Source organism: Chryseobacterium sp. C-71, from assembly GCF_020911865.1.
Lineage (GTDB): Bacteria > Bacteroidota > Bacteroidia > Flavobacteriales > Weeksellaceae > Chryseobacterium.
Genome location: NZ_CP087131.1, coordinates 173,014 through 230,684, shown reverse-complemented (window position 1 = coordinate 230,684; position 57,671 = coordinate 173,014). Strand labels below are relative to the sequence as shown.

32 protein-coding genes (2 of these 32 only partly in view) are annotated in these 57,671 nt (G+C 38.6%); all 32 read right to left on the bottom strand.

Annotated features, from left to right (window positions below; genetic code table 11):
- Positions 1-1,722: the 5' portion of a sodium:solute symporter family transporter gene (locus LNP04_RS00910; protein WP_229984714.1), read on the bottom strand. It extends 6 nt beyond the left edge of the window; the window shows 1,722 of its 1,728 coding nt (coding positions 1-1,722); its start codon is at positions 1,720-1,722; its stop codon lies off the left edge, out of view.
- Positions 1,723-1,725: 3 nt separating this feature from the next.
- Positions 1,726-2,883: an aldose epimerase family protein gene (locus LNP04_RS00905; protein ID WP_229984713.1), complete on the bottom strand. Its 1,158-nt coding sequence runs from the start codon at positions 2,881-2,883 to the stop codon at positions 1,726-1,728.
- Positions 2,884-2,904: 21 nt separating this feature from the next.
- Complete coding sequence (gene araA / locus LNP04_RS00900) at positions 2,905-4,401, bottom strand: L-arabinose isomerase (RefSeq protein WP_229984712.1); 1,497 nt, start codon at positions 4,399-4,401, stop codon at positions 2,905-2,907.
- 248 nt (positions 4,402-4,649) lie between these two features.
- On the bottom strand, positions 4,650-5,348 hold the full coding sequence (locus tag LNP04_RS00895; protein ID WP_229984711.1) for an L-ribulose-5-phosphate 4-epimerase: 699 nt from the start codon (positions 5,346-5,348) through the stop codon (positions 4,650-4,652).
- Between the two features lie 449 nt (positions 5,349-5,797).
- On the bottom strand, positions 5,798-7,495 hold the full coding sequence (locus LNP04_RS00890; protein WP_229984710.1) for a ribulokinase: 1,698 nt from the start codon (positions 7,493-7,495) through the stop codon (positions 5,798-5,800).
- A 137-nt stretch (positions 7,496-7,632) separates the two neighbouring features.
- Positions 7,633-9,606: an alpha-L-arabinofuranosidase C-terminal domain-containing protein gene (locus LNP04_RS00885; protein ID WP_229984709.1), complete on the bottom strand. Its 1,974-nt coding sequence runs from the start codon at positions 9,604-9,606 to the stop codon at positions 7,633-7,635.
- A gap of 85 nt (positions 9,607-9,691) precedes the next feature.
- Positions 9,692-12,319: a glycoside hydrolase family 3 C-terminal domain-containing protein gene (locus tag LNP04_RS00880; protein ID WP_229984708.1), complete on the bottom strand. Its 2,628-nt coding sequence runs from the start codon at positions 12,317-12,319 to the stop codon at positions 9,692-9,694.
- Positions 12,320-12,565: 246 nt separating this feature from the next.
- A complete protein-coding gene (locus LNP04_RS00875) occupies positions 12,566-15,313 on the bottom strand; it encodes a T9SS type A sorting domain-containing protein (protein ID WP_229984707.1) in 2,748 nt (915 codons plus the stop codon).
- 90 nt (positions 15,314-15,403) lie between these two features.
- A complete protein-coding gene (locus LNP04_RS00870) occupies positions 15,404-17,932 on the bottom strand; it encodes a glycosyl hydrolase 115 family protein (protein WP_229984706.1) in 2,529 nt (842 codons plus the stop codon).
- A gap of 243 nt (positions 17,933-18,175) precedes the next feature.
- The gene (locus LNP04_RS00865) at positions 18,176-20,119 is read right to left on the bottom strand and encodes a glycoside hydrolase family 97 protein (protein ID WP_229984705.1); all 1,944 of its coding nucleotides are present in this window, start codon (positions 20,117-20,119) and stop codon (positions 18,176-18,178) included.
- A 6-nt stretch (positions 20,120-20,125) separates the two neighbouring features.
- Positions 20,126-21,499, bottom strand: a complete 1,374-nt coding sequence (locus LNP04_RS00860) for a glycoside hydrolase family 43 protein (protein WP_229984704.1) — start codon at positions 21,497-21,499, stop codon at positions 20,126-20,128.
- Positions 21,500-21,523: 24 nt separating this feature from the next.
- Positions 21,524-22,915, bottom strand: a complete 1,392-nt coding sequence (locus LNP04_RS00855; RefSeq protein ID WP_229984703.1) for a glycoside hydrolase family 43 protein — start codon at positions 22,913-22,915, stop codon at positions 21,524-21,526.
- Between the two features lie 18 nt (positions 22,916-22,933).
- Positions 22,934-24,052 carry a glycoside hydrolase family 43 protein gene (locus tag LNP04_RS00850; RefSeq protein WP_229984702.1) on the bottom strand — a complete coding sequence of 373 codons (1,119 nt, stop codon included), beginning with the start codon at positions 24,050-24,052 and terminating at the stop codon, positions 22,934-22,936.
- 143 nt (positions 24,053-24,195) lie between these two features.
- A complete protein-coding gene (locus tag LNP04_RS00845) occupies positions 24,196-26,760 on the bottom strand; it encodes a glycosyl hydrolase 115 family protein (RefSeq protein WP_229984701.1) in 2,565 nt (854 codons plus the stop codon).
- A 2-nt stretch (positions 26,761-26,762) separates the two neighbouring features.
- Positions 26,763-27,635, bottom strand: a complete 873-nt coding sequence (locus LNP04_RS00840) for an esterase family protein (RefSeq protein ID WP_229984700.1) — start codon at positions 27,633-27,635, stop codon at positions 26,763-26,765.
- A 364-nt stretch (positions 27,636-27,999) separates the two neighbouring features.
- Positions 28,000-29,613: a glycoside hydrolase 43 family protein gene (locus LNP04_RS00835; protein ID WP_229984699.1), complete on the bottom strand. Its 1,614-nt coding sequence runs from the start codon at positions 29,611-29,613 to the stop codon at positions 28,000-28,002.
- A gap of 215 nt (positions 29,614-29,828) precedes the next feature.
- Positions 29,829-31,547 carry a glycoside hydrolase family 43 protein gene (locus LNP04_RS00830; RefSeq protein WP_229984698.1) on the bottom strand — a complete coding sequence of 573 codons (1,719 nt, stop codon included), beginning with the start codon at positions 31,545-31,547 and terminating at the stop codon, positions 29,829-29,831.
- A gap of 167 nt (positions 31,548-31,714) precedes the next feature.
- Positions 31,715-32,530 carry an SDR family oxidoreductase gene (locus LNP04_RS00825; protein ID WP_229984697.1) on the bottom strand — a complete coding sequence of 272 codons (816 nt, stop codon included), beginning with the start codon at positions 32,528-32,530 and terminating at the stop codon, positions 31,715-31,717.
- Positions 32,531-32,798: 268 nt separating this feature from the next.
- Positions 32,799-33,968, bottom strand: a complete 1,170-nt coding sequence (gene uxuA / locus LNP04_RS00820; protein ID WP_229984696.1) for a mannonate dehydratase — start codon at positions 33,966-33,968, stop codon at positions 32,799-32,801.
- A gap of 82 nt (positions 33,969-34,050) precedes the next feature.
- The gene (locus LNP04_RS00815) at positions 34,051-36,009 is read right to left on the bottom strand and encodes a RagB/SusD family nutrient uptake outer membrane protein (RefSeq protein ID WP_229984695.1); all 1,959 of its coding nucleotides are present in this window, start codon (positions 36,007-36,009) and stop codon (positions 34,051-34,053) included.
- 13 nt (positions 36,010-36,022) lie between these two features.
- Positions 36,023-38,932, bottom strand: coding sequence for a SusC/RagA family TonB-linked outer membrane protein (locus tag LNP04_RS00810; protein WP_229984694.1), 2,910 nt, complete (start codon positions 38,930-38,932; stop codon positions 36,023-36,025).
- Positions 38,933-38,997: 65 nt separating this feature from the next.
- Positions 38,998-40,326 (bottom strand): xylose isomerase, encoded by a 1,329-nt coding sequence (gene xylA / locus LNP04_RS00805; protein WP_229984693.1) that lies wholly within the window; start codon positions 40,324-40,326, stop codon positions 38,998-39,000.
- Between the two features lie 106 nt (positions 40,327-40,432).
- Positions 40,433-41,917, bottom strand: a complete 1,485-nt coding sequence (locus LNP04_RS00800; protein WP_229984692.1) for a xylulokinase — start codon at positions 41,915-41,917, stop codon at positions 40,433-40,435.
- 15 nt (positions 41,918-41,932) lie between these two features.
- Positions 41,933-42,658, bottom strand: a complete 726-nt coding sequence (locus LNP04_RS00795; protein WP_229984691.1) for an NrtR DNA-binding winged helix domain-containing protein — start codon at positions 42,656-42,658, stop codon at positions 41,933-41,935.
- A 716-nt stretch (positions 42,659-43,374) separates the two neighbouring features.
- Positions 43,375-44,286, bottom strand: coding sequence for a carbohydrate kinase (locus LNP04_RS00790; protein ID WP_229984690.1), 912 nt, complete (start codon positions 44,284-44,286; stop codon positions 43,375-43,377).
- The gene (locus LNP04_RS00785) at positions 44,286-45,827 is read right to left on the bottom strand and encodes a glycoside hydrolase family 32 protein (RefSeq protein ID WP_229984689.1); all 1,542 of its coding nucleotides are present in this window, start codon (positions 45,825-45,827) and stop codon (positions 44,286-44,288) included. Before LNP04_RS00785 ends, LNP04_RS00790 begins: the two co-directional genes overlap by 1 nt.
- Positions 45,828-45,838: 11 nt before the next feature.
- Positions 45,839-47,233: a DUF4960 domain-containing protein gene (locus tag LNP04_RS00780; protein WP_229984688.1), complete on the bottom strand. Its 1,395-nt coding sequence runs from the start codon at positions 47,231-47,233 to the stop codon at positions 45,839-45,841.
- Positions 47,234-47,245: 12 nt separating this feature from the next.
- A complete protein-coding gene (locus LNP04_RS00775; RefSeq protein WP_229984687.1) occupies positions 47,246-48,943 on the bottom strand; it encodes a RagB/SusD family nutrient uptake outer membrane protein in 1,698 nt (565 codons plus the stop codon).
- An 18-nt stretch (positions 48,944-48,961) separates the two neighbouring features.
- Complete coding sequence (locus LNP04_RS00770) at positions 48,962-52,063, bottom strand: TonB-dependent receptor (protein ID WP_229984686.1); 3,102 nt, start codon at positions 52,061-52,063, stop codon at positions 48,962-48,964.
- Positions 52,064-52,072: 9 nt separating this feature from the next.
- Complete coding sequence (locus LNP04_RS00765; protein WP_229984685.1) at positions 52,073-53,632, bottom strand: glycoside hydrolase family 32 protein; 1,560 nt, start codon at positions 53,630-53,632, stop codon at positions 52,073-52,075.
- A 94-nt stretch (positions 53,633-53,726) separates the two neighbouring features.
- Positions 53,727-55,037: a sugar porter family MFS transporter gene (locus tag LNP04_RS00760; RefSeq protein ID WP_229984684.1), complete on the bottom strand. Its 1,311-nt coding sequence runs from the start codon at positions 55,035-55,037 to the stop codon at positions 53,727-53,729.
- 472 nt (positions 55,038-55,509) lie between these two features.
- Positions 55,510-57,671, bottom strand: partial view of a substrate-binding domain-containing protein gene (locus tag LNP04_RS00755; RefSeq protein WP_229984683.1) — the 3' portion only. Its footprint extends 610 nt past the window's final position; the window shows 2,162 of its 2,772 coding nt (coding positions 611-2,772); the start codon falls outside the window, past its right edge — the gene reads right to left on this strand; its stop codon occupies positions 55,510-55,512.

Genomic DNA, 57,671 nt, shown 5'->3' with positions numbered 1-57,671 from the left:
GAATCTTACATAAAGTGCGGTCAATAGAAGCAATGTCACCACGATCAACACCAAAGTTCTGTTATCTACTTTAAACATTGTTGCGTCAATAGCAAAAGCTTTCGGATTTACTTTCGGTCCTGCGAGACTTATCATCACCATTACGGCAACCGTGATAAAGAATGACCATCCCATATTGATCAAAAATGGAATTTCTGTAATGGTCTGCACGACTCCATTTTCTAATTTTTCGTACGTAAAAGCGGTGTACAGCCAAGTTTCTTTTCCGAAAATATCGACTGCGAAACTGTTGAAGAAAATTGCCAATAAGAAACCGAGAAGAACGCCTACCAAAGCTGCGGTTCCTGTGGTTCTCTTCCAGAACATTCCCAAAAGGAACATCGCAAAAACACCCGGACTGATAAATCCTGTATATTTCTGGATGAATGTAAATCCGCCTTCTCCTCCGATTCCCAAAACATCTGTCCACGTAAACGCCAGAGCCACAAACATCGCCACGATAATTGCCCAACGTCCTGTTCTTACCATTTCGATTTCTGTCGCATCAGCTTTCAAATATTTTTTATAAATATCTAAAGTAAAAATTGTCGAAATACTGTTGACTTTTCCTGCTAAAGATGCAACAATTGCTGCCGTCAAAGCCGCTACTGCAAGACCTTTCAATCCGGTTGGTAAAAATCCTAAAATAGCTGAGTAAGCACCGTCTTTTACCCCATTGAAACCTGGCAAATGTCCTTTCGTATATAAAACATAGGCTGCAATTCCCGGAAGCATTACGATAATCGGCATAAATAATTTCAAAAATCCTGCGAATAAAATTCCGGTTCTTGCGGTTTTCAAATCTGCTCCCAAAGCACGTTGTGTGATGTATTGGTTGCATCCCCAATAGTTTAAGTTTACAATCCATTGACCTGCAAAATACATCGCCAATCCAGGCAGAACTACATATTTCTGAACACTAAGATTTTCCGGCATTGCCAATGTGGTAGTCGTTGTGGTCGGTTTATCAAGAATCAAATTAAAATGTTGTGGTGCCTCTTTCATCAATGTCTGAAAACCTGCAAAAGCATTTCCTATGGCAGCTCCGTTGATTCTCTGGTCAACGATTTGAAGAGCCATATAAACCGTAGCAAAACCTCCAATGATCAAAACTGCAACCTGAATTACGTCGGTGTAACCGATTACTTTCATTCCGCCCAAACCAATTAATAAAGCCATAAGAAGCAATCCGATCATAATGATGTGAAGGTTGTCTCCGCCCAATAAAGTATCGATCGCTAAAGCTCCGAGATAAAGGATAGAAGTTAAATTCACAATGACATAAAGGAACAGCCAGAAAACTGCCATAATCAGTGAAACTGATTTATTGTAACGCATTTCAAGAAACTGGGGCATCGTATAAATCTTGTTTTTAAGATAAATAGGAATGAACCAGATTGCAATAATAATCAATGCCAGAGCAGCAATCCATTCATACGCTGCAACGGCAACGCCTACGAAAAATCCTTCTCCGGACATCCCGATGAACTGTTCTGCTGAAATGTTGGAAGCAATTAAACTTGCTCCAATCGCCCACCAGGTTAGTGAACCTTCCGCCAGGAAATAATCTTTACTGCCGGTTGCTGCAGATTTTTTTCTGTTATAAATCCAGATTCCGTAACCGGCTACCACCACAAAATAAACCAGAAATATGACGATATCAATAGTTGCTAAGTTTCCCATATTTTATTTTTTAACTGAGAATTTATAAATTGTTTTTGACTGATATTTTTGACCCGGCTTCAGTTCTGTTGAAGGGAAAGAAGCTTGGTTCGGAGAATCCGGGAAATGTTGAGTTTCCAAACAGAAACCTGTTCTGAATTCATTTTTGCCACCTGTTTTAGTATCGAATTTCCCGTCAAGGAAATTACCTGAATAGAACTGAACGCCTGGTTCGTCTGTCAAAACTTCCATCACTCTTCCCGATTCAGGATGATAAACTTTGGCAATGCTTCTCAGTCCGCTTCCGTTCAGAATCCAGTTGTGGTCGTAGCCTTTTCCTTTTTTCAGCTGGTCGTCATCAGCATTGATATCTTTTCCAATTGGTTTTGAAACGGTAAAATCAAATGGACTTCCTTTTACAGACTTCTGTTCGCCTGTTGGAATTAACGTTTCATTTACAGGTAAGAATTTATCTGCATTGATTTGCAGTTCGTGGTCGGTAATCGTTTTTGAGAAATTCCCTGAAAGATTGAAATACGAATGTTGCGTCAGATTCACAACTGTTGCTTTATCCGTAGTAGCTTCGTAAGAAATCTCCAAAGCATTGTCATCTGTCAAAGTATACAAAACATTTGTCGTCAGTTTTCCAGGATAACCCTGTTCACCATCTTCACTTGTGTAAGCTAGCTTCAACGTTGGAAATTTTGCATCTTTTACAGTTTCAATATTCCAGAATTTGGTATGAAAACCTTCTTTTCCACCGTGAAGACTGTTTGGTCCGTCGTTTTTATGGATGTCATAGGTTTTGCCTTCCAAAGTGAATTTGGCGTTGGCAATTCTGTTTCCAAAGCGGCCAATCAAAGCGCCAAAATAGTAAGAATTTCCGTTGAAATAATCTTCAGGTTTTGTGAAACCTAAAACGACATCTTCATATTTTCCGTTTTTGTCGGGAGCCGTGAGTGAGGTGATAATTCCACCAAAATTGATGACTTCCACCTTCATCCCATTTTTATTCGTTAAAGTATATTTTTTGATGGAATCGCCTTTCGCTGTTACTCCGTAATCTGAAACCTGTATGTTTTCCATATTCTCTTTTTGAGGCTGATTATTATTTTCTTTTTTATTGCACCCGAAAATACATAAAAGCGCAATAATAATCAGGTTATAAGTTATTTTTTTCATAGTCTGAATGATTTTGCAAGATTAACGATAATAAATCTCATTCCAACGAAGGGTATTCTTAAAATCACGGATTTTTGTGTCTTCATCGATAAAAAGAGATTCAATTCCTGCAATTTCTGCAAAATCTTCCAGCTGCTCTGCACTGATGTTTTCACTGTAACACGTGTGATGCGCTCCACCAGCCAAAATCCAGGCTTCTGCAGCCGTGTACAAATCAGGAAGCGGCTTCCAAAGAACTCTTGCCACAGGAAGTTTTGGTAATTCTTCAGTGATTTCCAACGCTTTTGTTTTATTAATTAAAAGCCTGAAATGATTTCCAAAATCCATCAAAGCAGCATTCAGAGAATCGATATTTCCTCTTGAATTGAAAACCAAACGAACCGGGTCTGCTTTTCCACCAATTCCCAACGGATGGATCTCACAAGAAGGTTTGTCAACCGCCAAAACAGGGTCAACTTCCAGCATATGCGAGCCTAAAACCGAAGGGTTTGAAGGATTTAAATGATAAGTGTAATCTTCCATAAATGCGTTTCCACCCTCAAGACCTTGTCCCATCGTTTTCATCGCACGAACTAAAGCGGCAGTTTTCCAGTCACCTTCTCCTGCAAAACCATAACCTTTTTCCATTAACCTCTGAACGGCAATTCCCGGAAGTTGTTCCAAACCGTGAAGGTCTTCAAAAGTATCTGAGAAACCTTTGAAATTTCCGTCTTTCAGGAATTTTTCTAAACCTAATTCTATTCTTGCAGCTGCTTCAAGAGATTTTCTGTTGCTTCCGCCTGAAAGGAGAGATTCAGCCATTTTGTATGAGGCTTCATATTCTTCCATCAAAGTTTTGATTTCGCCATCGCCAATCGAATTGACAACGCTAACCAAATCCCCGATTCCCCAAGTATTTACTGAAAATCCGAATTTGGTTTCCGCTTCTACTTTGTCGCCATCTGTAACGGCAACATATCTCATATTGTCGCCAAAACGAGCGAATTTTGCACCTTGCCAATCGTCCCAACCTGCTGCAACACGGCTCCAGTTTCCGATTTGTTTCTGAACTCTTTCGTCTGCCCAATGTCCTACAACCACTTTTCTGTTTTTGCGAAGACGACTTACCATAAATCCAAATTCACGGTCGCCGTGAGCGGCCTGATTCAGGTTCATAAAATCCATATCCATCGTAGCCCACGGAATATCCTGATTGAACTGCGTATGAAGATGCAACATTGGTTTTTGTAAGGCGGTCAAGCCACGAATCCACATTTTGGCAGGAGAAAACGTGTGCATCCAGGTTACAATTCCGATGCAATCTTTGGCAAAATTGGCGGCTGTAAGAGTTTCAAAAATTTCTTCCGTCGTTTTTACGGTTGGTTTTAAAACCACTTTTACAGGAATAGATGACGAAGCATTGAGAGCTTCCACAATTTTCTTTGAATGTTCGGCAACCTGAGCTAAGGTTTCAGGTCCGTATAAATGCTGGCTTCCGGTGATGAACCAGATTTCTTTTGTATTGAGAGGTGTTAACATATTTTTAGTTGATGGTTGTTGGTTGATGGTGGATGGTTGATAGTTATTGGTTTATTATAATTATTTTTTAGTGTGTACCTACAGTCATTTAAATTGAACCCTTCGGGTTCTGTGGATTTTGTACATTTCTCATTCATAGGTTTACACCTACGGCTACTGATATTGAACCCTTCGGGTTCGTAGTCCTCTATTGAATGACGATAATTGCCAAAAGCAAAAAAGCTAAAAGCCATCCGCCAGAAGCCAAACTACTGTCCGTAATAGGCATTTTTGCCGTGTTTTCGTTCGTAATGTTTTTTGATGAGTGAATCTTTCAGGCGTGGCGCATTTGGGTTGATCTGTCTTGTGCGATACGCCATTTCTGCGATGGTTTCCAGAACTTTGCTGTTGTAAACGGCTTTATCAGCGTTTTTCCCCCAAGTGAATGGTCCGTGATTTCCGATGAGAACCATTTCGACTTCTTCGTAAGACAGTTCTTTTTCTTTGAAACAATCTAAAATCTGAATTCCGGTGTTGTATTCGTAATTTCCTTCAATTAAATCATCACGCATTGGCGGTGCACAGGGAATATCTGTCGTCAGATGGTCTGCGTGTGTCGTCCCGAAAATCGGAATATCCATTTGTGCCTGAGCCCAAGCTACAGAATAAATAGCGTGCGTATGGGAAATTCCGCCGATTTTTTCCCAGTTTTTGTAAAGGTAAGCGTGGGTTTTGGTGTCGGAAGATGGTCTTAAATTTCCTTCAACCACATTGGCATCGTAATCTAAAATCACAATGTCTTCCGGTTTCAACAATTCATAAGGAACACCGCTTGGTTTGATGGCAAAGATTCCTTTTTCTCGGTCGACGGCACTTACGTTTCCGAATGTATAAACCACCAGCTTCAAAGCATCCAACTGCATATTGGCTTCGTAACATTCTCTCTGGAGTTCTTTATAGATGCTCATTTTATTTTTATTAAATGATTGAAAGATTAAAAAATTAGATATTGAGATTCTTCAATTGTGTCGGGCTTTAGCCCGATGTCTGATCTTTGATTCTCATTCGGCTTTAGCCAAAATTTATAATAAGTTTTGGCTAAAGCCGATTTGATTGTTTATTTATTAAACGGACTAAAGCCCGTTTCTATTGATTTAATTCCAGCAGTGAATCGTTTGCAGCCCGACCTGAGTGGAGCTCTTTTTGTGTAGCAAAGCGGAACAAAAAAAGCGGGAACGGAGGGCGGATAAAGCTGCCATAAAAATTTTGGTTATTGTTTTTTAGTTGATGGTTCTAATTATATATATTCAATTAACAGGTCGCCTCTACGAGGCTTGATGTGTATGGATGCTTATGTTTGGCTATTAACTGTACGCTCCTACGGAGCTATCAAAACCAGATTGTAAACTTCTATCAACTACAAATTCTCAAATTTCGACATCTTTTTCGATTTGATATTTTTTTCCGTGAAGTCTGCGAGAATCTGATATTGGTTCATCAACTCTGCATATTTTTCTACGTGTTCTGCCTGCGGGAAATATTCGGCTTCGAAATCGGAACCCATTTTCTGGCTCGCGTCCTGAACATTCGGGTAAATTCCGGCTGCAACGGCTGCGTAAATGGCTGCTCCCAAAGCCGGAGCCTGGTCTGAAGCTGCCACCACAATCGGCATATTCAGGACGTTCGCCAAAGTCTGCATAATGAACGGTGATTTTCTGGCAACACCGCCAATTCCGATGACTTTTTCGATTTTCACGCCTTCTTCTTCGAAACGGTCGACGATTTTTTTGGAACCGAAACAAATGGCATTCACCAATGCTTTGAAAATATGTGGTGCTTTTGTACCTAACGAAAGGTTGCTGATAGCTGCTTTCAGTTCCTGATTGGCATCGGGCGTTCTTCGTCCATTCACCCAGTCTAAGGCAATGGGAACGGCTTCGGAAAGTGGAATTTTTTCGGCTTCCAAAGTAAGATTTCGGATGAGATTGTTTTCTATTTCTTCCTTTAATTGTTGTTTTTGATTTTCATCAATAACATTAGAATTCATCAGAATATTTTGAGTTGGCCACATCAGAATATCTTTGTACCAAGCCAACAAATCTCCGAACGCAGACTGACCAGCCTCAAGCCCCATCAATCCCGGAATCACAGAACCATCTACTTGTCCGCAGATTCCTTTGACCGTTTTGTCTCCGATAATATCGTTGGGTGCAACCATAATATCGCAGGTGGAAGTTCCCATAATCCTAATCAAAGTATTCTCCTCCACTTTTGCGCCGACTGCTCCGGAATGGGCGTCGAAAGTTCCTACGGCAATCACTGTGTTGGTTGTCAAGCCTAGTTTTGCTGCCCATTCTTGATTTAAATTTCCTGCAACCTCATCAGAAGTGTAAGTTTTATCGTACAACCTGTCACGAAGTTCAGCCAATGACGGGTCTAACTGACCGAGGAAATCCTTTGACGGCAATCCATCCCACGATTCGTGCCACATTGCTTTGTGACCCGCTGCGCAACGGCTTCTTTTAAAGGTTGATAAATCCTGATTATCGGAAAGGAGAAATGTGATATAATCGCAATGTTCCATCCAGCTGTAAGCCGCATTTTTTACATTTTCATCGACTCTATTAATATGAAGAATTTTTGCCCAAAACCATTCGGAAGAATAGATTCCGCCTTCAAATTTGGTATAATCTTCGCCGCCCCAATTTCTCGCCAAATGGTTGATTTCCTCGGCTTCTGAAATTGAAGTATGGTCTTTCCACAATACCATCATTGCATTTGGATTTTGTTCGAAACCAGGCGTTAAAGCCAATGCAATTCCTTCTTTGTTTACCGGAAGCGGTGATGAACCAGTGGTATCAATACAAATGCTGACAATACTTTCGGGTGCTACTCCACTTTCTTTTACCACATCGGAAATGGTTTTTTCCAAGCCTTCGATATGGTCTAAAGGATGCTGACGAAATTGGTTTTGTTCCGGCTGGCAGAATTTTCCTTCTTTCCATCTTTGGTAGTAGCTTACGGATGTTGCGAGTTCGGCTCCGTTTTCTGTATCAATCAGGACTGCACGAACGGAATCTGTTCCATAATCTAATCCGATAACATATTTCTTCATTTTTATAATGAATTAAATTTTAATAAATTTTTACATTTCTCCAGTTGAGAGATTAAAACAAATATAAATTTTTATTTTAAATAAATGTAAATATTACACTTAATTTTAATTTTTCTTTTATTGATGGTGCTTAACGGCTATTTTATCTTTAAAACAACAAAAGAATTGGCTGGAATTTGAACAGAAAACTTCCCTTTTTTTATCAAAAAATTCTCTTCAAGAGGTTTTATGTTTTCTGTTTGGAAATTATTTTCGGCAGAAAGTTGAGAAGCAGTCAAGGTTGTTTTAGTTAATTTGCTTCCTAATTTGATGTTTTTTGGATTGATTTCAACTGATTTTTCCTGAGAATCTGTATTGACTATTTTGATGATTACTTCATTATTTTTACCGTCTTTCACCGCGGATGCAAAAAGCTGATTTTGTCCTTTTGCAGCATTTCCGTTTTCAGAAATTTTAATTAAATCGGTTCCTTTATTATTGGAAAATAATTTCTGAACATAATAATTTGGTGTTGCGTAAGACTGTAAATTATTAAACCAAATTAAATCCGGTGTCCATTGCCAACCGTCTGCGTGGGCAAAAAGCGGTGCATAGGAAGTCATTGTGACCACATCTGCATTTCTCTCCAATCCGGTCATAAAAGCGGCTTCTGATAATGCCGTTTGCCAGTTATTTTTATTGTCAGGTTTTACTACACCAACCGATTGTGCAGCATATTCTCCTGCAAAAACTTTTGGTCCCGAACGGTCGTAATCATCATACCTTCCGGCATTTTTTGTAAACCATTCGGGTGAATTGTAATAATGTTCGTCGACAATCTGTGCATTGAGTTTTTTGAGCTCTTTCCATCCATATTCAAAAAATTCTCCGTCCGGCGACGGTCCGCTTCCTGAAATGATTTTAATATCAGGATATTTGGAATGAATGGCTTTTTCAAAAATCTTGTAACGCTCGATATAATCTTCTCCCCACTGTTCGTTCCCAACACCGATATATTTCATATTGAATGGTTTTGGATGTCCCATTTCAGCACGAATTTTACCCCATTTAGTATTGACATCTCCGTTGGCAAATTCGATTAAATCCAAAGCATCCTGAACGAAAGGATTTAATTCCTCCAAATGAACCAATTCGGCTGTGTTGAACTGGCACGCCATTCCACAACTTAAAATCGGTAAAGGTTCTGCTCCCAAATCTTCGGAAAGCTGGAAATATTCGTAGAAACCTAATCCGAATGATTGGTAATAATCAGGAGTGAGGCGATGGGCAAATCCAGAACTCCATTTGTCGATGAGATATTCTCTATCGGCGACATTTCCTAAAGTTTTTTTCCATTGATATCTTTCTGCAAGGGTTCTGCCTTCGACGATACAGCCACCCGGAAAACGTAAAAATCCGGGTTGCAAATCATATAATTTCTGCACCAAATCTTTTCTCAAACCACCTTTTCGTCCTTTCCAAGTATCTTGTGGGAAAAGCGAAATCATATCCATATTTACCACGCCGTTTCCTGTGAAGGTGATCTGTAGTTTTGCTTTTTTAACCGTTTTTGATGGATAAAAAACAGCCGTATATTTTTGCCAGCCTTTTCCTTTGATCAAAATCGGAACTGTAGAAATTACGACTCCGTTTTCATCAATCAGACTTGCATTGACCGCAGAAATATTTCCTGATACATTTTCCAAGTCAAAACTGAAATCATACTTTGCACCTTGATGAAGTCCAATTCCTCTGAAACCTTCATTCTCTAAAATGTAATTTTTGTCATTGTAAACGGTTATTCTTGCGTAATTTTTATTGGTTTTGGAATCGTCAGAATAAATAGTCAGAAACCCGGAATCTAAATTCGGAGAAAGGGTTTTAGTGTTTTGTTGTTTCCAGCCCATCAGAGGTTCATCAAATTCGAAGCTACGGTTTTTGATTAGTTCGGCATAAAGACCGCCATCTGCTGCAAAGTTGATGTCTTCGAAGAAAATTCCGTACATCGTTGGCTGGATTTTGATGTTGGTAGATGTTCCGTCTAAATCTAAAGTAAACTTTGAGGTTTGTGCCGATGAAAATGCAACGCAACCAGAAAGAAGAAGGGTGAAGATTTTATTTTTAGTTTTCATTTATACTATTTTTTGATTGTTCAAACAGACACTTCGACTATGCTCAGTCTGACATCTCTAATACTTAATGCGTGATAATCTGTAATTATTTGACTTTTAACTGCATACTTTTCAATCCTGCATTATCAGAAGTTCCACCGTGAAAAATGGTATAATCTCCAGGTTTTGAAACCAAATCATCTGCTTTTTCGTCATAAAATTTGAATGATTCTTGAGAAATTGTGAGTTGGATATTCTTTGTTTCTTTAGATTTAATAAAAACTCTTTCAAAAGCTCTTAAAGTCTTTACAGGCGCCAAAACATCGTTATTTCTTTTCACATAAACCTGAACAACTTCTTCACCGTCTCTTTCTGAAATGTTGGTAACCGGAATTGTAATAGTCAAATTTTCTTTACAATTAATAGAGTTTTTACTCAATTTAGCATCTCCATAAGTAAATTTTGAATAGCTCAAACCGTGACCGAATGCATACAAAGGTTTTTCTGTCATATAACGGTAGGTTCTTCCCTGCATATCATAGTTTTCAAAACCCTGATGCTTGCTGGTTTTAGAAAGTGCATTGTCCAGTTGCTCGAGATTTTTGTAAAAGGTAATCGGCAATTTTCCAGACGGATTGTAATCTCCTGCCAAAACATCCGCAACCGCAGTTCCGCTGGATTGTCCTCCGTACCAGGCATTTAGTAAAACATCGTAATTTTTTTCGTCTTGTTCCAGACCAAGCGAACTACCTGTGCACAAAACGAAAACAACAGGTTTTCCGGTTTTTCTTAATTCTGCAAGCAATTCACGTTGAACTTTAGGAAGTTCTATCGACGTTTTATCGCCGCCTTTGAAACCTTCTGCGCTAACCAACATTTCTTCGCCTTCAAGGCTTGGAGAAAGTCCGCCTGCAAAGACAATGACATCTGCATCTTTTACTTTTTCTTTTACTGAAGCGAAATTTACCGGGTCTTTTTTATACACTTCAAAAGCAATACTTACATATTTACCTTTTTGGGAATGGCGAAGTTCTATCTGATATTCTTTTCCTTTCTGCATTTTTACAGGAAATTCTGAAGGATGTCTTGCATCGGGACCTTTTCTGGTAGCGATTTCCTTACCGTCAACAATAAGCGTGTAAATATCTGATGTTGCAGCAGAAAATATCACATCGCCACTATAATTGCTTTTAAAAATGCCCGAAATTTTTGCTGAAGTATTTTCTCTGGCAACACCTGCAGCGAGTTGCGTTCCGCCAAAACTATTATATGTGATTGAAGTATTATTGACTGATGTATTGACCGGTTGACCTTTGAATTCATTATTATTAAAAAATTCTACCTTCATTCCTTTTTGTCCGTTTTTCTGACTGACAAAATTTTGATAGAGCGAAGTTCTTGCCGTAGGATCTGCGACTTCACTTCCTTTTTCATAAATAATCTCAGCATTCGGAAATTTGGCTTTTATTCCATCTAAAATTGTAACCGTTGAAGAAGGTGTTCCGTTATAATTTCCCAACTGCATTATTCCATCATCTGCATTGGGGCCAACAACTGCGATTTTTTTAATGCTCTTATTTAAAGGCAAAACATTTTTGTCGTTTTTCATCAGAACGATTGACTTTTGAGCCATTTTCAAAGCCTGTTTCTTATGTTCATCCGAATCTACAACCGAATATGGAATTTGGTTCCAATGCACGGACGATTTTGGGTCCAGCATTCCGAGCTCAAACCAGCCTTTCAGGATTCTGCGCATTGATATATCGAGGTCTTTTTCGGTGATTAATCCGCTGGAAAGAGATTTATTAAGATTGTTGTACGTATCTCCACATTCCAAATCAGTTGAATGTTTTAAGGCATCTGCAGCAGTACTTTTTTCATCGGGATGGGTTCCGTGGTATTTTTCCTGATAGAAATCTGCCAAAGCCCAACAATCGGAAACTACCATTCCGTCGTACTTCCATTTTCCGCGAAGAATTTCGGTAAGCAAAGTATTGTTGGCGCAGCACGGCTGTCCGTCGAAAGCGTTATACGCACACATTACTTCCCTTACATTTCCTTCTAAAACCAAAGATTTGAAAGCAGGAAGATAGGTTTCGTACAAATCTCTTTTGGAAACTTCCGCATTGTAAGAATGGCGATTCCATTCCGGACCGCTGTGAACGGCAAAATGTTTGGCGCAGGCATGAGTTTTGAAATATTTCGGGTCATTTCCCTGCAAACCTTTTACGGCAGCAACGCCTAAAACGGAAGTCAGGTAAGGATCTTCTCCATAGGTTTCCTGACCTCTTCCCCATCTCGGATCTCGGAAAATATTGATGTTTGGCGTCCAGAATGTCAGACCTTCGTAACGTCCGGTTTTACTGGCTTCATCGAAAGATTTATTATATTTTGCTCTGGCTTCGTCAGAAATCATTTCAAATGTTTTGAGATGTTCCAGAACGTCCCAGGTTGCTGCTAAACCAATGGCTTGAGGAAAAACTGTCGCTGTTCCAGCTCTTGCAACACCGTGAAGCGCTTCATTCCACCATCCGTAAGCGGGAATTTCCAATCTCGGAACTGCTTTGGAATTGTCCATCATCATCCCTATTTTTTCTTCCACCGTTAATAATCCGAGAAGATTTTCGATTCTTTGTTCGGTGGGAAGTTTGGGGTTTTGGAAGGGGTGTTTGTATTGCTGTGCATAGCTAATGCTACTGATTACAAATAATAAGGTGAACAGAATTTTATTCATATTGTTGATTTTAAATCCATTATTTTATTCATTTGGCTCAAATAAAATCACTGGATGTGGCTTTATAATGTGATAAAGGCAAATATAAGATTCTATTTTTAATAAATGTATAAAATACACTTGTTTTTTTTATCTTTAATATTTTGGATACTTAATTCACGAGATAATCATTATCAATCTTCCGAATAACCACATAAGAAAAGCCACCAGAAAAACTGATGGCTTTAAAATTAAATTTTTAATAAATTATTTTTTAATCAACTTACGAGTTACCGTTTGACCGGAATCAGATATTTCAACGAAATAAACTCCAGCAGGAAGGTTTGCAATATTAATTTTATTTTTACCTGAAGAGAGTTTCTGCTTTCCAGCAATCAAGCTTCCTTTTGCATCAAATAGTGAATAGTTTGCCGTGTTTGATTTAAGCTCAACAAAAAACTCATTTTGCGCAGGATTAGGATAAACACTTACCTCATCTTTTATCATTTCATTCTGAGAAACGGCAAGCGTAGCAAAACTTAATGGAAGAAAAGTATTGGTGTAAGTATTTTCTTCAGTAATATATCCCTGGAAAGGATTTATAAAAGGTTCGTTCCCGGCAGTTACTTTATAGAATCCAGTAACTCCGTTTTCTGTTTTAAGCACGTACGCTCCGGCAGGAACTTTTATCATATGATAAACCCCATTCATCTGATTTACAGTTATTGCTTTTGGAGTTGATACATTACCTGAACCAACAAAACTAATATTTCCGGTAGCATTAACGAGTACAGGTGTATTTGCAGGAATGATACCATTGGTAATCTGTGTGGATGCTACACCCGTTGCAGACGGAATCATGGTATATGCGGTAACTCCCGACGGAATACTTGCCTCAAAAGGCAGTAATACAACGCCATAATCGCTGAAATTTCGTGTGTATGATGCGGACGTTGCAGTAAAATTAAATGGCACCTGAAAGTCTTTCCCCTGATCGGAAAGAGTAAGTGTATTGCAGGCATTTCCTGATACCACGTTTGTGTTGTTATTGTTCACAGAACTGTTAACGTAGAATAAACTGTTTACATTTTGAGAGGTACTGATCCAGCTTGATGTCGAATTAATTCCAGTTGTATTTCTAAAATCTAATGAAGTATAATATTCATTTTCCAAGGCATCCATAAGATTACTGTCTGTAGATGCGTATGCTGCTTCAAACTTTGATGCTCTTTCGTTTCCTACATTGAAGTAGACATCGCCAAGCGTTAGTGTAAGAATAGAACTGAAGTTTCCGCTTCTCAAACCAATAATACCTTTACATCCAAAAGGAAGAACGGATCTTGATATATCAAATACCAGATTAAAACTGCCTGATCCCGGCGTTGGAAACGCTACACTTCCGTAGTTATGATTTCTTAGTGTTCCACTTGCATCAATATAATATAATGTCGTATTAGAAGAAGTTGGCAAATTACTTGTCGTATAACTCAAAACGTTAAATACCAGTTTATTATATCGATCATTTAATGCTACATATCCGTTTGCTGCGGTAGTATTTGAACTGATAAGTGGCGTAGAGTTATAAAACGTAACTGTCTGACCAGATAATTGATGACTCGTACCAAAAGCCGGATTTGTAGTCGTCTGAGTTTCAATTTTATTATAATGCATCTCTGTTCCTGTCATTAACGATACCGGTCGGTCTCCACTTTTATTAAATACAAAAGTCATTACGCTTGAAGGAGCCACTGTAATCTGCGGTCTGAACGTATCAGCAGAAAATGTGAATGGAGCAGAAACCATATTCGAAGTTTGTGACGTCGTTGTACTTGTTCCTGAATTGGTAAAAAACGGCAGATCTGCTTTCAGGTTATACGAGTTTGAAGATGAATTGATGACCACCAGTGTAATCTGATTTCCATCCTGTGAAATGTATGATGAACCTTCAAGTGTCCCGTTAGAGACTTCCCATTTGGCATCAATTCTCCTTTTACCCGTTGTCGTCTTTGCGAACTGTGATAAAATATATCCTCTTTTTGTCATCTCACCTGCTACGGTACCATTTGTACCATCCCCCATCATTCCGTAATATCTTTTTGATGCGTAATGAACCCACGCATTGATGTTGCCAAGCATTGCATTGTTGACACTTCTTGCAAAGGTGAAACCGTCGATTGACCAATTGAAATCTCTCGCAGGAACGCTGGTATTGGAATTCCAGTTGATTAGATATTCGGTTTGCCAAATTTGTTTGTTATTGTTCTGAAACTGCTTGTAAACTGACTGCATAGAACCATACTGATGACCTCCATACACTTCAAAATTGGCCATGGTTGCTGTATTCAAAAATGCATTTGCAAAATTATCGGTGAAACCAACACTCTCAGGAGCAATAACATTGCAGTTAATCAACTGACCGTAATCTCTCACAAAATTTGCGATCTGCGTTGGCGTCCAAATGCAGCCTGCGTACTGCGCCATCTCATCGGGTTCATTTTGAATTGAAATGTAATCAAGCATTACTCCGTTTGTCGCAAGATATGTAACGAAACTGTTCAGGTGTAAAGCATAATCCTGATAGTGTTCAGGTTTCAGATACCCTATTTGCTGTACACCATTGGCATCAGTAAAAACTGCATTCGAATTGTTGTTGGTCTTCCATGCCGCCGGCATTGTCCATGGGCTTGCAAAAACAATAAGTCCCATTGATTTTGCCTGCTGTGCCGTGGCTAATGCCTGAGGCCAGTTGGCAGGATCTTCCGGAATATACAGCCTCAACATGTTGTAACCCGCATCAGTAGTACCGGCTCCCCAGAGTTTCTGAATTTCTGTAGGGGTCATGTGATTGTAGGCAAACTGCGGACTGCAGACGAAACCTCCGAATCCTGTAATGTTCTGATAAGTAATATTCTTATCAATTTTTACTTTTGCGGTCTGTGTACTCTGTGCATGAAGATGCCCCGTGAATACGATACCTGCCATGGCAGCAAGTACTAAATTGACTATTTTTCTCATAGTAATAATTTGATTTTAAATGTGACATAAATTTTAATTTAACTCAATATGTTATTATTGTTTTTTGAAATATAAAGTGTGGAAAATTGATTATTTATTTCCTGAATAATCACTTTCCGGCGCACCCAAATAACTTGGTTTAAGACCTCCTGTGTTGATTAAAATCTTTTCTAAAACAATTCCCGGTTCTAAAACTCTGAAACGTAAAGTATGCTTTCCAGGTTCTGAAATCTGATGCTTTGTAATTGATTTAATGATGTGTTCCGACTGCCATCTTCCCAATTCGCCTTTGTAGTGTCCATTGAAATTAACTGTTTGTGATGTTTCGCCATCAAATGAAATTTCATATCGTATTCCTTTGTTGTGATTGTAATTTAAAGTCGGAGCTAAAAGAAGCTGAACTTCAAATTCGCCTTTGGATTCGAAATTAATATCGTATTCCAGATAGATATTTTCATCGGCTTTGGGATAGGCGTTTTGTGGAAAAGTCGTAATTCCCGATTTTGTTTTTCCGAAATCAGGAATCACTTCCCAACGAATTCTGTCTGAATTATTCATTCTTTCAAAATTTTCGGCTTCGATAGAAACATAACCTTCTTTCTCTTGGAATACTTTTTCCTTCGGAACTTTTGCTTCAGAAACGTAAGTGATTTCAGGCATTATATTTTCTTTCCCTTCAAACCAGGCTTTGTAACCTATCTTCATTTGGTCCATCATATGCGTCCATTTTCCGCCTGCAATCTCATTGTTGTATTTATTATCGAGGTAAGCATTTCTTTTAAAACATTCCTTTACTTTATCTGCATAATAATTGGCTTTAAGATCATTTTTGGCAGCTAATTCTTTGTTTTTAGCAACAGCATAATACATTTCATACAAATTACTGCACGCATCAATCGGATAAAGAACCAACTGATAATACGTATCCTGATATTCTGCCGGAATCTGGTCTTTTAAACGTAACGCATCTACTGCCAAAGCTCTGTAATCATTCAAAACCGTTTCAAATTCATTATAATTTTCAAGACTGAATGTTTTGCTATCCAACGTTTCCGGAGTTACTCTGCGGTTATATTTTGCATAAAGATTAATCATTCTGGCAATTTCTTTAGAATATTTTTCGCCAAATTGCTGCGCAGACCATTTTTCCGTGTATTCCAAAAGGTTTTTAGAATTAAACTGTTTCGGGTTCCACGCCATCTCCAGAAAGAAACTGATTGGAAATTCCATTGGTTTCAAATCGCCAACATTCACGACCCAGACTTTGTCTACTTTATGCTCGTAAGAAAGATTCATCTGCTCCCAAACTCTCTGGATTGGATTAATGTTAATCCATTTAGAATTTCTTGGTCCGCCCACATAATCGAAATGGTAATACATTCCGTAACCGCCTTTATGCAAAGGTTTTGAAAGGTCGGGAAGCTTTCTCACGTTGCCCCAGTTGTCATCACAAAACAGCAAAATCACATCACCCGGAACTCTCATTCCTTTGTCATAATAATCCTGAACTTCTTTATACAACGCCCAAACCTGCGGCGTTTTATTCGGATTTTTTCCTGTAACATTCTGAATAATTTTACGCTGGTCTTTTACGATGTTCTCAAGCAAAGAAATATTAGTTCCCTCTCCCATCGCTTCGTCGCCGTCACCACGCATTCCTACTGTTACAAGCTTTTCCCAGTTTTGGCTTCTCACAATTCCCGCTTTCCAGAAATCATGCAAGACTTTGGCGTTTTTTGAATAATCCCAAACGTTCGGAAGATTATTTTTTTTGATGTATCTGTGCCAGTCTGCCTGAGCCTGAGCCATTGGTTCGTGGTGTGAAGTTCCCATTATGATTCCCATTTCGTTGGCTAAAGGTCCGCTCAAAGGATCATCGTCATAGAAGGCTTTTCCCCACATCGCAGGCCAAAGATAATTGGCTTTTGAGCGAAGAAGCAGTTCAAAAACCTTTTCATAAAATTTAGAATTGATTCCTCCAAAAGTAGCTCTTGCCCAACCACCGAGCGAAGGTTCTTCATCATTCAGGAAAATTCCGCGGTATTCTACGGCAGGTTCTCCATCGGTATAAATTCCTTTTTTGAAATATAAATTTTCTTTGACTTCAACCGGAACATCTGCCCAAAAATACCACGGCGAAACACCAATCTGCTGCGAAACTTCATAAATTCCGTAAATCGTCCCTCGTTTGTCGCTTCCTGCAATGACAATGGCTTCCGAAACTCCGGGAAATGGATTGCTGATATTCTGGATAATGTATTTTTCACGTTTTCCGGTTAGTGCTTTTCCGTCAATTTTTTTTTGTTTGATTAAATCATCAATCACAGATTTTGTTCCTACCGTTCCGATGATGATTAAAGGAGAATTTATACCGGAAACCTTATTCAAGATGTTCGGTTGCTCGCCTGTGACTTTCTGGAAATCGGATTGAAGGTTTTTTACAGCTCTTAAAATTCCATTGTCGATTTCTGAGTTTGTGAAAATGGATAGACTAACTGATTTTTCTTTTAATACAATGTTTTCGGATTTTTTTTCTGTGCTGATAAACGGCTCTGTTGCATTGATCTGCAGACAACATCCGAAAAATGCGACGAGAAAAAATATTTTTATTCGATTCATAATCTTTTATTTTTATTAATAATGAAATCTTGCTGATGAATTGAACCCTTTCAGGGTTCGCATTTTATTTATATTTCGTTTTCCATAGGTTGCACCTACGGCTATTGCTATTGAATCCTACGGATTCTTTAATTGCAGCGAATCTCTCGCAGCCCGGCTTGAGCGGAGCTCTTTTTGTGAGAAGGAACGACGAGCAAAAAAGCGGGAGTGGAAGATGGATTAGCTGCCCAAGTCATTCCTGCATTAATTCTTCAACACAAATCCGCCATTCGGCTGAATCTCAATTTCGTATATTCCTTTTTTATTGATGGAAACTGGTTTTGTAAAGGTATTTCCGGATTTATCATCATTAATCAGTTCAACATTTTTGCCCGCCAACATCGGAAGATTGAGTTGAAGTTTTTTTAAAGTTTTCTCTGCATTCACACCTGCGACATACCATTTGTCCTGATGTCTTCTCGCAATGACAGAATATTTCCCGGGATAGCCGTCGATAAAAACCGTTTCGTCCCAAAGTGTGGGCACTTCTTTCATAAAATCCAATTGGAATTTCGGAGCATCGGTCAGGTTATTGGGCATTACCGCAAACATCTGAATAGGATTCTGAAACAGAACCGCTGTTGCCAATTGGAAACCATCTGTTGTGTGTCTTTTATTTTTGCCTTTATTTGATTTGGTTAAAAATTTATTGAGAAAAGTTCCGCCAAATTCCATACTTCCGACCGTGTTTCGAATGAATGGATGTAAAGTGGCAAAAAAAGCTTCCTGCTTACGAACGTCTTCCGAAAAATAAAGCATTTCCGAGGCTAAAACAGCTTCGCTTCCTGCATAATTGGGATACATCACTTCCCAACCTCTCGGCAAAGTAGCACCGTGGAAAATAATGGTCAAACCAAAATCATTGGCGTCCGATAAAATATCTTCGTACAGACGCATCGTTTCCTGCTTGTCGCCGCCAAAGAAATCGACTTTCAATCCTTTGACTCCGATTTCTTTCAGCCATTTCATTTCTTTTTTTCTCTCAATAGAAGAACTCATTTTATTTCTTGGTCCCATCGGAGCGTCGTTGGCTGAACCGTTTGAATTGTACCAAAGCATCACATCCACATTTTTGGATTTTGCGTATTGGATGAGTTCTTTCATTCTTTCTTTGCCAATATTTTTATCCCAAAGAGCATCCATCAAAATGTATTCATAACCGAGTTTTGATGCCAAATCAATAAATTTTGTCTGGTCATCGTAGTTCATACTATTGTCCTGCCATAAAATCCAACTCCAGGTAGATTTTCCGAATTGATATTTCTGTGAAGGCTCGTAAAGAGGTTCTACCACATCAAATGGAATCGTAGTTTCCACAATTGGTTTTAAAGAATTTCCGACTGTAATAGTTCTCCAAGGTGTTTTTCCGGGCAAAGAAAGTGCTGCGCCTGAACTTCCGAAGCCATTATTTTCCGCCATATTCGGATAAGCAACTTGGTAAAGATTTTTTTCTAAAGTGGCGTCAAGATGCGAAGCGCAGTACAAACTACTGACTCCAGTTTCTGAAAGTAAAATCCAGCCTTCGTTTCCGATATGAAAGAGTCCTGGGAAAACATAACCATAATCTGATTTTGTTCCTAATTCTGAATCGGCTTTGTAGCCACTTTCATAACTTGGTGCTGTTCGTGCAAAACCTGTCATCGATTTCATCATTGGCGAAAGAAATGTTGTCGTCTGTTGTGGAAATCTGTATCCTGTAACTTCCGATTGTACGACAACGCTGAATCGGTCTTTCATTGGCGGAATATCGTATCGGAATGCAACATTGTTGTCACTTACCTGAAATTCAATCCCGATATTGAATTGGTCTGTATTGATAAAATTGACCGTCAGCGTATTGGCTTTATACTCAACTTCGGATTTTTTGATTTTTTCGTTGCTGTATTTTTTGGAAACGAAATCCTTTTTACTGTTGATGAATTTTAAATTTTTAGAAAAATCTGATTCATTGGTAATTAAACCTAAAGGCGATTTTTCCAACATTATTTTCCCCTGAAAAGCCACAGAGTACAATGCTTTTCCTTCTTCTGAAAATACATTCAGTTTCAGTTTTCCGTCCGGACTTGAAATTTCGGCAACCTGTGCTTTAAGTTCTGATAAAAAACAAAAGCTTATGAATAATATAAATAAAAGTGCAAATTTTTTCATTTTAAATTATTTTGAAAACATCCAATAATCGAAAAACATAATGTCTTTTTCCGCTTTGCCATTGAACAGGAAATATAGATTATGAATGCCTGTAATTTTGTTGGATACATTAATTTTAACCGTTTCAAAGCGGTCGTCTCCTCCAGTCATCGGGACTTTTATGGTTCCTGCAAGCGGTCCGTCCAAACTGTCCAAATGAACATCCATCGTAACTCCGCCGTTATGCGTGGTTCCTACTCTTGCCGAAAAAGTTGTTGCTCCTTCTTTTCCAAAATCAACATTTTTTACGCTTGTGTAGGCTCCGTTTTTCTTTGCTTTAATGAAAACTCCTGCGACTTTGTTTTGATAAGATTTTACATTTTCCGACCACGAAATCATCTCCGCCTGATTGAATGCGTAAGGGTTGACGGTTGCAATAGCTTTCGTAATACCATTGGTCATTTTGAATGGAGAAATAGATCCATCTTTATTAAATTCTAATTCCTGCACGCTTATCGAACGTGTGAATCCACTTCCACCCGGCAATGCACCATTGTGATAAAAAAAATAGGTTTTCCCTCTGAAATCAATCACGCCGGGATGATTGGTAAAAGATTTTCCTTCTGCAGGCATTATAATTCCGCCGTATTCCCACGGACCTTGCGGACTTTTGCTGGTGGAATAGCCGATAAATTCTGGCAATGCACCGCCCGGCCAGAAGAGATAATAGAGATTTTTCCGTTTGTACAACCACGGACCTTCTTCGTATTTCGTTGGTCTTTCCGGATTGCCTTCCCGCTTCCCGAAAGATTCTTCGGTCATCGGAACCTCAACAATATCGCCGGAATAGGAAATCATATCTTCATTGAGTTTTACGTATTTTAGTTTAGGATTTCCCCAATACAGATGCGCCTGACCATCATCATCAATGAAAACCGTCGGGTCAATATCGCCCCATTCGCTCTGAACAAGCGGTTTTCCTAGTGGATCGTGAAACGGACCGAACGGACTGTCGGCAACTGCAACTCCAATCGCACCTTTGTTATTGGTTTTGGAAATCATTGGAACGTACATAAAGAATTTTCCGTTTCTTTCTATGCACTGTGCTGCCCACGCATCACGCTTTGCCCAATCAAAATCGTTGTAGGAAAGTATCACGCCGTGGTCTGTCCAGTTGACCATATCGTTCGTTGAAAACAGTTTCCAATTGTTCATCGTAAACCACGTAGAATCGTCTTCGTCGTGACTGGTATAAACATACAAACGGTCATTAAACACCATCGGAGCAGGATCGGCGGTGTAAGCCGTTTGAATGATGGGATTTTGCGCAGACAAAATTCCGGCACAACAAATCAGCAGACCATTCAGTATTGTTTTTAGGGTGTTTTTTTTCACTTTCATAGTAATTCGGCTTTAAAAATTGACTTAATTTGAACTGAATTTCCACCAATCAAAGTAGAAAAGGTCTTTGTTTCCTTTAAAAACGAAATATACATCGTGCACGCCTTTAATATTTTTTACTGAAGATTTAATGGTTTTAAAAACGTCGCCTTCTGCTTTTCCTTTTACCTCAACGGTTCCTAATATCGGTCCGTCCACCGCATCGGTATGAATTTCTATACTTCCGCCATTCATAGAAGCAACTGATACTTCCAGAAATTTTGTTCCTTTGGAAAAATCAACGCCCTGAACTTTGAGGTAATCACCATTGTTAATTGAAGAAACCACCAAACGATCGGTAATTTTTTTGCCCGTATCGTACGGATTATTTCTTTCCCATTCGGTCATTTTTTCTGTTTTTACACCTTCACTATAAGCAATAGTTTCTGCTTCAACTTTGTCATACGGATTCAAAGTCGCAATTCTTTTCACACCTTCGGGATTCCAAAAAGGTAATTTTTGAATGGTGCCATCGGCATTGTAAGTCATTTCGCTCACACAAATGGAACGGCGCTCATAATGCTTGCTTATCGTTTGTTTTCCTAGATTGTAATGGAAACCAAAAATGTAAGATTTTCCTTTGTAGTCAATGATTCCGGGATGATTTCCGTTGGAACGTTTGTCGCTGTCCATAATCATTCCTTTGAATTCCCACGGACCGGTTGCTGACTTGCCCATTGCATAGCCAATCCCTTCCGGACAACACGTTGAGGCATAAGCCATATAATAATTACCATTGCGCTTCCACGCCCAAGATCCTTCCTGATAATGAAACGGGTCGGGAGAACCTTTGACTTTGGCAATCGAAGGTTCTTTCACGATTGGTCCATCAACAGAAATCATATCCTTATTCAGTTTTACGTACCATAAATTGGGATTTCCCCAGTACAGATAAGCTTGTCCATCATCATCAATAAGAACAGTCGGATCAATATCATCGCCTGAATTTTTAACCAACGGTTTTCCAATTGGGTCTTTGAATGGACCATAAGGACTATCTGCCACCAAAACACCGATTCCTCTCTGTCCGGGCATCGGGCAATACATATAAAACTTGCCGTTTCTTTCTATGACTTGTGGAGCCCACGCTCCGTTTTCCGGGTCTGTCCATTTGAAATCTTTTAAGGAAGCCACAACGCCGTGGTCTGTCCAGTTGACCATATCGGTCGAAGTGTACAGCAACCAGTCTTTCATTTTAAATCCGAATGCATCATCTTCATCGTGACTGGTGTACAGAAAAACGGTGTCTTTGTAAACCATTGGCGCAGGATCAGCCGTAAATTTGGTCTGAATGATTGGATTTTGAGCAGACAGCGATAATCCTGTGAGCATCAATCCGATATTTAAAGTATATTTTAAAACTGTTTTCTTAATCATAATCAGTTTTTTTTGAATTTAATATTTAATGATTTGTTCTGTCCAGGTTGGTCCATCGATGTAAAACATTCCGTCTTTGTAATGTACCGGTTCGATTCCCATTTGAGGACCAGATTCCCAAGGCTGAAAAGTCTGACTGTACGGATAAGGTCTTTTTTCATACATAAAATAATGGCAGGAATTCCAAAGATTTCCGTCGGGACCGATGAACAAAGCGTTGTGTCCTGTTTCCTGATAAGGATCTTCGGTATCGGTAAAGAAAAGATTTTCGTAGCCGTTTTCTTTTGCCATTTCAGTTCGGTAACCTTTTTTTCGAGTTCCAAAAATCGGTTCCGGGGAAGCCAGTTCCCAAGGTCCTAAAGGTGATTTTGATTTTAATAAACCCACTTCATAACCTCTTGTCCAGGTGGAGAAAAACATAAAGTAGGTTCCTTCTTTTTTAATAACGAAAGGTCCTTCAATTCCCCCAACCATCCATTCTGGCCAGCCGGGTTGTTTTTTGTCGAGAAATTTTTGGATGGGTGTGGTTAGTTTTCCAGTTTTCAAATCAATTTTAGCCTGAAAAAGTCCGTTACCACTGCAATAGAGATAAACCTGTCCGTCTTCGTCTTCAAACAATGTTGAATCATTATTATATTGAGGTGTCAAAGGTCCGTTGACCAATTTATACGGACCTGTCACTTTATCCGCTGAAAATAACCAAACGCTGTGTGTTGCCATTCCTTTTGGATCTTCTTTTGTCACTTTTCCGCTATTTACGGTCAGCCAATATTTTCCTTGGATAAAATGAATTTCGGGAGCCCAGAATCTGCCGTTGTATGGAGAATCTTTCGGAAGTTTTTTGGCATCAATGATGAATGAATGCTGTTTCCAGTTGATTAAATCTTTAGAAACCAACATTCGTACACCGGGATTTGGACCTGTCCAAACCGGATTGGAAGTTCCCACGCAGTACCACAAATCATCAACTTTAATAATAAAATGGTCGCGCATCGAAATGGCGGAATCTCTGGTTATGGGATTGGTGTAGCGAAATTCTTTCTGTAAGGAAGTTTTGCCTTTTTCAACTTGAGCAAAAACAGTATTCAAAGTAAAAATGAATAATGAAAATGCCAGAATATTTTTTAAAACCTTCATCAATTTAATTTTATTTTTATGTTAATAGGATTGCATCCTATTCTTAATTAATTCGTACGGTTGGGATTCGTTAATTTTTTATCTTATTAATAGGATTGCATCCTATTCTTTGTTAAACCGTCCCGTTGGGACTTTGTGGATATTTATCTTTCATACGGACTTTCATCCATTTTCAAATACGTTTCTTCGTAACCACCGTTGTCAATAACTACTTTATACAAGACAATTCCCGGGTCTAAAGGTTCGATTGTCAGGGTATAATTTCCATTTTGATTAGCCGGAAGCGTGAATATTTCTACTTTTTCCACCAATCTCGCCGCAGCTGCCGGATACATTTTGGTATAGTTATTTGCCCACGTCAGATCCTGATTGATACCAATCGTTTTTGAATCATTTTTATCAAAATAAGCTTTAACGCTGTGTCCTCCTTTTTTGAACGGAAGCGTAGAATCAAAGAAGAAATGAATTTTTACAGTCGAGGGATTATTTTTTAATTTGAATTGATATTTGATGGAAGAGCCATCTGTTTTTTCGGTATAAGGCATCAAAGCGATTCCGGAAAGCGTTCTTCCCAAATCAGGAATGACCGTCCATTTTGTATTCTTTGTATTCTTAGTTTCATAAAAATGTTCGGCTTCCATAGCAACTACACCATTTTTCTCTTCGAAAATATAACCGCCGGTTTTTGCTTCTTCAGGTTTGATTCTGTAAACGGTTGGTTTGATATTCCCTTCTTTCGGCTCGTCCCAGGATTTGTAACCAATATGCGTTTGATCCATCATATGATTCCACTTTCCGCCGGAGATATTAAGGTTGTAATCTTTGGTGTATTTGGCATCTCTGGCGAAACATTCATCGGCGTAATCTGCCCAATAATTGGCTTTCATATCTTTTTCTTCTGCCAGTTTGTGATTCATTGCGACTGAATAATACATATCGTACATATTTGCCATTGCACGAACGGGATGTAAAACAATCTGTTTATAAGTGTCTTTATAAGCTTTATCTAAAGTCAAAAACTGCCTTAAAGCTCTTGTTTCCAAAGTCAAATACGAATCTCTTACTTGCAAAAATTCTCCGCTTTGAAGATTGTAGGTTTTGTGGTTCATCATTTCTGCGGAAACCCTTGAGTTATATTTACAGTACAGATTGATGATTTCTGCAATTTCCTTCGCATTGCTCTTTCCAAAATGTTCTTCAGCAAACTTTAAGGTATAATTTTCAAGGTTATCCTGCGTAAAAGAAGTCGGATTCCAAGCCATATTCAGGAAGAAATCCATTGGATATTCGTTGGGTTTTAAATCTCCGACATTCAGAATCCAGATTTTATCAACACCGTAACTATACGTCAACTGCAACTGTTCCCACATATGTGGAATCTGCGTCATGTTCAGCCATTGATAAGCTCTCGGCGCACCGTACAAATCGACGTGATAATACATTCCATAACCGCCGGGATGTTTTTTCGCACCGAGATAAGGCAATCGGCGGACATTTCCCCAGTTGTCATCACAAAGTAGAATCGTCATATCGTCCGGAACTTTCATTCCCTGGTCGTAATAATCCAGAACTTCGCTGTATAATGCCCAAAGCTGGGGTGTTTCTTTTACGGGTTTTTTGGTTACTTTTTCAATAATTTTTCGCTGATCCTGCATAATTTTCTCAAGCAATTTGAAGTTGGCTTCGGCGCTTCCCAAATCGCTCATCGGTTCGTCGCCATCGCCACGCATTCCCATCGTTACGAGGTTATCGTAGTTTTTATTTCGGTTAAATCCATCTTCCCAGAATTTCAAAAGAGCATCTTTATTGGTGTGGTAATTCCATTCTCCGTTTCCATATTCTTTACGGTGATTTCCCCATTCTTTTTGAGCTCTCATCATCGGTTCGTGGTGCGAAGTTCCCATCACAATTCCGTATTCATCGGCAACTTTCGGGTTGAGCGGGTCATCTTCGTTAAAGGCTTTTCCCCACATTGCAGGCCACAAATAATTAGCTCTGAGACGAAGCAAAAGCTCAAAAATATTCGCATACATCTTGCTGTTGATACCTCCGAATTTAGTTCTTGCCCACGTTCCGAAAGCAGGTTCTTCATCATTAATGAAAATCCCGCGGTATTTTACTTTAGGTTCGCCTGAAGCAAAATATCCCGGAATTACATAAGCCGAAGAACGTTTTTTTACAGGAACATCATTCCAATAATACCACGGAGAAACGCCTAATTGTTTTGATAATTCATAAATTCCGTAAATGGTTCCACGTCTGTCGCTTCCGGCTATGATGAGTTGTTTTTTAGATTTAGATTTTGGATTTTCTACCGTTGTTATCACGAAACTTTCCCATTTTCCTTTCAAATCTTTGGCGTTGATTTTTTTGGATGAAATAAGCTGGTCAATTTGTTTATTGGTGCCTAAAGTTCCGATGATGATTTCAAATTCACCGGAAGTTTCAGAGGTTGAAAGATTAGGTAATTTTCCGGTCACTTTCTGAATATCTGACTGTAAATCTTTCGCAGCACGGATAACTGCAACATTCTCTGATTTATCGTAAAATAGATTTGCAGTATTTCCATCTGTCAAAACAATAGGAAAACCGATATCATTTGAAATGATATTCTCTGTGAGTCCCGACGTTTGTTGTGCTAAAGCAATTCCGCCGGAAAAAAAACACAATAAAATTAAAATTTTAATTTGGTAGATTGTTAATGTCATAATTATTCTGACTTTAATGAATTATTGACTTCCTGTTGATTTATGGGTTTGAAAAGAAGTTGGGAAAATAGATACAAATCATTTTTCCAGACTTTGAAATCGTGACCTCCCGGTTCTACATAAAAAATATGTGGAATTTTATTTTCCGTCAAATAATCGCTCGTTCTTTTGCTGAAAGGCATCAATCCGTCCTGATCGCCACAGGAAATCCAAAGGAGTTTTAATTCTTTAGCTTTTGCAGGATTCGGAAGTAGCTGTTGAGGTTCTTTTGTATTTGGTGCAGATGAAAATCCACCAACCCAGGCGAATTTATCGATATTTCCCAATCCGAAATTAAGGGTTTGTCCGCCTCCCATTGACAGTCCGGCAATTGCTCTATTTTCTCGGTCTTTTTTAACCGGATATTTTTTTTCGATGAAAGGAATGAGGTCGTTCAGTAAGTCTTTTTCGAAGGTTGCGAAAGCTTCCACTTTATCTTTAGCCCAAATATTTCCCGTCGCACTGTCGTCTTTCATTGCTCTTCCGTTCGGCAGAACAACAATCATCGGAGTTAGTTTTCCTTGTGCATATAAATTGTCGAGAATAATCTGTGGTGTACCATTTTTAAACCATTCTTTTTCGTCGCCACCAATGCCGTGAAGCAGGTACAAAACCGGATATTTTTCACTCTTTTTGAAGCCTGGAGGTGTGTAAACCAATGCTTTTCTTTGAGTTCCTACTGTTTTCGATTCGTACTTAATCGTATCAATTTTTCCTTGTGGAACTTCCTTATTTTCTAAATCAAAACCTTGTGGAGCCTGTTGTTCAAATGTTTGCGCAGAAGCAGACATTCCCGAAAACAAAAAAGCTACAATGAGAAGTATTGAATTTTTCATATATTATTATTTGTAATTTTTACACTTATTAATTTAGGCAAAAAAATAATACCCTGCAAGGGTTGATCTTTTTTCCATTTTGATGTTAATTTTGGTGGCAATTAACAGGTCGCCTCTACGAGGCTTTGTTTTGATGACTCTTCTTTTTTGCTATTAACAGATTGCTCCTACAGAGCAGTAATTATGATTCTTTTTAAACGCTGAATCTCTCGTAGCCCGACTTGAGCGGAAATCCTTTTTTGCTTGTACAATAGTTGTATTTATTCTGAAATCATCAGCAAAAAAGATTGACTCCGTCGAACCACTCCGTTAGGTTTAAGAGTGGAAGGCGGATAAGCTACCCAAAAATTAATTCTTTCTTTTATTATTCTGAAGTTTTGTTTATTCTGAAAAAATCAACATCCACAAAACCTCCTGTACTTTTCGTTGCATAATTGAAAATCGCAAATTTTGAACCCATAAAAAATCTTCTGTAATCGAAAATCATTTTATAATCTTTTGCCATTTCTGTCCAGTTTTTCTGGTCGGTGCTGTAAGAGAAATCCGACAGGTCTTTTCCAAGGTTAAAATCACCTTCAATACGGAGGAAAATCTTATCTGATTTAATTTCAACACGTTTTTTTTCTTCTTTTCTCACTCCGGTAATCGCTTTCGTTTTATTATCAAGACTGACTTCATTGGTAGAAAAAGTCAAAAATTTCTGATTGCCTTCTTTTATAACCGATAACAACCCTGAATCTCCGTTGAAAGCGCTGAAACCCGTAACATCACCATCTTTCATTCCCTTTAAATCTAAGGCAACAACGGCACTTGATTTTGGACCTTCCATTCTCTGCGTTAAAGTATTCGGAGCGGCATAAATATTATCTACAATACGGCTCGTTTTCAATCTCATAAAACCTTTTCTGTCGAACAAAGACCAGGCTTCATTCACAGGATTATGATTCCATTGCCACTGGATTTTCAGTTTTTTATCTGAAAATTCATCGCTTTCCACGATATTATTTTTTGGTTTAAATGGAGGAAGCAGAACTTCGCCATTCAAAGGAACTTTTCCGTTGTCACCCAAAACCGGCCAGTCATTTTCCCATTTCACAGGAATCAATATCGGAACACGCCCTACTCCATTTCTATCCTGAAAAATCAGTGAATACCAATTTCTGTTTTTATCATCAATCAAAGCACCTTGCCCGGCGTAAGAAAAACCTAAAAAATTGTCTTCCAGAATCACTTTTTTCTCGTAAGGTCCGGTTACTTTATCAGCTCTGTAAACTTCCTGACGGCGTTTTCCACCTCTTGGCCAGGAAATCATCATCATATAATATTTTCCGTCTTTTTTAATGATCTGATTGCCTTCCAAAAGTCCGGTTTCCGAAGAATCTTTTTCAAAAACCACCGTTCCGTCTGGATTTCCGATGATTTCTTTAAAATCTGGACTTAATTCAAAAACTTTGTTGGAAGTGAAAACATAAACCCTGTTGTCATCATCAAATAGCAGCGAAGCATCGTGAAAATGTCTGGTTCTGGTAATGAGTTTCCAGTTTCCGGTTTCAGGATTGTCCGTCACGTAGAAATAGGATCTGAAAGGCTCGTCATTCGGGGAAAATAAAACGTAATATTTCCCTTTGTGATAGCGGATGGAAGAAGCCCACTGTCCGCGACCGTAAACCGTTCCATCCAATAAGTCATATTTTGAATTGTCATTCAGTGTATTGAAAACGTAGCTCGCCATTTCCCAGTGAACCAAATCTTTGGAATGCATTACCGGAGCGCCAGGCATCAGATGCATTGTGGTGCTTATCAAATAAAAATCATCGCCGTTTCTAGTTATTGATAAATCCGGAGCATCTGCCCAAATGATAGGATTGGTAAATGCTGTCGTCTGCTGTTTCTGAATCGGATTTACCTGAGCCGAAAGAAGGTTCAACCCGATAAATCCGAAAAGAGAAACTATATAAAATGGTTGATTAATTTTCAAAATTTTACTATTTTGGTGGTGATTTATTATTTAATCTAATTTTAAAAAACACTGCGATAAGATCAGTGTGACATTGCTGATACTAACCGTTTTATTTTAAACGTTTCAAGCTCACCTGCCAAAACCTGCAATTGTATATTCGGTTTTGGCTAAAGCTAAAGCCAATTTTACTTTTATTCTTATTAAATGGGCTAAAGCCTATTTGTATTGATAATTTATTTTGGTACAATATCGTTAGACGACGTGCTGTACAAACCAATCAAACTTCCTGTGAAACCTCCTGCAACATCGGTTGAAAGAATATCTCCGGAAACTGAACCGCCAAGATTTTTGAAGTTTTTGCCATCCAAAGAATAATTAAAATTAAGATCATCTTTCTCACCAACAACCTTTAATTTAATCGGTTTTGAAAGCGAAATCTTTTCGCTGGCAATTAGTTTTGATTCTCCTTTTTCTGTTCTTTCTAAAACAATGTAAAAGTCTTTATCCTTTTTCGTAATTCCTAATACATAATTGAATCTTTCGCTTTGATAACAGGTGATTCCGGCTAACTCTTTTTCAGATTTCGGTTTAAAATCGAGCATTACGGAGGTTTCAAAATCCTCATGCTGTAGTCTGTGGAATAATGCCGAAACAGGAGCTAATGCTTTGATATTGGTTTCAAAAGGAGTGACTTTTACGCCGTTTTTAGCCGTTGTAATAAAGTTTTCACGCGGTCCACGCATTGCAATCCATCGATAATCCAGGTTTTTATCAGTCAGCTTATCGTTGTAAGTGAAGTTTCCGTTCGGGAAAAATCCGTTTTGTCCGGTCAGATTTTTTACGCCTTCCGGTAATTTCAATTTGGGTTTCATTGGAACCAAACCGTTTTCAAAAACAGGATACGTTCCTTTCCAGTCTACAGGAAGAATAAACGTTTCTCTTCCGTGATTCACACGCCCTTTCTCGTTGGGACGTATTGCCAGAAATACTCCGTAATATTTTCCATCAGGAGCTTCCACCAAATCGGCATGACCTGCCCAATCAACCTTCTCTTTTCTGTCTTTCGGAAAATATCTCTGAGTTAAAATAGGATTATTTTTTGCAGGAATAAAAGGCCCTTTCGGCGAATCTGACATAAAAATAACTTCGCTGTGATTACCACCTGTTCCACCTTCTGCACACATCAGAAAATATTTTCCGTTCCTTTTGTAAATATGTGGACCTTCTATCCAGATTGGTTTTTGTGAGAGGTCAACACCTCCATTCACAATAATTTTATCTGAACCTGCCACAACCTGGTCTTTTTCCAAATCGTAATCCCACATTTTGATGACACGGTGACCGTTGTACAACTCTGTCCCTTTTGGCGGTGCATCATTGTGAACGATGTATGCTTTACCATCATCATCAAAGAAAATCGCAGGATCGATTCCGTCAAAATTCAGTTTCTGAACTTCGCTCCAGCCTTTTGCCGGGTCTTTGGTTTTCACGACCATATTTCCTACTCCGCCAGCAATCTGGGTAGTAATCATATAAAATGTGTCATTGAATTTATTGTATTTGATGTCCGGAGCATAGATTCCCTGAGAAACGCCTCCTTTTTCAACTTTAAGCTGTGAAGGTCTGTCGAGAACGTGACCCACCTGCTTCCAGTTGACCAAATCTTTAGATGTAAAAATCGGAACACCTGGAAACATTGAAAATGAAGAATTTACAAGATAGTAATCGTGTCCTTTTCTGGTAATACTCGGATCTGGATAACAGCCCTGAAGAATCGGAGAATAAAATTCGTCTTCCTTTAAAGGATTGTTTGTGTAGATTTTATCATTTCCACGATAGGAAAAGTCTGAAAAAGTCTGTGCTGAAATACTATTCATTGAGAGCAAAGCAGAAGCAATAATGAACTTGGAAGTATTTCGATTTAATATGGTATGGATGATATTCTGTTTCATTTTTTATTTTTATGGTTTGGAATTTTATGACATCCGATTTCGTTATTTTCATTAGTAAAAAAATCGAAATGAGATTATTTTTATTGAATTAAACTTTAAAAACAAGACCTTAATTATGAGAAAAAACATTAAGGCCTTGCAACTATATGAAGAAAATAATATTCATTTTAAACTCCACTGAATGCGCTGAAACCTCCATCAATAGGAAGTAAGGCACCCGTGATAAAACTTGCGGCATCTGAACACAGAAACTGAACAGCACCATTTAGTTCGTCTGCGTTTCCGAAACGTCCCATTGGGGTTTTGGCAATGACTTTTTTGCTTCGGTCGGTTAAAGAGCCGTCAGGATTCAATAAAATTGCACGGTTCTGATCTCCTATAAAAAATCCTGGAGCAATGGCATTGACACGAATTTTATCGCCAAATTTTAAAGCTACATCCGACGCCAGCCATTGTGTAAAATTGGTAATCGCCGACTTTGCCGCTGAGTAACCCGCCACTCTTGTGATTGCGGAATATGCTGCCATTGAGGAAATATTCACAATACTTCCACTTCCCTGCTCTGCCATTACTTTTCCGAAAACATAGCTTGGGTAAACAGTTCCGTTGATGTTTAAATCTGTCACTTCGTTCCACGCTTCCATTTTCATATCAAAAAAAGATTGATCTGGAGACAAGGTTGCAGAAGGGATATTTCCACCTGCAATATTGAGAAGAATATCGATTTTACCGTATTTTTCAAGGATTTTCTTTGAAGCCGTTTCGAGACTTTCAACATCCATTACATTGGCTTCCACGGCGAATGCGTCACCCCCCGATTCTGTCAGTTCTTTAACACGAGCATCCAGAGTTTCCTGATTTCTTCCCAAAGCAACTACTTTTGCTCCGGCTTCGATGAAACTTTTCGCCAAGCTTCCGCCTAAGACGCCTGAAGCTCCGGTAATTACTGCTACCTTATCTTTTATGCTGAATATTTCGTTCATTTTTATGATTGATGATTGATAAATGATGATTGATAATATTGAACCCTTCGGGTTCTTTGATTCGTTTAATCCTGTACCATAGGTTTCACCTACGGCTATTCAAGTTTAACCCTTCGGGTTTGGTAATTTTTCTTTAATTTTTCTTTCTATAGGTTTCACCTACGGCTATTCATATTAAACCCTTCGGGTTTTGTAACCTAAAACATTCGTGAACCATAGGTGCCAAATATGGCTTCTCATATTAAATCCTTCGGGTTTGGAGTTAATTTTATTTTAGTCCGGAGTTGACGGCTGCCATTACCCCTTCGATTTGTCCTAACGCCAACATTCTACCAAGGAATGAATAGCCGGGATTGTAGCCTTTGTCAATATCGTCTGTCAACAGTCTTCCGTGGTCTACACGCATTGGCAGCGTTGGGTTTTCTTTTTCAAAAATTTTAATCACTTCGATTAATTTCCCTCTTCCTTCCAAGTGATTAGCTTCGATAAAATCTCCGTTTTCAAAAACGTTGGTGCTTCTGAGGTGTACAAACTTTGTTCTGGAAGCATATTTCTGAGCCAGCTTTGGAACATCATTCTGAAGTCCGGCACTCAAAGATCCTGTGCAGAAAGTCAATCCGTTGTGTGGATTGTCTACTGCATTCAGGAACCAATCAATGTCATCTTCGTTGGTTACGATTCTTGGTAAACCCAATAATGAAAACGGTGGATCATCCGGATGAACACACATTTGGATATCGTATTGTTCACAAATGGGCATTATCTTTTCGAGGAAATATTTCATATTCTGGCGAAGATGATCTTTATCAATTCCATCGTATAAAGCCAATAGATTTTTGAATAACTGAACCGGATTTTTGTCGCCTTCTTTGATATTTCCATTCACAAAACCCTGGGTTTTCACAATGATAGAATCAATCAGATCATTATTGTCTTCTTCAGATAAAGTTGTTTTCAGTTCTTCAACTTTTGAGAGAATTTCGTGATTGTAATCTTTCTCTGCACCTTCTCTTTTTAAAATATGAATTTCAAAATAGGCAAATTTGGCTTTGTCAAAATATAATGATGATGAGCCGTCTTTCCATTGAAAATAAAGATCTGTACGAGCCCAGTCTAAAACCGGCATAAAGTTGTAGCACACAGTTTTCACGCCTGCTTTTCCTAGATTCTTTAAGCTTTTGATATAATTTTCTATCAGATGATCTCTATCCTCACCTCCGTATTTGATAGACTCGCTCACAGCAAGGCTTTCAACTACAGACCAACGAAGTCCGAAACTTTCTATATAGTTTTTATAATCATTAATGGCTTCGAGAGGCCAAACTTCACCATTCGGAATGTCGTGTAGTGCCGAAACAATACCTTCTACCCCAATCTGGCGGAGCATATCTAATTTTATTTTATCTTTTTTTCCAAACCAACGCCAGGTTTTTTCCATAATAAATTTCATTTTTTATTAAAACAAAGCAGGTGCTATGTAACACCTACTTTGCTGCTGTTAATAAGAATGTGTCTAAATTTTAATTGTAACCAGGATTCTGGTATTTTGCTTTAATGTCAGCCGAAACCTGCATTGCATCTAACTGCCCTTGAGGTATTGGTCTTAAATAATGGAATGGCTGAATAGTTCTTGTAACTGTTTGAGGGGTATGATCTCCGTAAGAAGAACCTCCAATTTGATAGGTTTTTGAATAATCTATCCATTTTTGTGTACGTACAAGATCATACCATCTATAGAACTCACCGTAATATTCACGGGATCTTTCAGCAAGAATATAATCGATAGTGATTGTCGCAGGAGTTGCAGCAGTCATTTGTGCACTGTTATCTGCTACATAAGGTACATTTCCATTGTTGTTAAATCTCCATTTTCCTGCTCTGGCTCTGATTACATTGATCAAATCTCTCGGAGACATTGCACCCGATGCACCTTTTACGGCAGCTTCTGCAGCAATAAAGTAGAATTCTGAGAATTTAGCAACATTAAATGGTCTTGTAAGACCTGCATTCGGATAACCAAGGCCGTTTGGATCGTCTGTACGGTATGTACCAATTTTCCATAAACCAGGATATACGATACGGCTGATTCCGTTTGGTGCAACTACCCAGTCTGCTCTTCCCGGCAAAGTTCCTGCTCCAACACCGTTTTGTCCTGCTCCTGAAGGATAATTAGGCATTTGTGAATCGTCATTAAGAAAGCTAAGAATAGCTCCTCCTGGTTGTACAGGTAGATTATTGGCATTGTATAGAACCGGGACAGATGTCAATCCTGTTCCATTTTTCTGCCAATTGCCCCTGTAGGTAGTTACGAAAGTCCCATCATAGCGGGAATCATTGGTTTTGTCTGCAAAAGTATTTTTTATTACTCCAATGGTAGGTGCCATACGTACCCAAGGTCTTCCCAAAGGTTGAGATGCCTCTCTCTGCACTGCGCTTGCAATGTCTGAAGCTGCCCACGCAGTAGTTTTACTACTTTTTATCGCAGTATAATTCCATGTTTGCATCCATGCAGCAAAATTATCCGGTGCCCATCCTGATCCGAAACCTGTAGGATCTCCTTCATTGTAGAAGGTACTAGACTGAGTGTGATCTGCATACAGCATACACTCTTTGTTGCGATCTTTTGATCCCTCATTCACATCATAAAATGTTGCTTCTAAACCATAGGGTCCAGGACTCGTAATTCCGGCCATTGCAATATCATATGCCTGCTGAAAATAATACTGAGCACTACGACCGTCCGGATCTGTACGTGGAGTCTCCGGATATGTAGGAATACTGTTCGGGTTCTGTAACCACCATCCATAGGTAAGGTATGCCTTCGCTAAGAACAACCGTGCTACATTTTTGGTGACACCACCGGTTACCCTAGGATTAACAGGTAAATTATCAATAGCCTTCTTCAAATCAGGAAAAACGGCTCTTGTATATACTTCAGGAACGGTATTTCTTACAGAAGTTGTAGTAGGATTGATGTTAAAAGCTAATTCACCGGAACCTAAATCTAACGGAACACCACCATAGGTCTGTACAAGCATAAAATAATCATATGCTCTGAAGAAACGTGCCTCTGAGATTAAAGCTTCAGCGACTCCGAAACCGGGACCTCTTTCTATAATTCCGTTGGCTGTATTTATATTAGGAAATGTTGCACCCCACACCATGCTTGTAGGGAAGGTAGCGGCATTGATGTTACCGTTTCCGGACATATCAAGTTCTCTGAAGTTTCCATCTGCACTTTGTGCAAATGTAGATTCATCAGTCCCGTTTTGGCAATTACTCATAAAATATCCGTTTCCGTATAGCAATCTCATGTGTCTATATAAGGAAGGAATACTTTGATTGATACCATCAGCGGTGTTGAAATAATCAACTGTATAAATTGATCTCGGCTCTTCATCTAAAATCTCGTTACATCCTGTGAATGTAAGTGAAAGGAAAACAGCTCCTACAATCAGTTTTTTATTAAATTTTATCATGATTCTGTATTTTTTAAAAAGTTAAATTTACACCTATTAAATAATTTCTAGTAGAAGGATTGTTTGTACCAATGACTAACTGACGTTGTTGATATCCGTTTACAGCCTGGTTTTGATTCCCCAAAGAGTTTGGCTCCGGATCCATACCTGAAAACTTGTGATAAGGAGAAAATAGCACGACAGGGTTTGTAACTGTGCAATAAAGTCTTAAAGAAGTTATACTTAAACTTTCCATTAAATCTTTATCAAAATTATATCCCAAAGTGATTGTACGAAGCTTTAAATAAGATGCATCAAACATCGCCAAGGTTGAAGAATATCTAGGATTGTCACCACTCAGGTGTCTACCGGGACGAGGGAAATAAGCTCCAGTATTATCTTCTGTCCAGTAATCTACATCCACATTGTTTCCTCTACCAGTCATTCTGTTGAGATAACTTGCAGACCCATATAATGTACTTATCAAAATTCCGCCTTTCTGAAATGCTCCTACTGTGCTTAAATCAAAATTCTTGTAAGCAAATCTCATATTAAATCCACCCTGGAAATCTGGTGCAGTGTCAAAAATCTGCCTGTCTGCAGGACCAATGGCTCTTGTAGGAGTACCATCAGCATTATAACCTCCGGTATAAAGAACTTTAATAGAACCAATGACATCTGCCGGAGTTCCTGGCTCTAGAATATTCTGGTAAGGATCACCTGCCTGCCAAAGACCTACGTACTGATAATCATAAATAGCATTGATGTTGTGCCCCACAAACCAAAGATTTCCCTCGTCTTTTTGAGTTCCAGATGCCAATGCTAAAATTTTGTTTCTGTTGGTATAAAAATTTACCCCTACATCCCATGAAAACCCATCAGGATTGCTGAAAACAGAACCATTAAGCGCCACCTCAACACCTTTATTTTCTGTTTCGGCAACATTTTCTAAGATTCTCGCCAAACCTGAAGTAGTAGGTAAAACCTTTGAGGTAAGAAGGTCATACGTGTGCGTTTTGTAATATTCTACACTACCAGAAATTCGGTTATTAAATAGACCAAAATCTAAACCGTAATTCTGAGTTTTAGAGTATTCCCATCCTAAATTAGGATTTGGTGCTTCTGTCACATAGACACCTGTTGTATTTGAATTTCCAAAATTGTAAGGAGTAACTGCCATTCTTCCTAAAGTAGAATATTCTGGTACTGCCTGATTCGATGTCTGTCCCCAACCCGCTCTTAATTTCAGAAGGTTAATGGCTTTCACATTTTCCATGAATGACTCATTGGAAATAGTCCATCCTGCTGATATCGCTGGGTATGTATGCCACTTATTGCCTTGCGCAAGTCTCGACGATCCATCTGCACGCAATGTTGCAGTCAACATATATTTGTTGTCATACGTATACATCGCTCTTCCCATTGCTGATATAAGACCATTTTGGTAGTAAGTCTGATCCTCTGGTCTTACCTGAATGTCTGCCTGTGGAGACTGACCTAGATTATAATACTGAAAGAAATCTGCAGGAACGTTTCTGGCACTTAAGTAAGTGCTTACATATCTATTGCCTTCAGCAGAATATAATGCAACTGCATTAATTTTATGTTTACCAAATGTGCGGTCATACGTCAATAGGTTTTCTAAAACCCAGTGATAGGTTTGATTATTTCCTCTACCAGCACTTGACGGAGCTGTTGCATTTGTGTTAAAAACTCCTACGCCTGTATAATTGCCACTATTGGATGTGCGATAGTCTAAACCTACATTTAATCTGTATTTTAAACCATTAAGCGGTAAGCTTATTTCACCATACATATTATTGTAAGATGAAAAAGCTTTCGTTTCATCTACATATTTTTCTCCTAAACTTTCTAATCTTTGACGTGTGTAGATCCACGTTTGATCGATATTTCCGGCAGTACTCATTACAGTTTTCAAACTACCATCTGCATTGTAAGGGCTTGCCAAGGGAGAATATCCTAATATAGCACCGGGATTAATTCCGTTCGCTTCAGATTCTACATAATTTGAATTAGACGTAAATCCTACACGGAATCTTTTACCCAACTGCTGATCTACTGCCATTCTTAAAGCAAATCTCTCGTAATTCTGAAGCGGAACCAGAGCGTCCTGCTTAAAATATGATAAGCCAACATTAAAGTTTCCGCCTTCAGTTCCACCAGATACTCCTATATCATGGCTGGTAATCATCGCAGGTTTGTAATATAAACTTTGCCAATCTGTATTTGTATTTAGATTTTCATCACCGCTTGTACTGTATAAAGGTGAGGTAGACGTTTGTGTTCCTGTAGGTGCGGGTGTCGCATAATTACGAAGTTTTGCAAATGCAGGACCATCCATCATAGGATATTTGGAGAAAAGTGTCTGAACACCATTAAAAGAATTATATGTAAATCTTGCTTTCTGCCCTTTGTTTCCTCGGTTAGTGGTTACCAAAATAACACCATTAGCACCTCTTGACCCATATATTGCTGTTGCAGATGCATCCTTCAATATATCTAAACTTTTGATATCACTTGAACTGATATCGCCTAAAGAACCGGCAAAGGGAATTCCGTCCAATACAATGAGAGGATCATTATTTCCTGTCAGTGATCGTGTACCCCTGATCCTTATCTGCATCGTTGCTCCTGGTTTTGTAGAAGACTGCAAAATTTCTACACCCGCAGCTCTACCTTGCAATGCCTGGGTAATATTCGCAGAAGGTACTTCACGGAGCGCATCACCTTTCACCTGAACTACCGATCCTGTCACTGATTCTTTTCTCTGAGTTCCGTATCCAATTACAACCACCTCTTCAATCTTCTTTTCAGTAGGAACGGTATCTTTTACAGTCTGAGAATAAACCAAGCTTGAAGGTAATAAGGTCATGGCAAAAAATAGTGCCGCCTTATTGCTTTTACTTAAATAAAATAGGTTCATAATTATTATATTGTTTTTAATATTAGGGTAACAAAAAATTAAATAATCAATTAAACTTTTTGTTTTTAGATATACATATTTACTAGAGCTTCAAACAATTCCTGTTTACCGCTTTTCGGCTGAGGTTCGCCAGTCTCATGTGCAATTTTTCTCAAATCTTCTAAAGTAAGATCTCCGTTTTCAAATGCTTTACCATTGCCGTTATCAAAAGAAGAATATCTTTCAGTCCTTAATTTTTTGTAATCAGAATTTTCAAGAATATCTGCCGCTACAGATAATCCTTTTGCAAAAGCATCCATTCCTGAAACATGCGCTATAAACAAATCGTCTGCATCTATTGAATTACGACGTATTTTCGCATCAAAATTCACCCCTCCAGAACCTAAACCACCTCCCTCTAAAATCACTAACCACGCTTGTGCAAGATCAAAATAATCAACCGGGAACTGATCAGTATCCCAACCATTTTGGTTATCGCCTCTGTTTGCATCAATGCTTCCAAGCATTCCTGCATCAACCGCTACCTGTAATTCGTGTTCAAAAGTGTGACCTGCAAGTGTAGCATGATTTACTTCAAGATTCAGTTTAAAATCTTTTTCTAATCCGTAGTTCTTAAGGAAACCTATTACAGTTTCGGCATCATAATCATATTGATGCTTCGTAGGCTCCATCGGTTTTGGTTCTATTAAGAAAGTACCGTTAAACCCTTGTTGTCTTGCATAATCTCGAGACATGGTAAGAAATTTAGCCAAATGCTCCTTCTCACGCTTCATATCCGTATTTAGCAAACTCATATAGCCTTCTCTTCCGCCCCAGAACACATAATTTTCTCCTCCTAAGGCGATAGTAGCATCAATTGAATTTTTCACCTGAGTTCCTGCACATGCTACCACATCAAAATTCGGGTTTGTAGAAGCTCCGTTCATATATCGCTCGTGAGTAAATACATTTGCCGTTCCCCACAAAAGCTTAATACCAGTTTCATTCTGCTTTTCTTTAGCATATTCTACCACGGTCTGTAAATTCTTTTCGTAATCTCTCCAGTTATCTGCAGGATCTACCAAATCTATGTCATGAAAACAATAGTAACCAAAGCCCATTTTGTTCATAAATTCGAATCCTGCATCCATTTTGTACTTCGCTCTTGAAACTACATCTGTACCTATTGACCAAGGATGATGGATGGTAGGACCGCCAAATGGATCACTTCCGTCTGCACATAGGGTGTGCCACCATGCCATTGCAAACCTCATCCATTCCTTCATCGGCTTACCCATAATTATCTTTTCTGCATCATAGTGACGAAACGCCATAGGATTTCTACTTTCCCTACCTTCAAATTTGATTTGATCTATTCCTGAAAAAAATTCTTTTGTTGACTTTAAAACGTTCATATATGTTTGATTTTATTAATTGAAAATTTCGATTTTGATGTGGGAATTCCCTGCTCACTGATAATTTATATGCAGCAAGTCTATGTATTTTTATATATTTTTTTGATTAGATAATCGCCTGAAGATGGTCTTGCCATCCGGAGTAAGCCTCTAAATACTGATCTCTTTTTTCATGTTCAGGTTCTATGATTGCTATTTTTTCGAGGGATGCAAAAGCTTCGGATGAATCTGCATAAAAACCTATTCCCATACCGGCAGCTCTGGCAGCACCAACAGCACCGTCGGTATCATAAAGCTCGATCACAGCATTGCTCACACTGGCAAGAGATTGCCTGAAAATTGAGCTTAGAAACATGTTGGCATTACCCGCCCGAATAACATTGATGTTCATACCGATCTCCCTCATAATATTCATCCCGTATTCATAAGAAAAAACGATGGCTTCCTGTGCTGCCCTTAGAACATCCCCTTTGGAATGTATATTGAAATTAATACCATGAATTGAACATCTTGTATCTTTATTTTCCAAGACTCTTTCTGCACCGTTTCCGAACGGGATAATACTTAAACCTTTTGATCCGATCGGTGAAAGTGAGGCCAATTCATTCATATCTCCATAAGATGAAAGTGAGGTGGCAAAATTATGCTTGAGCCAAGAATTTAAAATTCCTGTTCCATTAATGCATAACAACACTCCTAATCTCATTTGCTCCTCCGAATGATTGACGTGTGCAAATGTATTTACTCTTGAAAGCTTATCATAGTCTAAATGATCCAACACTCCATAGACCACACCCGAAGTTCCTGCTGTAGAAGCAATTTCACCAGGGTTAAAAACATTTAAAGACAATGCGTTATTGGGTTGATCGCCTGCTCTGTAAGATATTGGTGTGCCTTCTTTTAAACCCAACTCATTGGCAGCGGCAGCTGAGACGGTTGACTGAATACCGAAAGTAGGAACAATTTCAGGGAAAAAACTTTCAGGAATACCAAAATGCTCAATGACATCCTTAGAAATGCAGTTATTTTTAAAATCCCAAAATATACCTTCAGAAAGCCCTTCGATTGTTATCCCGATCTCACCCGATAGTTTCATTGCAATGTAGTCTCCCGGCAACATTATTTTGTCGATTTTATCAAATATCTCAGGTTCGTTTTCCTTCACCCAAGCAAGCTTAGATGCAGTAAAATTCCCAGGAGAGTTTAGCAGATGTGACAAGCATTTTTCAGCTCCAATTTGTATAAATGCTTTTTCGCCATATTCCACTGCACGACTATCACACCAGATAATTGATGGTCTTAAAAGATTTTGATCTTTATCAACCAATATCAAACCGTGCATTTGCCATGTAATCCCAATACCTTTGATGTCTTCAGCATTTATTCCTGCCTGATGCATCACCGATTCATGCGCAAGCTTCAAATTGGTCCACCAATCAGCAGGGTTCTGTTCTGCCCATCCGGGTTGCAGAGCGATGATCTTCATTTCTTTTTTAGGTGAAAAATCAGAAGCTACTACTTTACCACTAGATGCCTCTACAAGACAAACTTTCACAGAAGAACTACCTATGTCGTATCCTAATAAATACATATTGTTGAGAATGATTTATTTAATTAATTTTGAATTATTTTTTTTGTAAGCCTTTCCATCAAACTTGTAAAATCTCGCTGCACGGTGCGAAACATTCTCTTCAATTTCATCTAATGGTATAATAAAGCTAAATGAAGAAACTTTTTTGTGAAAATTTTTGATATCAATTTTCTTTTCGCTTAATGCGCAGTACAGCTGATATAACTGCCTGATAGTAAATTTTTTTGGCAGAAGCTCGAAAATAATTGTAAAATCAATATCAATCCATCTTCTGATCTCTCCAAGAGACTCCTGTATAATAACATTATGATCAAATGGTAATGCTGGTATTTTGTCAATAGGATGCCAATCAACATTGCTATACTTTGAACTGTTTATTTTATGATCGATCTTGCAAAGAGACAGATAAGCAACAGTAATAATTCTGTCGATATTATGCTGGTACTCTTTATCCATCCATTTTATATCATTCTGACTGCTCGCACGCATAGGATCTGCATAACATTTAAATTGTTTCAGAATCATTTTTTTGATACCAGTCAGCTCATGAAGTACCCGACTGGCCGCGTCATCAACATCCTCATTACTGAATATCAAACTGCCCGGTAGTTTTTTATGCATTTCTGCAGGTGATTCATCAGAACGACGCTGCACCAATAGTATATTCAATTTGTTATCCGAATCAAATCCGAAAACAACACAGTCAACTGAAACATATGTATGTATAAATTCTGGAGCCATAGCTAATGTTAACATTTACGTAACATGACAAATATAAAAATTCAATCGATAAAAAAAAATAAAATTACATTATATATTAAATATCAAACGGTTACATAGCTATTTTTTATGATAAGAATTGTATTCATTTTATGATAAGCTTATCATAATTTTTATAATAATAAGCACTCAAACATCTAATATCAAACCTATTAAATGTTAATCACACACTTATTAAGTTAATTTTCGTTAATTTTTGGAATATGATAACAGTAGTGATGAAAATGAAGAATATTTATTATCAAAAAGCCAATAAAGTGAAAATTTTCGTAGATAAAACCCAAAATTCATCCGTAAACTTTAACCAAAACCTGTCATTAATCATGAAATTTTGACTCATTTTACAATTTTTGATAAAATCACAGAGCAAACATAATAACGTTTATTATGTTCTTAATTCATTACTAAAATCACTTATAAATAATATGATACAGAAGAAAAGCTCTTACTTCTATTTTCACGAAATAGCTGGATACTTCACTTAACTAAATAAAAAATAAAGATCATGTAATTTTTGGAAGTTTTTTGAAGTTTCGGCATCATTAAGTTTACCATCTTTTCTATTGGATAGGCATTATTTTTCAACTATCATGCAATGGAATAAGATAAGTTATGTAAATAATAAGACAGTACAATAATTAATTGCACTGTCTTTCTTAACGAATATAATTACCAGATTAATAAGAGCTCTGCTTCAAAAACATATCAATCTCTGAACTTTCTATTTTAGGATTTGCACCGGAATAACTCGCTACCAAAGCACCGACAGCGCTTGCAAAATTTAGAGCATCAACAGGATTTTGATCTGAACGCAGTTTCGCAATCAGGCTGGCCAAAAAAGAATCTCCTGCCCCTACTGTATCTGCTACTTTCACAGGATAACCCTCGTGTCTGTACAATTGATCATTCCATAGCAGGATAGATCCGTGTTTTCCTAAAGTTACACAGATTGCCTTAGTGTCTGTTTTTTCTGATATGAACTTGATGTTTGAATCCAGATCCTCAGACTCAAATCCCATTCCGGCAGAAATTTCCAATATTTCCTCATCATTGAATTTGATAAAGTCAGCCTTCTTCATAAGCTTTTCCAGAAGCTGAATATTATAAAATGGCTTTCTTAAATTCACATCAAAAACTTTAAACATTGTATCATTGGAATCTAATAAGGAGAAAAGCGTCTTTTGGGAAACTACATTTCTGCAGGCAAGGCTTCCGTAGAAAAAAACATCGGCCTCTTTTACGGTATCCATTATTTTTTCATCTACAGTGATAAAATCCCACGCAGAAGGAAATTTGATCTCGTACGTTGCAGAACCACGTTCATTTAAAGAAACCTGAACAATTCCTGTCTCATATTCCGGAGAAACAATGATTCCGGTAGTTTCAATAGCATTTTCTTTGGTGTAATCCATAATTATCTTTCCATCTTCATCATTTCCTACGGCGCTGATCATTGCCACTGGAAAGCCATACGAAGCCGTTCTGAGAGCCAGATTGAGAGGAGCTCCACCAATTTTTTTCTCTTCTCCAAAAACATCGAAAAGTACTTCGCCAAAACTTATTACATTAATTTTCTTATTGATAAACATTAATTGGGATTTTTGATATTGATATTACTGAATGAACTCTCTGAAGAACTAAAAATACTCCATTTTTTATTAACAATATTATAAATTCTGTTGGTGAACGCTATTTTATCATTGATATAGACTACACAAACATCGTTGCTGACAGAAGCAGTTACATTATAAGTCGTACCTGAAATCGAATTCAGAGGATAATAATTCATAAGATCTTCCGAACCGGAATTCATTACATAAGCTGCGATTCTGTTGTTTGCAGGTTCAAAGGCAATCTTAACTCCGCTTCCTGCGTCGCTATCCTGTGCCAGAATAATTCCTGCTTTTCCGGCAGAGACATTCAATGTAAAGTTAATCTGATTAGCTTTTTGAAGTTTCGAAAAAGTCACCTGAGAATTAGCGGATAAATTAAAGTTACTTCCATTCTGAGAAGCATTTCCAGTGATTTTATCAACTGACAGCACAGCATTCTGACCAAACACAGATGGTAATCCTGAAACCGGTTTCACAGCCAATGTTCCGTCCGAATTCTGAATAAGTCTATGGGCAACAATATTTCCTGCCCAGTCTTTTCCACCGGTATTATTTTCAGGAGTTTTTCTTGCAGTCCATCCAACAAGATAGCGGTTTGTATTGTCAGAAACAGTTTTGGCAGCATACAGATAAGAGCCGTCAAGACGGTCATTCTGAGGCGTAATCCAAGGTCCGTTTGGTGAAGTCGAAATACGGTAATGCGTTCCTGTATTGCTGCTCCAGTTTTCAGAAAAAACAAGATACCAATAATTGCCCATTTTGAAAAGATCCGGACATTCCAGCATAATATAATTTTCGGAAGAGCTGGTTGTATAAATCGGATTTTCTACAGTCCAATTTCCGATTGCCGGATTGGTGGTAGTAAATTTCAGTACGACCGCTTTTTTGTCAGAGGTCTGAGCAGAAACCAACATCCAGAATTTCCCGTCTTCGGAATTAAAGAAAACGTGTGGATCACGGAATTCATAATCATAATAACCTGCAGGAGCAGTGATTTTAAAATTCTTGACCTTCGTCCAGTTTTTCATATCTGTACTTGTTGCCAAAAGAACGCTCTCCCGTGGATTGCCTGAAAGGAACGAAGCACCGGCGTTATGACCGGTATAATAGTAATAATAGGTATTTCCTACCTTTACAAGGCTTCCTGTTCCCACTCCGAAATCGGCTTCTGAAGAAGCTCCGTAAGGAATCTGTCTTCCTTGATAGGAAAAATCTGTAAAATTACCGGTCTCGAAGCTGTGAATATCGTGAAATCCTTCTCCTGCAGGTTTTGTTTTTGCATCGTGGAGAAAGAAAAGGTGGAACTTCCCGTTTTCATAATAAGGCATTACATCTCCTGCATAACCTTCTGTATAATAAGGATTGTTCTCTCCCATCCACTGATTGGGCGGCTGCGGAAAAATGTTGGTTTTGCTGTAAATATCTTCCGGATTCACATCTGTCACTGAATCATTATTTTGGCAGGAAAATGTTACCAGAGCCATCAAAGATGCTAAATATATTTTTCTGATTGTCATTGATTCTGATATTAATTCGTTACAAGATAATTAAGGCTGTTCTCCGTGATTTTTTTGATGTTATCCAAAAAGCCGTTCGGCTGGCTTGGGGTTCCATTCGAGGTTTCGTTGTACCAGTCGTAGGCACCCATACAGATGACCATACATTTTTTATTGGCAGTTCCGCTGGGAAATTCAGCGACAGCTACACGTCCGTCCAAAGTGTTGTCCCAAGCTTCACTGGCAAGATTATTACCACCTGTCTGATTTCTCCAGCCGGCACCATTTACGTAACCACCCCAATCAGGCAAGAACCACCACGCAGTATGATTTAATCTGAATGTTCCTTTCTGAAGAAAATTGGCTTTCCCGGATTCATAAGTTTGAAGCCCGTCAAAAACAGGGTGTGTTTCGTGACCTTTGAAAGAAATTCCCCAATCACTTCCGGTATCTATAAATCCGTTCGGAAGAAAATCTCCGAAAACATTATTCGGTCCTTTTCCTGCTGGAACTATTCCCAATGCATCAACATATTGTGCAGCAAAGCTTGTTAGTAAAATATTTCCTCCACCATTCAGATAGGTTTTGATTTTGGAAGTTACATTCGTATTCAGCGCATCGCCCGGCAGAGCGGTAGCCGAGTCAAAATGCCACCAGATCACATTAATTCCCGTAAGATTGGCTGCACCATTTGCGACATCTGCCATCGAAACATAGACAGCTCCTGAATATTTTCCGAAAAGCCAATCAGAAGCTGCAATCTCATCCGGATTTGTCAATCCTGTTCTTGTAGCAGCGGTTCCAAGGAATGCAACAGACGGTCCAGAAACAGGTGTTGTTACCTTAGCTGTATAAACTTCCGTAAGACTGCCATTAGAAACGGTAAACGAAACCAGACTGCTAAAGTTGACAGTTGTTCCCGATGCAGGACTGATACTGACACCATTTGCGGTTTCAATAATCGGCTGCAATGCGGTAAGATTTGTTCCTTCCGGCATTGTAAGAGAAATGGTTTTGCCCGAATTATTGATGGTAGCCGATAATCCGTTGATTTTAAAGCTGAGAATTGGATCCTGAGCTTTTACAGTTACCAGATAATCTTTGTAGATGTTACCATTTTTTACTTTGAATTTAACCGGTTGTGAAAAATCAATCGTTGCTCCTGATGCCGGCGAAACTACTGCTCCCAGCGGAATTTCAATAACAGGAGCCAACGTCTTAACGCTTGTTCCATAAGGAAGCGTGACTGTGATTTTATCATTCTTATGATCAATTTCCCCAGAAACATTGTTCACTTTAAAAGAGGAAATATTTACTGAAACATCCGTAACAAGGCCATCTTCCATCTGACTGTCGCAAGACCAGATAAAGGCCGCAGAGATCAGCATAATGATGATCATATGAGTTTTTTTAAATATCGTTTTCATTCGTATCTTGTTTTAGTATCCGTTATTTTGTTTGTACAGTCCCTGGCTGAAGTTGATCTGTGCCAAAGGAATCGGACAGTATTCCTCAATTCCGTGGTCAAATCCCGCCTGAGAATAGAAAGATCTTTTAGTTTTCTCGACAGAGTAATAGTTGTTCATCGTTCCTGCCGTAGTTCCCCATCTCACAAGGTCGAAGAAACGGCTTCCTTCCATGGCAAACTCCATTCTTCTCTCCCATCGCAACGCTTTTCTTGCAAAATCCTGATTCCAGGTGCAGTTGACGCCCGGCTCATATTTGCTGATCAAATTATTGGTGGTGTAACTTCCAGTCAAAACAGTACTATTAGCAGCTCTCTGTCTCACCTGATTGATTAATGGCAATGCTTCGTTGATTTGTCCGAGTTCAATTAAGGCTTCGGCTTTCATCAGCAAAACATCGGAATATCTTATGATGATTCTGTTTTTGGAATTTCCGTAAAACGGGTCAACATTCACCGTACAGCCACATCCTACAGGTACATTTTCCTTTAAAGAAGCATAATAACCATAAGTTCCCGGACTTCTGCTCCAGCTTTCCTGAAAGATTTTGTTTTCTTCGTATTTCCAAGGCAGTCCGGGCAAGGCAACAGTGTGATATAACCTAGGATCTACTTTGTAACTGTTCAACTGATTGTAATTCAGATCCACATCATTAAAAGTATCGAACATCGGTAATCCCTGCGGTGTCGTTTTAAATGCATTCACCAGATTCTGGCTCGGCTTGTGAAAATCGCAGCATCCCAAACCTTGTGGTAGAGAAAGCACATCACCGTAATTGAGCCTTCCGAAAAGCGTACCGTCATTGTCAGAATATTGAATGGAAAATACCGCTTCAGGGCCGTTTTCATATGAACCTGGCATGAAATTGTATCCAAAATCAGGCTCCAATGTGTAATTACCGATTACCTGATTGGCAGCGTCGACAGATTTCTGTAGTGTTACCGGATTGACTTGGGTAACAGTGTAGTTATCGTCCTGCTCGTATGCCTGATATAGCCTTATTTTAGCAAGATAGGCAAATGCCGCGCTTTTCTTTGGTCTTCCCACTTCCGACTGTGTTGAAGGAAGGTTTGCTGCAGCGAATTCAAAGTTGGAGGCAATAGCTTCCCAAAGTTGTTGATCAGTTTTTGCCTTGTTGGAAATTTTAGGATATTCATCAATCGGCGTATTTTCATCCACGTAGGGAACATATTTGAAAAGCGTTTTCAACAAAAAATAGTAATGACCTCTCACAAAATTCATTTCAGCAATTCTTCTTTGCTTATTCGGATATTCGGAATCTGAAAGTTGCTTAAGTGCGGCAATCGCTTTGTTACATCTTCCGATTCCTACATAATTGAGATACCATAACCGGTCTAATTCACCAAAATCAGGACGGATATTGTTTGAAATTTCAAAAAAGTGAAAAGTCTGGATATCATTGGTTCCGCTTCCTCCTTTGTAAGCATCATCAGAACGAACATTTCCATAAGGCCAAAGACTGAAGGGAGTATCATAATGGTCATTTCCAAGGGATGCATAAGCAGCAACAACGAAACCATCTACATTCTGAGGCGTTACCACATCGGCTTCCGACAGGACACCTCTTGGTTCATTGTCAAGAAAATCGTTGCAGGAAGTAGTTCCCAGCAAAAAGGCAAAAGTTATTGTTAAAAGTATATTCTTTTTCATTTTTTTATTATTTAAAAATTATAGGGAAAAATTAACTCCAAAATTGAACGTCAGCGGTAACGGGTAACCGAATGCCGGTGTTTCAGGATCTATTCCTGTAAAGCTTTTTGATTTTATCGTCCAAAGATTCTGGACACTTGCATACATCCTGAAATTGGTGATGTGATATTGCTCCATTAAAGATTTCGGAAATGTGTAGCCCAATTGTAAAACCCTTAGTTTCAAATAACTTCCGCTTTCAACATAGTAAGATGAGAATCTTGATTCTGCATTGCTGTCCACTGTAGTAAGTGCAGGAATATCCGAATTGGGATTCTGTGGCGACCATGCATTCAGAAGTCTTGTTCCTTTATTGGAACCAACATCATCCACGCTCCAGAAATCAGTCTGGTATTTTTTTGAATTAATAACATCTACATCGCCGATGCCCTGCCAGAATGTTGAAAGATCAAAGTTTTTATATGAAAAGTTGAGGTTGACACCATACATAAATCCCGGATTCGGATTACCAATCCACGTTCTGTCTTTGTCGTCGATAATTCCGTCATTATTCAGATCGGCATAGCGAATTCTTCCCAAGCCTTTCCCCGGCTGGGTAGCGGAATTATCCACCTCAGCCTGAGTTCTGAAAAGTCCGTCTGCAACATACCCGTACATTGAATTGATCGGTCTTCCGAGAATATTATCCGTGGTTCCGTTTCCACCGTAGTTGTTGATAACGGATTGCGGAAGCTCAGTAATTTTGTTGCGGTTCATCGAGATGTTCCCTGAAACTTCGTAACGGAAACCACCTGCTGTTTCATTCTGATAAGATAATGCAACCTCAATCCCTTTATTCTCCATAGATGCACCATTAATCCATCGATCTCCTCCTTCTCCGATCACACCAAGATAAGGTGGCAACACCAAAATATCTTTTGTTGCTTTTTTATAAACATCTACACTCCCTGTCAGCTTTTGGTTAAAAAATCCGAAATCAAGACCGAGATTCGTCTGTGTGGTAGTTTCCCATCTCAGGTCGTCATTTTTTGTCTGCGTTGCAATAAATCCTGATGGCAGTAATCCGCTTCCGACACCGGAAATATCGTAAGCTGTACCGTAAGATGTTGCCCACGTTGGATTTCCTCCTGCGTAATTTGCTATATAAAGCGAGTAAACCGCCGAATTGCTGATTTCCTGGTTTCCGGTCTGTCCCCAACCTGCTCTTAACCTCAAATCTGAAAAGAACGGAATCAAATTTTCTGCAAAATGTTCTTTATTGATTCTCCATCCTGCAGAAAATGCAGGAAAAGTTCCGAAACGGTTATTTTTACCGAACCTTGAAGAGCCATCGTAACGCATTGTTGCAGAGAAAAGATAACGGTTATCATAATCGTAGGAAAATTTCCCGAAATAAGACAACAGGCTGTAGTAAGTAGAGCTTCCGCCGTTAAAGGCATCTCCCGTTCCTGCATCAGGATACATGTAGTCAGGCGTTTCAATCAAAAACCCTTCTTTTCTCAACCAGGTATTTTTAAATGTATCCTTGTACATTTCCATTCCGCCCAAAAGATCAAAATGATGTTTCCCTGCTTTTGCAGTATACTGTGCAGTATTGGTCCATGTCCATTTTTCGGTGTCTGACTGATCGATATTCACAGCATTGGTTTTGTTTTGCAGATAACCCGAAACATAGCTTCTTTGCAGCATTCTTTTGTAATAATTGGAAAGATCGATTCCGAAGCTGGATTTTAAGGTCAGATTTTTTACTGGCTGCAATTCGGCATAAACGTTTCCGAAGAATCTTTGGTACTGATAGCCGTTGTCTTTATTGTATTCTAAAAGTCTGACAGGGTTTTGCCGATCATTCATTCCGCCAACAGGACCGCCCCAACCGATCCCGTCTACAGTATGAACTGGAATGATAGGCAAAGCACGTAAAGCAGGATCTAAAACGCCCGGATCCATCAGCTCATTGGTTTTATTGAAAGTGAAATTTTCTCCGATTTTCAGTTTTCCGTCGAAAAAATTGTAGGAAGTATTGACACGGGCAGACAATCTTTTGAAATTGGTCAATTTCACGATTCCTTCATTGTCGTAATATCCCAGAGAGAAAAAGTAAGACCCTTTGTCTGAAGCACTCGAAGCAGAAACATCCAGCGAATTGGCAACCCCGGTCTGCGAAACCTCATCGTACCAATTGGTATTGGCTGACTTAATGGTTTTTCCGGCATCCAGATATTCAGGCACGAAACTATTGTACAATGTAGGAATGCCATTCTGAACACCCCAGTCAAAATTGTAGCTGAGATTATTGCTATTCGGGTTCAGTCCGTCATTGATGTTGGCCTGCCAAAGCACCTGTCCGAATTGTTTTGCGTTCAGAACCTCTGTTTTCTTTGCATATTGTGAATATGCCGTATAATAATTAAGGTCGATTCTCATCTTGCCCTTTTTCCCTTTTTTGGTGGTGATAATGATAACACCATTGGCAGCTCTGGAACCGTAGATACTTGCTGAAGATGCATCTTTCAGTACCTGCATCGATTCGATGTCACTTGGGTTAAGTTCGTGCATTCCGGCTTTTGTAGGAACACCGTCTATTACGTATAGCGGATCTGTATTATTCAAAGTCCCAACACCACGGATCAGTACTTTTGTATTACTGCCTGAAGGAGATCCGTCAGCTGTGATATTAACACCGGCTACTCTTCCCTGCAAAGATTTGATCGGATTGGGTTCAGTCTGCTTGTTCAGGTCTTTCATATCCACCACGGAAACCGCACCTGTAATATCTGCCTTTCTCTGCTTCGTATATCCTGTTACGACAACCTCGTCTATGCTTTTGATTTTTTCTGAAGCCAAAACGATATTGAGAACAGTCTTTTCATCCACAATTACTTCACGGGTGGAAAAATCCGGATAAGTAAAAATTAAAGTGTTTCCTTTTTGCAGGTCATTGATCTGAAATGAACCGCTACTGTCTGTGGTAGTATTGGCTCCTGTCTCCGAAACGGTTACAACAACTCCGCTCAACGGTTTTTGATTTGAGGAAACTACTTTACCTTTAACGACTTCCTGCGCAAATACATACGAAAAAGGCAGAAGGCAAAAGGCGATGGCTATTTTGTATTTCTTCATAGTATAGTTTTATTTATTAATTGTAAGCTCATGAGCTGTAATGTTCAAAACACTTCCCTTTGTATCTGTGTATAAGCTTAGTTCCGAGAAGCTTTCATTAGGGAAGAAAATTTCGGTCATTACCTTTTCGCCGTTATTGAAGAAAATTTCGATGGAAGTTTTATCCAATAAAATTTTAAATTTTCCTTGTGTTAAAGTTTTTGAAAGCGGTGTTTTAGTAACCTTTTTTGCGAATTTATCACTGAAATTGGTTTTCCCGGATTTTCTACGGTCTATGAAAAGTGATTTCTCTTTATTATCGATTCCAAAAGTGAGTTTTTCACCTAAAGAATTACTCAAAGAAATTGTATAGACACCGCTCGTCATTTTCTTAAAATCAAAATCGATCACTGCTTTTGTAAGGTCGATTTCATTATTTTTAAGAATAGATTGGGATGATTTTAGATTAATATTTTTTGAAATTTTCTTGCTATGATATTTTTCCAGTTGAGAAACGGGTACATTTTTAAGAATATAACCTTCTTTCGTTTTTACGAGGTTCACTTCTCTTGCAATGGTGTTGCTGCTTCTCCACTTTTCTGTGGGAACTTCCTGCGCATACAGCCAATTAGACATCCAGCCGATGATTACTCTTTTATTTTCAGGGACGTTGTCAAAAGATACACTTGCATAATTATCCATTCCCCAATCTAACCACACGGCCTTTTCTTTTGCCAGTTGTTTTGCAAAAAGAGCATCTATTTTAAATGTTTTTCCATCAAAATCACCCACAAAAAACTGGGCACCGGAGCCTCCGTTTGGTCCACCCGGATTAAGATTTTGAATTAAAACCCATTTGGTTTCCTGTGTTCCCTCAATTTTTATAGGAAAAAAATCCGGACATTCCCAAACACCGCCGTGTGCACCTAAATCTTTTCCAAAATCTGACAAAAGTTGCCAATCTTTTAAATTTTTAGAAGCATAAAACTGTGTTTTGTCTTGCACAGCAATACTCATTATCCATTGCTGATGAATCTCATCTCGGATCACTTTCGGATCTCTGAAATCTCGAACACCTGGATTTTGAATTATAGGATTATTTTTATATTTCGTCCACGTTTTACCGTTATCCAAAGAATACGCTAAAGCCTGACTTTCAACATCCAATTTATTTTCTTTTTCCTTTAATGGATCGTGATAGGTGTAAAATGCTACAACCGGAATGTTTTTTCCATCTCCAAAACCAGAAGTATTATTTTTATCTACGACAGCACTTCCGGAAAAAATATAACCCAATTGATCCGGGAACAAAGCAACTTCCTGCTCTTCCCATTTTACCAAATCTTTGCTGGTTGCGTGTCCCCAATGCATTGGTCCCCATTTGTTTCCACCAGGATAATACTGAAAAAACAAATGATAAAGACCATCTAAATAATACAATCCGTTTGGATCGTTCATCCAGCCTTTTTGAGGAGTGAAGTGATAGTTGGGTCTGTAAAGTTGCTCTTCGGTCGTTTTCGAAACCGACTGCGCGTTGAGCCCGGAATAAAACGTTGCAGCGATGATTAAAGTTGATATGATTTTTTTCATTATGATTATTTAATAGGAAATTTTGAATTATTTAAAAAACACTTATTCAATTTATATAGGTATTCTTTCTGATGATTACATTGATTTTTTAAATCTATTTCGTCAGTGTTTTGCTTAATTTTTCCAGCGATATCCCTTTGGTTTCCGGCATCATAAACATCACGAATAATAATTGGAATACCATTGCAACGGTAAAGACTAAAAAGACGGTCCCTGCTCCTATCGTGGAAAATAATGTAGGAATCAGTGATGGAATGATCGCTGCCAGAAGCCAGTGTGTAGAACTTCCGAAAGCCTGTCCCGATGCTCTAAGATGGTTCGGAAAAATCTCTGAAATGAACACCCAAATCACTGTTCCCTGACCAATAGCATGAGAAGCAATGAAGAGGAACAGGAAAATTGGAATCGCCAATCCTGACCAATGGAAATAAAACGCCATAGAAACCAATCCCAGAGAAATGATATACCCTACGGAACCCAAATACATGAGTGTTCTTCTCCCTACTTTATCAATGAGGTTGACCCCAACCAAAGTAAAAACCATATTCACAACACCAATTCCGATACTGCTGAGAAGTGCTGTTTTCTCACCCAAACCTGCTTCACCAAAAATTCTTGGTGCATAATACAGGAATGCGTTAATCCCCGACATCTGATTAAAAAAGGCTACTAAAAAAGCCAACATCAGCGGAAAACGGTATTTTTTCATAAAGATATTTTCCTTTGGCGATTCGGCATGGTCATCTTCCATCTGGGTGATCAAGGTGTCAGAATCCTGATCCGGACTTAGGATTTTCATCACTTTTTTCGCTTCTTCTATTCTGGAGTGGGAAACCAGCCATCTTGGACTTTCAGGAATGGTGAGAACACATAATGTATAAATAGCAGCTGGAATTGCCTGTACACCAAGCATCCATCTCCAATCGTTATCGCCGATACCGCTTAATAAATAATTTGATAAAAATGCAATCAGAATCCCCAGAACAATATTAAACTGATACAGGGAAACCATTCTGCCACGGTCTTTTGCAGGTGCAATCTCTGAAATATAAGCCGGTGCAGCAATTGTAGAAGCACCAACGCCCAAACCACCCATAAACCTGAAAAATGCAAACAGATAAGGATCATTGGAAAGTGCAGTTCCTATTGCAGAAAATGCATATAAAACACCAATAATCAAGAGTGTTTTTTTACGTCCTAATTTATTGGTCGGGATTCCGCCAAAAATGGCGCCTATCACTGTGCCCCACAATGCCATTCCCATTACGACTGCTCCGTGAAATGCATCTGAGCTGTTCCAGAGCGTCTGCAATTTTTTGTCTGCTCCGGAAATCACTACAACATCAAATCCGAAAAGAAATCCTGCCAAAGCTGCCGTAATAGACCACATAAGAATTTTATTCATCTGTTAAAAATATTTATTTGTTTGTGGCTAATATATCCCGGGGCGGCAATCCGAAGGTTTAATTTTGTAACTAAATATTTCAGCAAGGTTAATTATTTGTTAATTAATTACAATCAACTGAAAACCAATAATTTATTTAAAAATAATTTCATTAAAGTTTAATCAGGTTTCAAAAATGTAACATTGTTTTATAAAAATGTTACGTGCGTTTTGCTGTTTTTACGGTTTAGGAACAATTAATGTTATTAAAATTTTAACCGAAAAACGGGTCAAGGTGTGTGGTTTTAAGTCAGGAATTTTTAGAAACTATAAATAATTCAGAAAGCTGTTTGTTCGTGCGAATGAAGATGCGTTGTTGAGAAAGTATAATAAAAAAGCAGCAGTTTGATTTGCTGCTGCTGAATATTGTAAAAATATTAGATATCAGAATATTAATTTTAAATATACTGTAATTTGATTTCCTACTTCTTTATCACTCCTTCTTTCCTGCGGACTTTCTAAAAGCATTCGGCGATACGCCAAACTTATTTTTAAAAACGGTGGAGAAATAATTCGGGGAAGAAAAACCGGTCTTGTATGCAATCTCAGAAATCGTCAGTTCAGGATTTTGAAGCATCGATTTGGCCTGTTCCAGACGGAAATTGTTGATATAATCGCTCACGTTCACATCAAACATTGCTTTTATTTTTCTGTACAGCTGAATTCTGGAAATATTGAGCAAGTCCGCAAGATTTTCGACTGAAAAATCGGGGTTGTCGATATTGGTTTTGATGAGTTGGTTGAGATTGTTCACAAAGGTCTGTTCTATGCTTCCAAACGACTTGCTGTCCACTATTCTGCCGATATTATTCGTATAGTAATAACGTAGTTTTTCGCGGTTGTAAAGCAGTGCACGCAACGACTGTATCAGAATTGGGTAACTGAAAGGTTTTGTAAGATAAAGATCCACGCCGGATTTCAGCCCTTGCAGGTAAGATTCTTTATTGTCCAAAGCTGTCAGGAGAATAACAGGAATATGTGATGTACGAAGGTCGTTTTTTAGAATTTCACAGATTTCAAAACCGTTTTTGTCCGGAAGATTGACATCACAGATGATAATATCAGGAATTTCGTTTAAAGCCTTATCAATCGCATCTGTACCGTCGGAAACCATCACCTCAAACTCATTCTGAAGCTTTTTGCTCAAAAAGAAGGACAAATCTGAATTATCCTCCACCAAAAGAAGTGAATAACGTTCGCCTTGAGATTCCTGATTTTGGGTAATCGAATCTTCTTCCACTCCTGCGAAAACGGCTTCTGTTACAAGACTTTCGGCATCTGCGAGACTGGGTTCTTTAATCATTTGGTCTTCGTTGAAATGCTTGTTTCCCTTATAGAGACTGATGACAAACTCCGTTCCCTGAAAAGAGTTCACTTCTATCTTCCCAAGATGAAGCTCAATAAACTGTCTGCTAAGATGCAACCCGATTCCTGAACTGTTTTTTCTGTTATTGGAGCCTTTGAAATAAGCTTCAAAAACATTGCTGATCTCTTTTTCGGGAATTCCGATTCCATTATCTTTGAAGCTGATGACCGCCTGATTTCCTTTTTCCTGAACCGTGATTTCAATCTTTCCATTGTCCGGCGTAAATTTGAAAGCATTGGACAAAAGGTTGAAATAGACTTTATCCATCAGGTTTCTGTCGATGTAGAGCTCAAGGTTTTTATTTTGAGAATGAATTTCGAATTTGATATTTCTTTTCTTAGCTTCATTTTCAAAATCACGAAAAATAGCATACGTAAAATCGTAAATATTTGTCTTGGAAACTCTAAGATTAAAAGTTTGATTTTCTATTTTTCTAAAATCCAGCAAGTTATCTACCAACCGCAATAATCTGTTGGAATTTTTATTGATCAGTTCCAACTCATAGGATGGTTTTGTACCTTTGGTTTTGCCAGATTCCATCAAAGATTCTAATGAACTGAGAATAAGCGTGATGGGTGTTTTAAATTCATGAGACAATCCCGTGAAAAAATTAACCCTCGCTTCATTACTGTCTTTCAACTCATTGGCAATGGTTTCGATTTGGTTTCTTTGAATAGTAATTCTCTCATTGGTAAGCGTAAGTTGCTTATTTTTTATCTTGATCGCATAAATAAGGTAAATAGAATAGGCAACCAGGCAAAACATCAATATCAATAATATAATAGACCATCGGAATAATTCTTTTTGCGAAGAATAAAGCTCAATCTGCTTTTTAACCGCCTGTACCTGATTTTCTATAACGCCTTGCTGTTCGATGATTTTATCAAACTGATTGCGCATAATTTCCGCATTCATCCGGTCAATGATCGTTGTGCTGAGCTTGATACGTTTAGGAACGACAGCACCGTTATGAATCTTAATCGCAGTCTCGATGGCTTCTGCTCCACCTGTCGGATACAATAAAGTGGCGTTAAGCTTTCCATCCAGAACCATCTGGATTCCGCCGTCTTTTGTATTCAATCCATCAACTCCGATAAATTTTATTTGGTTTTCCAAACCTGTATTTCGTGCAACCTGCCACGCATTGGCAGCAAGCTCATCATTAAAAGCAAAAACATACAGACTTTGATTTCCCAATGAATCCAGCGTTTTCCTGAAAGCGTCAACTG

Coding starts and splice junctions, on each gene's coding strand:
- LNP04_RS00850 (WP_229984702.1), bottom strand. CDS start 24,052: ATGAAGGTTTTAAAAAATATTCTGGCATTTTCATTATTCATTTTTACT.
- LNP04_RS00770 (WP_229984686.1), bottom strand. CDS start 52,063: ATGAAGAAATACAAAATAGCCATCGCCTTTTGCCTTCTGCCTTTTTCG.
- LNP04_RS00815 (WP_229984695.1), bottom strand. CDS start 36,009: ATGATAAAATTTAATAAAAAACTGATTGTAGGAGCTGTTTTCCTTTCA.
- LNP04_RS00905 (WP_229984713.1), bottom strand. CDS start 2,883: ATGAAAAAAATAACTTATAACCTGATTATTATTGCGCTTTTATGTATT.
- LNP04_RS00875 (WP_229984707.1), bottom strand. CDS start 15,313: ATGAGAAAAATAGTCAATTTAGTACTTGCTGCCATGGCAGGTATCGTA.
- LNP04_RS00860 (WP_229984704.1), bottom strand. CDS start 21,499: ATGAAAGTGAAAAAAAACACCCTAAAAACAATACTGAATGGTCTGCTG.
- LNP04_RS00785 (WP_229984689.1), bottom strand. CDS start 45,827: ATGACAATCAGAAAAATATATTTAGCATCTTTGATGGCTCTGGTAACA.
- LNP04_RS00765 (WP_229984685.1), bottom strand. CDS start 53,632: ATGAAAAAAATCATATCAACTTTAATCATCGCTGCAACGTTTTATTCC.
- LNP04_RS00840 (WP_229984700.1), bottom strand. CDS start 27,635: ATGAAAAATTCAATACTTCTCATTGTAGCTTTTTTGTTTTCGGGAATG.
- LNP04_RS00865 (WP_229984705.1), bottom strand. CDS start 20,119: ATGAAAAAATTTGCACTTTTATTTATATTATTCATAAGCTTTTGTTTT.
- LNP04_RS00800 (WP_229984692.1), bottom strand. CDS start 41,917: ATGTATTTATTAGGATACGACATAGGTAGTTCTTCTGTGAAAGTTTGT.
- LNP04_RS00760 (WP_229984684.1), bottom strand. CDS start 55,037: ATGAATAAAATTCTTATGTGGTCTATTACGGCAGCTTTGGCAGGATTT.
- LNP04_RS00890 (WP_229984710.1), bottom strand. CDS start 7,495: ATGAAGAAATATGTTATCGGATTAGATTATGGAACAGATTCCGTTCGT.
- LNP04_RS00780 (WP_229984688.1), bottom strand. CDS start 47,233: ATGAAAACGATATTTAAAAAAACTCATATGATCATCATTATGCTGATC.
- araA (WP_229984712.1), bottom strand. CDS start 4,401: ATGTTAACACCTCTCAATACAAAAGAAATCTGGTTCATCACCGGAAGC.
- uxuA (WP_229984696.1), bottom strand. CDS start 33,968: ATGGAAAAAACCTGGCGTTGGTTTGGAAAAAAAGATAAAATAAAATTA.
- LNP04_RS00885 (WP_229984709.1), bottom strand. CDS start 9,606: ATGAAAACTAAAAATAAAATCTTCACCCTTCTTCTTTCTGGTTGCGTT.
- LNP04_RS00845 (WP_229984701.1), bottom strand. CDS start 26,760: ATGACATTAACAATCTACCAAATTAAAATTTTAATTTTATTGTGTTTT.
- xylA (WP_229984693.1), bottom strand. CDS start 40,326: ATGAACGTTTTAAAGTCAACAAAAGAATTTTTTTCAGGAATAGATCAA.
- LNP04_RS00795 (WP_229984691.1), bottom strand. CDS start 42,658: ATGGCTCCAGAATTTATACATACATATGTTTCAGTTGACTGTGTTGTT.
- LNP04_RS00895 (WP_229984711.1), bottom strand. CDS start 5,348: ATGAGCATCTATAAAGAACTCCAGAGAGAATGTTACGAAGCCAATATG.
- LNP04_RS00880 (WP_229984708.1), bottom strand. CDS start 12,319: ATGAATAAAATTCTGTTCACCTTATTATTTGTAATCAGTAGCATTAGC.
- LNP04_RS00870 (WP_229984706.1), bottom strand. CDS start 17,932: ATGAATCGAATAAAAATATTTTTTCTCGTCGCATTTTTCGGATGTTGT.
- LNP04_RS00855 (WP_229984703.1), bottom strand. CDS start 22,915: ATGATTAAGAAAACAGTTTTAAAATATACTTTAAATATCGGATTGATG.
- LNP04_RS00790 (WP_229984690.1), bottom strand. CDS start 44,286: ATGTTTATCAATAAGAAAATTAATGTAATAAGTTTTGGCGAAGTACTT.
- LNP04_RS00830 (WP_229984698.1), bottom strand. CDS start 31,547: ATGAAACAGAATATCATCCATACCATATTAAATCGAAATACTTCCAAG.
- LNP04_RS00810 (WP_229984694.1), bottom strand. CDS start 38,932: ATGAACCTATTTTATTTAAGTAAAAGCAATAAGGCGGCACTATTTTTT.
- LNP04_RS00775 (WP_229984687.1), bottom strand. CDS start 48,943: ATGAAAAAGAATATACTTTTAACAATAACTTTTGCCTTTTTGCTGGGA.
- LNP04_RS00825 (WP_229984697.1), bottom strand. CDS start 32,530: ATGAACGAAATATTCAGCATAAAAGATAAGGTAGCAGTAATTACCGGA.